At 56.9% G+C, this 55,999-nt stretch carries 56 protein-coding genes and 1 other RNA gene (1 of these 57 cut by a window edge); 36 read left to right on the top strand and 21 right to left on the bottom strand.

Features of this window, described 5'->3' with window-relative positions:
- Positions 1–918, bottom strand: partial view of a bifunctional 2',3'-cyclic-nucleotide 2'-phosphodiesterase/3'-nucleotidase gene (locus tag V3W49_RS03615; protein WP_500144013.1) — the 5' end (the start) only. 1,029 nt of this gene lie to the left of the window's left edge; the window shows 918 of its 1,947 coding nt (coding positions 1–918); its start codon is at positions 916–918; its stop codon lies beyond the left edge, outside the window.
- A 219-nt stretch (positions 919–1,137) separates the two neighbouring features.
- Between V3W49_RS03615 and cysQ the strand changes: the two genes are divergently transcribed.
- Positions 1,138–1,881: a 3'(2'),5'-bisphosphate nucleotidase CysQ gene (gene cysQ / locus V3W49_RS03610; protein WP_500143750.1), complete on the top strand. Its 744-nt coding sequence runs from the start codon at positions 1,138–1,140 to the stop codon at positions 1,879–1,881.
- Here the strand turns inward: cysQ and V3W49_RS03605 are convergent.
- Entirely contained in the window at positions 1,871–2,428 is a 558-nt protein-coding gene (locus tag V3W49_RS03605; protein WP_500143749.1) for a YtfJ family protein, read from the bottom strand. The two genes, cysQ and V3W49_RS03605, sit on opposite strands and share 11 nt — an antisense overlap.
- A 309-nt stretch (positions 2,429–2,737) precedes the next feature.
- Between V3W49_RS03605 and V3W49_RS03600 the strand changes: the two genes are divergently transcribed.
- Entirely contained in the window at positions 2,738–2,944 is a 207-nt protein-coding gene (locus tag V3W49_RS03600; protein ID WP_064525854.1) for a DUF1107 domain-containing protein, read from the top strand.
- A gap of 224 nt (positions 2,945–3,168) precedes the next feature.
- Here V3W49_RS03600 and paeA read toward each other — a convergent pair whose 3' ends face one another.
- Both paeA and msrA read right to left on the bottom strand, forming a co-directional pair.
- The gene (gene paeA / locus V3W49_RS03595) at positions 3,169–4,500 is read right to left on the bottom strand and encodes a polyamine export protein PaeA (protein WP_500143747.1); all 1,332 of its coding nucleotides are present in this window, start codon (positions 4,498–4,500) and stop codon (positions 3,169–3,171) included.
- A 312-nt stretch (positions 4,501–4,812) separates the two neighbouring features.
- On the bottom strand, positions 4,813–5,451 hold the full coding sequence (gene msrA / locus V3W49_RS03590; protein ID WP_500143746.1) for a peptide-methionine (S)-S-oxide reductase MsrA: 639 nt from the start codon (positions 5,449–5,451) through the stop codon (positions 4,813–4,815).
- Between the two features lie 226 nt (positions 5,452–5,677).
- On the opposite strand from msrA, the gene tamA reads away from it, so the two are divergent.
- From tamA to V3W49_RS03575, 3 genes are read left to right on the top strand one after another with little or no spacing between them, the layout of a single operon-like run.
- Positions 5,678–7,414 (top strand): autotransporter assembly complex protein TamA, encoded by a 1,737-nt coding sequence (gene tamA / locus V3W49_RS03585; protein ID WP_500143745.1) that lies wholly within the window; start codon positions 5,678–5,680, stop codon positions 7,412–7,414.
- Positions 7,411–11,184, top strand: a complete 3,774-nt coding sequence (gene tamB / locus V3W49_RS03580) for an autotransporter assembly complex protein TamB (RefSeq protein WP_500143743.1) — start codon at positions 7,411–7,413, stop codon at positions 11,182–11,184. Before tamA ends, tamB begins: the two co-directional genes overlap by 4 nt.
- Before the next feature lie 2 nt (positions 11,185–11,186).
- Entirely contained in the window at positions 11,187–11,534 is a 348-nt protein-coding gene (locus V3W49_RS03575) for a gamma-glutamylcyclotransferase family protein (RefSeq protein ID WP_500143742.1), read from the top strand.
- A gap of 113 nt (positions 11,535–11,647) precedes the next feature.
- On the opposite strand, the gene V3W49_RS03570 is transcribed toward V3W49_RS03575, so the two are convergent.
- Entirely contained in the window at positions 11,648–13,492 is a 1,845-nt protein-coding gene (locus tag V3W49_RS03570) for a DUF3413 domain-containing protein (protein WP_500143741.1), read from the bottom strand.
- 297 nt (positions 13,493–13,789) lie between these two features.
- Positions 13,790–14,320, bottom strand: a complete 531-nt coding sequence (gene ppa / locus V3W49_RS03565) for an inorganic diphosphatase (RefSeq protein WP_500143740.1) — start codon at positions 14,318–14,320, stop codon at positions 13,790–13,792.
- Between the two features lie 306 nt (positions 14,321–14,626).
- On the opposite strand from ppa, the gene ytfQ reads away from it, so the two are divergent.
- The 4 genes from ytfQ to yjfF are packed head-to-tail and all read left to right on the top strand — an operon-like array spanning position 14,627 to position 19,142.
- Positions 14,627–15,583 carry a galactofuranose ABC transporter, galactofuranose-binding protein YtfQ gene (gene ytfQ / locus V3W49_RS03560; RefSeq protein ID WP_500143739.1) on the top strand — a complete coding sequence of 319 codons (957 nt, stop codon included), beginning with the start codon at positions 14,627–14,629 and terminating at the stop codon, positions 15,581–15,583.
- Positions 15,584–15,630: 47 nt separating this feature from the next.
- Complete coding sequence (locus V3W49_RS03555) at positions 15,631–17,130, top strand: sugar ABC transporter ATP-binding protein (protein WP_500143738.1); 1,500 nt, start codon at positions 15,631–15,633, stop codon at positions 17,128–17,130.
- 10 nt (positions 17,131–17,140) lie between these two features.
- The gene (gene ytfT, locus V3W49_RS03550) at positions 17,141–18,166 is read left to right on the top strand and encodes a galactofuranose ABC transporter, ATP-binding protein YtfT (RefSeq protein WP_500143737.1); all 1,026 of its coding nucleotides are present in this window, start codon (positions 17,141–17,143) and stop codon (positions 18,164–18,166) included.
- Positions 18,153–19,142 carry a galactofuranose ABC transporter, permease protein YjfF gene (gene yjfF / locus V3W49_RS03545; RefSeq protein WP_500143736.1) on the top strand — a complete coding sequence of 330 codons (990 nt, stop codon included), beginning with the start codon at positions 18,153–18,155 and terminating at the stop codon, positions 19,140–19,142. The genes ytfT and yjfF overlap by 14 nt, the downstream gene beginning before the upstream one ends.
- A gap of 48 nt (positions 19,143–19,190) precedes the next feature.
- On the opposite strand, the gene fbp is transcribed toward yjfF, so the two are convergent.
- Positions 19,191–20,189, bottom strand: a complete 999-nt coding sequence (fbp, locus tag V3W49_RS03540) for a class 1 fructose-bisphosphatase (protein WP_500143735.1) — start codon at positions 20,187–20,189, stop codon at positions 19,191–19,193.
- Positions 20,190–20,362: 173 nt separating this feature from the next.
- Here fbp and mpl point away from each other — a divergent pair, with 173 nt between their 5' ends.
- Positions 20,363–21,733, top strand: a complete 1,371-nt coding sequence (gene mpl / locus V3W49_RS03535; RefSeq protein WP_500143733.1) for a UDP-N-acetylmuramate:L-alanyl-gamma-D-glutamyl-meso-diaminopimelate ligase — start codon at positions 20,363–20,365, stop codon at positions 21,731–21,733.
- 60 nt (positions 21,734–21,793) lie between these two features.
- Here the strand turns inward: mpl and yjgA are convergent, their stop codons facing one another.
- Entirely contained in the window at positions 21,794–22,342 is a 549-nt protein-coding gene (gene yjgA / locus V3W49_RS03530; RefSeq protein WP_500143732.1) for a ribosome biogenesis factor YjgA, read from the bottom strand.
- Positions 22,343–22,466: 124 nt separating this feature from the next.
- Between yjgA and pmbA the strand changes: the two genes are divergently transcribed.
- From pmbA to V3W49_RS03510, 4 genes are all read left to right on the top strand, one after another.
- A complete protein-coding gene (pmbA, locus tag V3W49_RS03525; protein ID WP_500143731.1) occupies positions 22,467–23,819 on the top strand; it encodes a metalloprotease PmbA in 1,353 nt (450 codons plus the stop codon).
- A gap of 69 nt (positions 23,820–23,888) precedes the next feature.
- Positions 23,889–24,278, top strand: coding sequence for a cytochrome b562 (cybC, locus tag V3W49_RS03520; protein ID WP_500143730.1), 390 nt, complete (start codon positions 23,889–23,891; stop codon positions 24,276–24,278).
- A gap of 70 nt (positions 24,279–24,348) precedes the next feature.
- A complete protein-coding gene (locus V3W49_RS03515; RefSeq protein WP_500143729.1) occupies positions 24,349–25,026 on the top strand; it encodes a DUF2461 domain-containing protein in 678 nt (225 codons plus the stop codon).
- Positions 25,027–25,221: 195 nt separating this feature from the next.
- Positions 25,222–26,346: a ribosomal protein uL16 3-hydroxylase gene (locus V3W49_RS03510; RefSeq protein ID WP_500143728.1), complete on the top strand. Its 1,125-nt coding sequence runs from the start codon at positions 25,222–25,224 to the stop codon at positions 26,344–26,346.
- Positions 26,347–26,436: 90 nt separating this feature from the next.
- Here V3W49_RS03510 and V3W49_RS03505 read toward each other — a convergent pair whose 3' ends face one another.
- The 4 genes from V3W49_RS03505 to V3W49_RS03490 form a co-directional block, all read right to left on the bottom strand.
- Positions 26,437–26,934: a GlcG/HbpS family heme-binding protein gene (locus V3W49_RS03505; protein WP_500144012.1), complete on the bottom strand. Its 498-nt coding sequence runs from the start codon at positions 26,932–26,934 to the stop codon at positions 26,437–26,439.
- Between the two features lie 100 nt (positions 26,935–27,034).
- Positions 27,035–27,664: a response regulator transcription factor gene (locus V3W49_RS03500; protein WP_500144011.1), complete on the bottom strand. Its 630-nt coding sequence runs from the start codon at positions 27,662–27,664 to the stop codon at positions 27,035–27,037.
- On the bottom strand, positions 27,664–29,001 hold the full coding sequence (locus V3W49_RS03495; RefSeq protein WP_500143726.1) for a sensor histidine kinase: 1,338 nt from the start codon (positions 28,999–29,001) through the stop codon (positions 27,664–27,666). Before V3W49_RS03495 ends, V3W49_RS03500 begins: the two co-directional genes overlap by 1 nt.
- A gap of 152 nt (positions 29,002–29,153) precedes the next feature.
- The gene (locus tag V3W49_RS03490; RefSeq protein ID WP_500144009.1) at positions 29,154–29,438 is read right to left on the bottom strand and encodes a hypothetical protein; all 285 of its coding nucleotides are present in this window, start codon (positions 29,436–29,438) and stop codon (positions 29,154–29,156) included.
- Between the two features lie 304 nt (positions 29,439–29,742).
- Here V3W49_RS03490 and V3W49_RS03485 point away from each other — a divergent pair, with 304 nt between their 5' ends.
- From V3W49_RS03485 to V3W49_RS03445, 9 genes are all read left to right on the top strand, one after another.
- Entirely contained in the window at positions 29,743–30,084 is a 342-nt protein-coding gene (locus V3W49_RS03485) for a glycine dehydrogenase (protein WP_500143725.1), read from the top strand.
- An 18-nt stretch (positions 30,085–30,102) separates the two neighbouring features.
- The gene (locus V3W49_RS03480) at positions 30,103–30,465 is read left to right on the top strand and encodes an SFCGS family glycine-rich protein (protein WP_500143724.1); all 363 of its coding nucleotides are present in this window, start codon (positions 30,103–30,105) and stop codon (positions 30,463–30,465) included.
- Positions 30,465–30,767 (top strand): DUF4312 family protein, encoded by a 303-nt coding sequence (locus V3W49_RS03475; RefSeq protein WP_500144006.1) that lies wholly within the window; start codon positions 30,465–30,467, stop codon positions 30,765–30,767. The genes V3W49_RS03480 and V3W49_RS03475 overlap by 1 nt, the downstream gene beginning before the upstream one ends.
- Before the next feature lie 25 nt (positions 30,768–30,792).
- Positions 30,793–31,569 carry a DUF4311 domain-containing protein gene (locus V3W49_RS03470; RefSeq protein ID WP_500143723.1) on the top strand — a complete coding sequence of 259 codons (777 nt, stop codon included), beginning with the start codon at positions 30,793–30,795 and terminating at the stop codon, positions 31,567–31,569.
- A gap of 11 nt (positions 31,570–31,580) precedes the next feature.
- On the top strand, positions 31,581–32,222 hold the full coding sequence (locus V3W49_RS03465; RefSeq protein ID WP_500143722.1) for a DUF4310 family protein: 642 nt from the start codon (positions 31,581–31,583) through the stop codon (positions 32,220–32,222).
- Positions 32,223–32,267: 45 nt separating this feature from the next.
- Complete coding sequence (locus V3W49_RS03460) at positions 32,268–33,401, top strand: amidohydrolase/deacetylase family metallohydrolase (protein ID WP_500143720.1); 1,134 nt, start codon at positions 32,268–32,270, stop codon at positions 33,399–33,401.
- Complete coding sequence (locus tag V3W49_RS03455; RefSeq protein WP_500143719.1) at positions 33,385–34,500, top strand: DgaE family pyridoxal phosphate-dependent ammonia lyase; 1,116 nt, start codon at positions 33,385–33,387, stop codon at positions 34,498–34,500. Before V3W49_RS03460 ends, V3W49_RS03455 begins: the two co-directional genes overlap by 17 nt.
- Positions 34,497–35,237, top strand: a complete 741-nt coding sequence (gene dagF / locus V3W49_RS03450; RefSeq protein WP_500143718.1) for a 2-dehydro-3-deoxy-phosphogluconate aldolase — start codon at positions 34,497–34,499, stop codon at positions 35,235–35,237. Before V3W49_RS03455 ends, dagF begins: the two co-directional genes overlap by 4 nt.
- Positions 35,238–35,434: 197 nt before the next feature.
- Positions 35,435–37,345 (top strand): BglG family transcription antiterminator, encoded by a 1,911-nt coding sequence (locus tag V3W49_RS03445; protein WP_500144004.1) that lies wholly within the window; start codon positions 35,435–35,437, stop codon positions 37,343–37,345.
- On the opposite strand, the gene V3W49_RS03440 is transcribed toward V3W49_RS03445, so the two are convergent.
- On the bottom strand, positions 37,342–38,364 hold the full coding sequence (locus V3W49_RS03440; RefSeq protein WP_500143716.1) for a luciferase-like monooxygenase: 1,023 nt from the start codon (positions 38,362–38,364) through the stop codon (positions 37,342–37,344). The two genes, V3W49_RS03445 and V3W49_RS03440, sit on opposite strands and share 4 nt — an antisense overlap.
- Before the next feature lie 216 nt (positions 38,365–38,580).
- Between V3W49_RS03440 and V3W49_RS03435 the strand changes: the two genes are divergently transcribed.
- Both V3W49_RS03435 and V3W49_RS03430 read left to right on the top strand, forming a co-directional pair.
- Complete coding sequence (locus V3W49_RS03435; protein WP_500143715.1) at positions 38,581–38,829, top strand: type II toxin-antitoxin system CcdA family antitoxin; 249 nt, start codon at positions 38,581–38,583, stop codon at positions 38,827–38,829.
- Between the two features lie 20 nt (positions 38,830–38,849).
- The gene (locus V3W49_RS03430; protein WP_500143714.1) at positions 38,850–39,173 is read left to right on the top strand and encodes a CcdB family protein; all 324 of its coding nucleotides are present in this window, start codon (positions 38,850–38,852) and stop codon (positions 39,171–39,173) included.
- 69 nt (positions 39,174–39,242) lie between these two features.
- On the opposite strand, the gene V3W49_RS03425 is transcribed toward V3W49_RS03430, so the two are convergent.
- Together V3W49_RS03425 and ubiU are read right to left on the bottom strand one after the other, a co-directional pair.
- Positions 39,243–40,124, bottom strand: a complete 882-nt coding sequence (locus V3W49_RS03425) for a U32 family peptidase (protein WP_500143713.1) — start codon at positions 40,122–40,124, stop codon at positions 39,243–39,245.
- Positions 40,125–40,167: 43 nt separating this feature from the next.
- Positions 40,168–41,163 (bottom strand): ubiquinone anaerobic biosynthesis protein UbiU, encoded by a 996-nt coding sequence (gene ubiU, locus V3W49_RS03420; protein WP_500143712.1) that lies wholly within the window; start codon positions 41,161–41,163, stop codon positions 40,168–40,170.
- A gap of 308 nt (positions 41,164–41,471) precedes the next feature.
- Between ubiU and ubiT the strand changes: the two genes are divergently transcribed.
- Together ubiT and V3W49_RS03410 are read left to right on the top strand one after the other, a co-directional pair.
- Positions 41,472–41,996: a ubiquinone anaerobic biosynthesis accessory factor UbiT gene (gene ubiT, locus V3W49_RS03415; RefSeq protein ID WP_500143710.1), complete on the top strand. Its 525-nt coding sequence runs from the start codon at positions 41,472–41,474 to the stop codon at positions 41,994–41,996.
- Positions 41,990–42,493 carry a GNAT family N-acetyltransferase gene (locus V3W49_RS03410; protein WP_500143707.1) on the top strand — a complete coding sequence of 168 codons (504 nt, stop codon included), beginning with the start codon at positions 41,990–41,992 and terminating at the stop codon, positions 42,491–42,493. Before ubiT ends, V3W49_RS03410 begins: the two co-directional genes overlap by 7 nt.
- On the opposite strand, the gene V3W49_RS03405 is transcribed toward V3W49_RS03410, so the two are convergent.
- Complete coding sequence (locus V3W49_RS03405) at positions 42,480–42,767, bottom strand: GIY-YIG nuclease family protein (protein WP_500144003.1); 288 nt, start codon at positions 42,765–42,767, stop codon at positions 42,480–42,482. The two genes, V3W49_RS03410 and V3W49_RS03405, sit on opposite strands and share 14 nt — an antisense overlap.
- Positions 42,768–42,869: 102 nt before the next feature.
- Here V3W49_RS03405 and V3W49_RS03400 point away from each other — a divergent pair, with 102 nt between their 5' ends.
- The 4 genes from V3W49_RS03400 to V3W49_RS03385 all read left to right on the top strand — a co-directional run bounded on the left by V3W49_RS03400 (position 42,870) and on the right by V3W49_RS03385 (position 45,272).
- Positions 42,870–43,301: a YhbP family protein gene (locus V3W49_RS03400; RefSeq protein ID WP_500143706.1), complete on the top strand. Its 432-nt coding sequence runs from the start codon at positions 42,870–42,872 to the stop codon at positions 43,299–43,301.
- 38 nt (positions 43,302–43,339) lie between these two features.
- Positions 43,340–43,987 carry an NAD-dependent epimerase/dehydratase family protein gene (locus V3W49_RS03395; RefSeq protein ID WP_500143705.1) on the top strand — a complete coding sequence of 216 codons (648 nt, stop codon included), beginning with the start codon at positions 43,340–43,342 and terminating at the stop codon, positions 43,985–43,987.
- A gap of 235 nt (positions 43,988–44,222) precedes the next feature.
- Positions 44,223–44,765: a YfaZ family outer membrane protein gene (locus V3W49_RS03390; RefSeq protein ID WP_500143704.1), complete on the top strand. Its 543-nt coding sequence runs from the start codon at positions 44,223–44,225 to the stop codon at positions 44,763–44,765.
- 231 nt (positions 44,766–44,996) lie between these two features.
- Entirely contained in the window at positions 44,997–45,272 is a 276-nt protein-coding gene (locus tag V3W49_RS03385; RefSeq protein WP_500143702.1) for a hypothetical protein, read from the top strand.
- A 140-nt stretch (positions 45,273–45,412) separates the two neighbouring features.
- Here the strand turns inward: V3W49_RS03385 and dolP are convergent, their stop codons facing one another.
- The 4 genes from dolP to V3W49_RS03365 are packed head-to-tail and all read right to left on the bottom strand — an operon-like array spanning position 45,413 to position 49,087.
- Complete coding sequence (dolP, locus tag V3W49_RS03380; protein ID WP_500143701.1) at positions 45,413–45,988, bottom strand: division/outer membrane stress-associated lipid-binding lipoprotein; 576 nt, start codon at positions 45,986–45,988, stop codon at positions 45,413–45,415.
- 14 nt (positions 45,989–46,002) lie between these two features.
- A complete protein-coding gene (gene diaA / locus V3W49_RS03375) occupies positions 46,003–46,590 on the bottom strand; it encodes a DnaA initiator-associating protein DiaA (protein WP_500143700.1) in 588 nt (195 codons plus the stop codon).
- Between the two features lie 26 nt (positions 46,591–46,616).
- Complete coding sequence (locus tag V3W49_RS03370) at positions 46,617–47,015, bottom strand: YraN family protein (protein WP_500143699.1); 399 nt, start codon at positions 47,013–47,015, stop codon at positions 46,617–46,619.
- Positions 46,970–49,087 carry a penicillin-binding protein activator gene (locus V3W49_RS03365; protein ID WP_500143697.1) on the bottom strand — a complete coding sequence of 706 codons (2,118 nt, stop codon included), beginning with the start codon at positions 49,085–49,087 and terminating at the stop codon, positions 46,970–46,972. The genes V3W49_RS03370 and V3W49_RS03365 overlap by 46 nt, the downstream gene beginning before the upstream one ends.
- A 61-nt stretch (positions 49,088–49,148) precedes the next feature.
- Between V3W49_RS03365 and rsmI the strand changes: the two genes are divergently transcribed.
- Positions 49,149–50,012 carry a 16S rRNA (cytidine(1402)-2'-O)-methyltransferase gene (gene rsmI, locus V3W49_RS03360; protein ID WP_500143696.1) on the top strand — a complete coding sequence of 288 codons (864 nt, stop codon included), beginning with the start codon at positions 49,149–49,151 and terminating at the stop codon, positions 50,010–50,012.
- 113 nt (positions 50,013–50,125) lie between these two features.
- On the opposite strand, the gene garD is transcribed toward rsmI, so the two are convergent.
- Positions 50,126–51,697, bottom strand: a complete 1,572-nt coding sequence (garD, locus tag V3W49_RS03355; RefSeq protein ID WP_500143695.1) for a galactarate dehydratase — start codon at positions 51,695–51,697, stop codon at positions 50,126–50,128.
- A gap of 376 nt (positions 51,698–52,073) precedes the next feature.
- Here garD and garL point away from each other — a divergent pair, with 376 nt between their 5' ends.
- The 4 genes from garL (at position 52,074) to rnpB (ending at position 55,380) form a co-directional block, all read left to right on the top strand.
- Complete coding sequence (gene garL, locus V3W49_RS03350; protein ID WP_500143693.1) at positions 52,074–52,844, top strand: 2-dehydro-3-deoxyglucarate aldolase; 771 nt, start codon at positions 52,074–52,076, stop codon at positions 52,842–52,844.
- A 31-nt stretch (positions 52,845–52,875) separates the two neighbouring features.
- Positions 52,876–53,766 carry a 2-hydroxy-3-oxopropionate reductase gene (gene garR, locus V3W49_RS03345; RefSeq protein ID WP_500143692.1) on the top strand — a complete coding sequence of 297 codons (891 nt, stop codon included), beginning with the start codon at positions 52,876–52,878 and terminating at the stop codon, positions 53,764–53,766.
- 59 nt (positions 53,767–53,825) lie between these two features.
- Positions 53,826–54,971: a glycerate kinase gene (locus V3W49_RS03340; protein ID WP_500143690.1), complete on the top strand. Its 1,146-nt coding sequence runs from the start codon at positions 53,826–53,828 to the stop codon at positions 54,969–54,971.
- A 32-nt stretch (positions 54,972–55,003) separates the two neighbouring features.
- An RNA gene (gene rnpB, locus V3W49_RS03335) (RNase P RNA component class A) lies at positions 55,004–55,380 on the top strand.
- The last annotated feature ends 619 nt before the right edge of the window (positions 55,381–55,999 follow it).

The following is a 55,999-nucleotide window of genomic DNA, read 5'->3' as shown; positions in this document are numbered from 1 at the left end:
TTCGTCGTTACTGAGCGTCAGATCCACGATGCCGAGGTGATCGCCCCACATCCCCGGCATGACCGCGGGAATACCGTTAAGCGTCCCTTTTTCGATATCGGCGCCGGGAACCCTGGCGAAATCCTTGCCCGGGAAGACGGCGTGGGCATGACCGAAGAGGATGGCGTCGATGCCCGGTACCTGGCTAAGGTAGCCCGCTGAATTTTCGGCCATAGCCTGCCAGGGATCGCTGGAAAGGCCGGAGTGGGCCACCGCCACCACAATGTCCGCGCCCTGTTGACGCATCTGCGGTACGTAGCGGCGAGCGGTTTCGGTGATATCGTCCACGGTAACCCGGCCGTTCAGATTGGCCCGATCCCAGACCATAATCTGCGGTGGTACGAAACCGATGTAACCGATATTCAACGTGTGGCTCTGCCCGTCGCGGTCTTTTATCCGGGTTTTCTTTATCAGGTAAGGGGTAAACAGCGGTTTGCCGGTTTTCAGGTCGCGGATATTGGCGTTGACGTAGGGAAAACGGGCGCCGGCCAGCGCTTTGTGCAGGTAGTCCAGCCCGTAGTTAAATTCATGATTTCCCAGATTGCCGACGGCGTAATCCAGGGTATTCATCGCCTGGTAGACCGGATGCACTTCGCCCTGTTTTAGCCCCTTATGCGCCATGTAGTCGCCGAGCGGACTGCCCTGAATCAGATCCCCGTTATCCACCAGCACGCTGTTCGTCGCTTCTGCCCGGGCGGCTTTGATCAGACTGGCGGTACGTACCAGACCGAATTTTTCGCTTGGTTTATCTTTGTAGTAATCAAAGGCCAGCATATTACTGTGCAGGTCCGTGGTTTCCATGATGCGCAGATCGAGGATAGCGGCATGGGCCCCGACCGCGACCAGCGTGGCAATAAGCGTTGCGCTAAACTTAATCATCATTAACGTCCTTTTTTCCGAGCTGTTTCGCAAAACATTGTGCAGGAGAGAGTAAATTGCGATTAAAAATGTGAATCCTGCCAGAAAACAAAGCGGGGAAACCGGAATTCCTTCACAGATAGCGCAGCCAGGCATAATGAGATATAAAAACTCATATGTTAAAACAACAGGTTAATCGCCGGGCGGCGGTTAACGCAGCAACACAACACGAGGTGAACGATGTTAGAGAATATTTGCCAGCTCGCGCGGGAGGCCGGCGATGCCATTATGCGGGTCTACGATGGTGAGCAGCCGCTGGAGGCCAGCAGTAAATCAGACGATTCACCGGTAACGGCGGCGGATATCGCTGCGCACGAAATTATAATCAAAGGACTGAAGGCGCTGACGCCGGAAATTCCGGTGCTTTCAGAAGAGGCTCCCCAGCAGTGGGAAGAGCGCCGGGGCTGGCAGCGTTACTGGCTGGTGGATCCGCTGGACGGCACTAAAGAGTTCCTGAAGCGTAACGATGAGTTTACCGTGAATATCGCCCTGATCGAAAACGGTAAAGCGGTGATGGGGGTGGTGTATGCTCCGGCGCTGAAGGTGATGTATAGCGCGGCACAAGGGAAGGCCTGGAAGGAAGAGGGGGGCGTAAATAATCCTATCCATATTCGCGACGGCAAGCCGCCGCTGGTGGTGATTAGTCGCTCCCATGGTAACGATCCTGAGCTGAATGAGTACCTTCAGCAACTGGGTGAGCACCAGACCACATCGATTGGCTCGTCGCTGAAATTTTGCCTGGTGGCGGAAGGCAAGGCCCAACTTTATCCGCGTTTTGGACCGACTAATATCTGGGATACCGCTGCGGGCCACGCGGTGGCGGTGGCCGCTGGCGCTCACGTTAATGACTGGCAGGGGCGTCCCCTGGACTACACGCCGCGCGAATCCTTCCTGAATCCTGGGTTTCGGGTCTCTATTTTTTAACCAGTTGATGCAGCAGAGTGATAACCTGCTGCACTTCCTGAGCGGTCAGGGCGCCGTCTTTGACGAAGCGCACCCGTCCGTCGCTATCCAGTACCACAATGGCAGAGCCGCCGGAATCCAGCTTCCAGGCGTGCTGCACCCGGCCCTGGTCGTCTACCACGAACTGTGACCAGGGATACTGCTTTTTGTTGCTCTCGATGCTGTTGCGCACAAACATGCCGGTGCCAGGGATGGCGTCGTCGGTGTTGACGATAGTGGTCGTCTGATAGCGGTCTTTGGGCAGTCTGGCCTGTTTGATGGCTTCAATCAGCGAAGCATTCATCTCTTTTGCCGAAGCGCGTCCGGCAATATGTTGCACCACTCGCACTTTTCCCGTTAGCTGACTACTGTTCCAGTTTTTATAGCTAAACTTATCCTGGTTGAACATCAGTTCCCCCCGCTCGCTTATCCCCACCGGCGCCACGCGATGGCCGTTTTTCAGGTTATGGGCGTTAATGGTTGTCGGCAGCAGCAGGCAAAGCAGGGGCAGTACGGCACGTAGAGACATAGCGGTTCCTCTTTTCAGCGTTTCATTAAAGCATATGTCTGCTTTCAACCCCTTTCACGCAAGGTTAATGCCAGTCTGGGGGCTGGCGCACATATCCTGAAATATTTGGATCCTTATTCTGAGTTCTGTGGGGAACTGAAAAGAAAGCTCTGAAAAATTGTAATAAAACGGTAAATAACATCAGGCAGACTGGGTGCCCTGTGATTTATGGTCTATAGTTTTTGGGCAACAAAATTTGCGTCTCACTACGTCGGTTAGCCAGATTTGGCTCCGCGAGGCGTAGACCCAAAAAGCAGGAGAGAATTGAGAATGAAAATTTTCCAACGTTACAACCCGCTTCAGGTGGCGAAGTACGTGAAGATCCTGTTCCGTGGACGGTTGTATATCAAGGACGTTGGCGCTTTCGAGTTCGATAAGGGTAAGATCCTGATCCCGAAAGTGAAAGATAAGCTTCACTTATCCGTTATGTCCGAGGTCAATCGTCAGGTTATGCGTTTACAGACAGATATGGCGTAATCGTTCGGAACATGAATGGCGTGAAGTAAAAACGGCCCCGATTGGGGCCGTTCAGGTTTATAACAAAGAGGAAAAAACGTGGTTTTTCCTCTTTGCGGTTATCAGCCGAAAATCAATGAATTGATTTTCCTTGTTTATTTTTATGATGATTCTGGCCGAAGGCGTTCGGCCCAGGTTTATCAACAGTCTTAACGGCCCCGCTGGGGCCGTTGATGTTTCTGGCGTCAGGACGCGCTCTGCTCGTCGGGCAGTCTGGGCAATAGCGGCGTTGGCCGTTTGTCCAGGCGCGTCACCAGCAACTGGTCGATGCGGAAGTTGTCGATATCCACCACCTCGAACTTGTAGCCGGCGTATTTTACGGAATCGGTACGCTTGGGGATCTTGCGCAGCGTATACATCATAAAGCCGCCGATGGTTTCGTAATTGTCGGAGTGTGGGAACTCGTCGATATCCAGTACGCGCATCACGTCGTCGATGGGGGTACCCCCTTCCACCAGCCAGGAGTTTTCGTCGCGGGCGACTATCTGCTCTTCCATCCCCTGGCCCACCAGATCCCCCATCAGGGTGGTCATTACGTCGTTCAGGGTAATAATCCCCATCACCAGCGCATATTCGTTCATGATAATGGCGAAGTCTTCGCCCGCGCTTTTGAAGCTTTCCAGCGCTTCTGAGAGCGTCAGGGTATCCGGTACGATCAGCGTATTGCGAATCTGTACGCCGCTGGTCAACGCCAGACTCTGGTTGCCCAGCACGCGGTTCAGCAGCTCTTTGGAGTCGACATAGCCGATGATGTGATCGATATCCTCGTTACACACCAGGAATTTGGAGTGCGGATGTTCGGCTATCTTGGTCTTCAGGCTCTGTTCATCTTCGTGGAGATCGAACCAAACGATGTTTTCACGCGAGGTCATTGAAGAGGGCACGGTGCGTGACTCCAGCTCAAAGACGTTTTCGATCAGCTCATGCTCCGACTTGCGCAGCACCCCGGCCAGCGCGCCGGCTTCCACCACGGCGTAGATATCGTCCGGCGTGATATCGTCTTTGCGCGCCATCGGCAGCTTAAACAGGCGAAAGATGGAGTTGGCCAGACCGTTAAAAAACCACACCAGCGGGCTAAAGACTATCAGACAGAAGCGCATCGGGTTGATGATCCGTAACGCGATAGTTTCCGGCGCGATCATACCGATGCGTTTCGGGGTCAGGTCGGCGAACAGAATAAACATGCCGGTGACCAGCGAGAACGAGAGGATAAAGCTGATTTGTTCCGAAAGTTCGGGGGACAGGAATTTGTCGAGCACTTCTCGGAAGGCCGGGGAGAACGCCGCGTCGCCGACAATACCACCCAGAATGGCCACCGCGTTCAGGCCAATCTGTACCACGGTAAAGAAGGTACCCGGGTTTTCCTGCATGGCGAGCACCCGCTGGGCATTAACGTTGCCTTCGTCCGCCAGCAGTTTCAGCTTAATCTTACGGGAAGCGGCCAGCGAGATCTCGGATACCGAGAAGAACGCACTGACAGCGATCAGGAAAAGTATCAGTAAAATACTGTTTAACATATCTTATCCGGCCGTCTGGCCAGATCCTCGGAAGGAAAGTTGATAATCCGTGTGAATTTTACCCTAAATCCTTCAGGTTGCAGGAAAGCGGCAAGCTTGTGAATCCCCGGGAGCATAGCCGTACTATGTGACTGGGGTGGGCAAGCGCAGCCAACGTATCGGCAGCCTGAAGTATGACAGGTAAACACGTAAAAACCGGCCGAAGGGTACAAGGCCGGTTAACTTCCCCGCGATGTCACAGCAATAAAGCCATTAATATCGCGGGGTAACGTCCTGCATTATAGCAGGGGGGCACCTCAGGCCGCCAGTGGCTCAGCCGGCAGGGGGCAGGCAGACGCCGATGCCGCCAATGCCGCAGTATCCATAAGGATTTTTGTGCAGGTACTGCTGGTGCTCCTCTTCGGCGTAGTAGAATGGCGTCGCGTGGGCGATTTCGGTGGTGACGGTGCGTGAGTCGCCGGCCTGGGCCATCGCTTGCTGATAGCGCTCCAGGCTCGCCTGGGCCGCGGTTTCCTGTTCCGGCGTCAGTGGATAGATGGCGGAACGATACTGGGTACCCTTATCGTTGCCCTGGCGCATGCCCTGAGCCGGATCGTGATTTTCCCAGAAGATTTGCAGCAGATGGTCATAGCTGATGATTTTGGGGTCATAAACCACCCGAACCGCTTCGGCATGGCCGGTCTGGCCGCTGCACACTTCGCGGTAGGTGGGATTGGGGGTATAGCCGCCGGTATAGCCCGCAGCGGTGCTGTAGACGCCTTTCTGCTGCCAGAACAGGCGCTCCACGCCCCAGAAGCAGCCCATGGCAAACAGCGCCACTTCCATGCCTTCCGGCACGTTGGTCATCGAGTGGCCGGTGACGGCATTTAGCGTGGGAACCGGCATTGGCGTACTGCGGCCTGGCAGTGCTTCCGACGGCGCCACAAGGTGGGTTTTATCAAAGAGTGTCACGGTATTGCCCCCGAAGAGAGTAAGAAAATTAACAGACTGGCGTTGCAAGGTTGTAACCCGGCGCTCATTTGCGGACAATAAACGCTTCAATCGGGTTATCCATAAACTATAAGAATTATTTGGGACATCGATAACTTTTCAACCCTTTGGTTTTAGGGTTTTGCGACGCCGCGGAGTGGCGAGACGCTTTTTCAGGGAATGGAGACAAGGGATATCAGGAGAATACGTGCCACGAATTCGAATTATTTGTCTGGCCAGCTTGTTGCTGGTAAGCGGTCTGGCGAATGCGGCCAGCGTGAGGCTAAAAGTCGAGGGACTCAGCGGAGAGCTGGAAAAAAACGTCCGTGCGCAGCTATCTACTATCCAGAGCGATGAGGTAACACCTGACCGGCGCTTCCAGGCGCGCGTGGATGACGCGATCCGCGAAGGACTAAAAGCGCTGGGTTACTATGAGCCGACTATCGACTTCGATCTAAAACCGCCCCCATCCAAAGGCGGTCGTCAGGTGCTGCTGGTTAATGTAAAAGCCGGCGAGCCGGTACGCATTGGCGGTACCAATGTGATCCTGCGCGGCGGTGCGCGTACCGATGAAGCCTATCTGAATCACCTGAAAAAGCGTCCGAAAGAGGGCACGGTTCTGAATCACGGCGACTATGAAAGCTTTAAAAAAGGCTTTACCAGCATTGCGTTGCGCCGTGGTTACTTCGACAGTGAATTTAAAAAGAGCCAGCTTGGCATTTCTCTTGAACGGCATCAGGCTTTCTGGGATTTCGATTATGACAGCGGCGAACGTTACCGCTTTGGTAAGGTGAATTTCCAGGGGTCGCAGATCCGTACCGAATATCTCGATAAGCTGGTGCCCTTTAAAGAGGGCGACTACTACAACTCCAGCGATTTGGCTGAGCTGAACCGACGACTGGCCGCGACCGGATGGTTTAACTCGGTGGTGGTGGCGCCGGACTTCGAAAAGTCACGTAAAACTAAGGTGCTGCCGCTGAATGGCGTCATGTCACCGCGCAGCAGCAATACCATTGAAACCGGGATTGGCTATTCCACGGACGTCGGCCCGCGGGTTAAAGCCACCTGGAAGAAGCCCTGGGTTAACTCCTGGGGCCACAGTTTGACCACCAGCGCCAGCATCTCTTCCCCGGAACAGATTCTGGATTTCAGCTATAAGATCCCGCTGCTGAAAAGTCCGCTGGAGCAGTACTACACGGTGCAGGGCGGCTTTAAGCGCACCGACCTTAACGATACCGAGGCGGACTCCACCACGCTCGCGGTATCGCGCAACTGGGATAACGAAAGCGGCTGGAAAAAGGCGCTCAACCTGCGCTGGAGTCTCGACCACTTTACCCAGGGGCAAATCACCAACACCACCATGTTGCTGTATCCCGGCGCCAGCATTAGCCGTACCCGCTCGCGCGGCGGTCTGATGCCTACCTGGGGCGATTCTCAGCGCTATTCTGTGGACTACTCCAACACCCTGTGGGGGTCCGACGTCGACTTTATTGTGATGCAGGCGCAAAACGTCTGGATCCGCACCCTGTTCGATCGCCATCGTTTTGTCTTTCGCGGCAACCTGGGATGGATAGAAACCAATGATTTCAATATGGTGCCGCCGGATCTGCGCTTCTTTGCCGGGGGCGATCGCAGTATTCGTGGCTATGACTACAAATCGATCTCGCCTAAAGACAGCGAAGGCAAACTGACCGGTGCCTCGAAGCTGGCCACGGGGTCAGTGGAATACCAGTACAATGTGACCGGTAAATGGTGGGGCGCAGTCTTCGTCGATGCCGGTGAAGCGGTAAACGACATCAAACGCAGTAACTTCAAGACCGGCGCTGGCGTCGGGGTACGCTGGCAGTCGCCGGTCGGCCCCATCAAGCTGGACTTCGCGGTGCCGGTCGGCGATGACGAGGAGCATGGTTTGCAGTTCTACATCGGTCTGGGGCCTGAATTATGAGGCGATGGAAGAAAATAAGCCTTGCGGTGCTGGTGGTTCTGCTGGTGCTTATCGGCAGTGTGGCGTTTCTGGTCGGAACCACTACCGGTCTGCATCTGATCTTTAAAGCGGCGAATCGCTGGGTGCCGGGGCTGGAGATAGCTCAGGTGACCGGCGGCTGGCGTAATCTGTCGGTAAAAGGCGTGAGTTATGAGCAGCCTGGCGTGGCAGTGCGCGCCGGCGAGTTTCATTTCGCGCTCAAACCCGCCTGTTTGTGGAATTCCAGCCTGTGCGTTAACGACATCTCGCTGCGCGATGTCAACGTGGTGGTGGATACCAAAAAGATGCCGCCTGCCGCCGCGCAGCCGGAGCAGGAAGAGAGCGGGCCGCTGAACCTCAGTACGCCTTATCCCATTAGCCTCAGTCGCCTGGCGCTGAATAACGTCAATATTAAAATCGACGACACCACCGTATCGGTGATGGATTTTTCCTCGGGAATGGCGTGGGAGCAGCGTAACCTGACGCTGACCCCTACCTCGCTCAAGGGGCTGCTGATAGCACTGCCGAAGGCCGCCGATGTGGCGCAGGAACAGGTGGTGGAGCCGGTCGAGAAACCGGATCCCAATGCACCGCCGTTGGGTGAGACGCTACGCCAGATGTTCGCTAAACCGCTGCTGCCGGAAATGACCGATGTTCATCTGCCGGTAAACCTGAATATCCAGTCGTTTAAGGGCGAGCAGTTACGCATGACTGGCGACACCGATCTGATGGTGCACAATCTGCTGCTGAAGGTAAGCAGCAGCGATGGACACATGAAGATCGACACCCTGGATATCGATTCCGATCAGGGCAAGGTTACCGCCAGCGGCGGCGCTGAGCTGCGCGGCGACTGGCCGGTGGATATCACCCTGAATAGCGCGCTGAACGTCGAGCCGCTTAAGGGTGAGAAGATCAAGCTGAAAGTGAACGGCGCGCTGCGCGACACGCTGAATCTGGGACTGAATCTGAGCGGCCCGGTGGCGGTAGCGCTAAAGGCCGATGCCCGTCTGGCGGAAGCAGGGCTACCGATGAACGTCGAGATTAACAGCCCGCGACTTTACTGGCCCCTGAGCGGCGCGAAGCAGTATCAGGCGGATAATCTCCACCTGAAGCTCAGCGGTAAGGCGACCGACTATCTTCTGTCGTTGCGCACCGCGGTGAAGGGCGATCAGGTGCCACCCGCCACTATCACTCTGGATGCGAAAGGAAACGAGTGTCAGATAAACCTGGATAAACTGCGGGTCGCGGCGCTACAGGGGAATATCGATCTTAACGCGGTGCTGGACTGGGAGCAGGCCATTAGCTGGCGCAGCGAATTGCGTCTGGACGGTATCAATACTGCGAAGCAGTACCCGGACTGGCCGGCGAAGCTGAACGGTCTGGTGAAAACCCGCGGCAGCCTGTACGGCGGAACCTGGCAGATGGAAGTGCCGGAACTGAAGCTCAACGGCAACGTGAAGCAGAACCCGGTTAACGTCGATGGTCAGCTCAAAGGCAACAGCTACATGCAGTGGGATATCCCGGGTCTGCACGTGGCGCTGGGTCGTAACCGCGCCGATGTGAAGGGGCAGGTAGGCGATAAGTCGATGGCGCTGGATGCCAACATTGACGCTCCTAATCTGGATAATGCGCTGCCAGGGTTGGGCGGTACGGCTAAAGGGATGATTCAGCTACGCGGTAATCTGCAGGCGCCGAAATTGCTGGCGGATCTGACCGCTAACGGGCTGCGCTGGCAGGAGCTTTCCATCAATCGCGTACGGCTGTCGGGGGATGTCACGTCCAGCGATCAGATAGCCGGCAACCTTTCACTCCAGGTGAATAGCGTCAAACAGCCGGGCCTGGATATCAGCCAGGTGACCATGGATGCGAAAGGGAACGAGCAACAGCATCAGCTACAGCTCAACATTCAGGGGGAACCGGTCTCTGGCCGACTGCATCTGAGCGGCAGCTTCGATCGTAAAGCCGAACGCTGGCAGGGGCAGCTTAGCGATACCCGTTTCGATACCCCGGTCGGGCCCTGGTCGCTGTCGCGCGCCATTGCGCTGGATTATCACAATCAGCAGCAGAAGATTAATATCGGGCCGCACTGCTGGAATAACCCGAATGCCGAACTCTGCGTACCGCAGACCATTGAAGCCGGAGCCAGCGGTCATGCGGTTGTTAATCTTAACCGCTTCGACCTGGCGATGCTCAAACCCTTTATGCCGGATACCACCCAGGCCAGTGGGGTATTCAGCGGCAATGCCGATGTGACCTGGAACAGTGAGGGTGGCCTGCCGCAGGGCAAAGTGGCTCTTAAGGGACGCGGCGTGAAGGTGGTGCAGGAGGTGAATAACAACCCGCTGCCGGTGGCATTTGATACCCTGAACCTGGATGCCGAATTGCGTAACAATCGCGCCCAGATGGGCTGGATGATTCGCATCGCCAATAACGGTCAGTTCGACGGTCAGGTACAGGTCAACGATCCGCAGGGCCAGCGAAATCTGGCTGGCAACATTAACATTCGCGACTTCTCGCTGGCGATGGTGAACGCCATCTTCTCGCGCGGCGAGAAAGCGGCGGGGAACCTGAACGCGAATCTGCGGCTGGGAGGCAATGCCCGTAATCCGCAAATGTTTGGCGATCTGCGTTTACGCAATCTGGATATCGACGGCAACTTTATGCCCTTCGATATGGTGCCCAGCGAACTCACGCTCGCCTTTAACGGTATGAGCTCCACCCTGCAGGGCGTGGTACGCACCGGTCGCGGTCAGATAAACCTGAGCGGTGACGCTGACTGGAGCCAGCTCGATAACTGGCGCGCCAGAGTCGCGGCGAAGGGGAATCGGGTGCGAGTCACCGTGCCGCCGATGGTGAGGCTGGACGTATCGCCGGACGTGGTGTTTGAAGCTAACCCCAGCCTGTTTACGCTGAATGGTAATGTGGACGTGCCCTGGGCGCGGATCACCGTTCAGGAGCTGCCGGAAAGTGCGGTTGGGGTCTCCAGCGACGAAGTGATGCTGGATAAAGATCTCAAACCCAAAGAGGCGGTCAGCGCCGGGATCCCAATCAACAGCAACCTGAATATCCACGTGGGCGATAATGTGCGGCTGGACGCTTTCGGGCTGAAGGCGAAGCTTAACGGCGATCTGAAAGTGGCTCAGGATAAGCAGGGGCTGGGCCTGAACGGCCAGATCAATATTCCGGAAGGGCGTTTCCACGCTTACGGCCAGGATTTGCTGGTGCGTAAAGGAGAACTGCTGTTTTCCGGCCCGCCGGATCAGCCGCTGCTGAATATCGAGGCGATCCGTAATCCGGATGCCACTGAAGACGATGTGACCGCCGGGGTGCGGGTTACCGGTTCTGCCGATGAACCTAAGGTGGAGGTCTTCTCTGACCCGGTTCTCTCTCAGCAGGAAGCGCTCTCCTACCTGCTGCGCGGCCAGGGGCTGGATGCCTCTGGCACTGACAGCCAGGCCATGACCTCAATGCTAATTGGCCTGGGGGTTGCACAGAGTGGTCAGGTTGTGGGTAAAATCGGCGAAACCTTTGGCGTAAGTAATCTGGCGCTGGATACCGAAGGGGTGGGCGACTCCTCCCAGGTGGTGGTCAGCGGCTATGTGTTACCGGGCCTGCAGGTGAAATATGGGATGGGCATTTTTGATTCGCTGGCGACGCTGACTTTACGTTACCGCCTGATGCCTAAACTGTATCTGGAAGCGGTGTCTGGCGTAGATCAGGCACTGGATCTGCTTTATCAGTTTGAGTTTTAGCAATGCGAATATTTGTCTACGGCAGTTTAAGGCACAAACAGGGCAACAGCCACTGGATGACCAACGCGCAGTTACTGGGCGCTTTTAGTATTGAGGGTTATCAGCTGTATAGCCTGGGGCATTATCCCGGCGCGGTGCCGGGAGAAGGCTCGGTATACGGTGAAGTGTACCGGATCGATGCCTCGACCCTGGCTGAGCTTGACGATCTGCGTACCCAGGGAGGCGAATATAAGCGTCAGCTGATTCAGACGCCCTACGGAAGCGCGTGGATGTATGTCTACCAGCGTCCAACTGGCGGGTTGACGCTGATCGAGAGCGGTGACTGGATCGATCGCGATAAGTATAAATGAGTCGCCAGTCTCTGCGGATAATCCAGAGCGACCGTGCTTCGGCACGGTCGCTTTTTTTATATACAAAAAAAGCCTCGCCAGTTGGCGAGGCCTGAGTCAGACGCTGATAACGGCTAGTGCGCTGCTTTTCCGCCCTGGTCGACGAAATATTTCATCTCGTTCATGGCGTCATAGACGTAGCTGTAATTAGGATGGCCGCTCGCCTGTCGGTTATGGCGGTCCAGGTAGTGGCTTATCCCTACGCCGTTTACGGTATAGATATTTTCCGGCGTGCGCACGGCGTAAGCGCTGTAGCTGGACATCAGCAGCCACTTACGTTCCGGCATCTGGCTGAACAGATCGTAGCCGGTGGCGTAGTCGCGGGTATCATTGGCAACGTGCAGATAGTGTTTCATCAGCGACGGTACCACATCTTCGTGGCTGGTGAGCTTACTGGCATTTTCGCGCAGTCTGCTATCGTCTTTCGCGCCGACAATTATAAAAGGCACTTTGGTCTGGGCATCGGTGAAATTACCGTTGTGGCCCCAGAAGCCCATCTTATTGTCGTTCATTTCCTGAGCGTGATCGCCGGTCAGGACTATCAGCGTGTTATCCAGATCGCCGGAGGCGGCAAGCTGATCGTAAACCTGCTGCAACAGTTGATCGATGTAATACACGCTCTGCTTATAACGATTGAACAGCGGTGTCGGATCGGTGTCGTTCTTCAGCGTCATATAGTTCAGATCGTTAACCGGCCCGAATTTTAACTCCGCATCTTTTGGAAAGTCGTAGGCGTGCGCCGAATCGTAAAACAGGAACGAAAAGGTTGGACGGCTGGCGTCGCGCTTCTGGTACCATTCGCGCCAGTCTGTGGTCAGACGGGCATCGCGCTCCGGCGTGCTCTTACCTTCGCTATTGATGCGCAGGTTTTTAATGGTGGCGAAAACCGTGCGATCGAATTCCGGGAAGGTCACTTTGGCTGAGGTGAATATCCCGATGTTGTAATCTTCTTTCTGCATAGTCGTGACAAATAGCGACGGAATGCTGTTATTCAGAAAGGGTTGCCAGTAGGTTCCGGGGATACCGTAAAACAGACCGAAGATACCGGTTCGGGTGGCGTTGCCGGTGGAATAGTGATTATTAAAAGCGACGCCGTTATGTTGTTTAACAAAGTTCCAGGTATTCGGAGAGACGGATTCGCTAAAAGTATCGAAACGCCAGGAGTCCACCACAATAAACATAATGTTGGCAGGTCTTTTATTTTCCGGATTAATCACCAGTTCCCGTAATGGATAACGAATATGCTTCTGTGAATCGGGGTTGGCCAGCAGATTACGGTGCTGGCCATCTTTGTCAAAGAAACCCATGATTTTCTTTGACGTCAGAGGGTAATAAAGCGGCAGATACTCTTTCACCACCATAATGGGGGAGTACGCATAGTAGAACGCGATCATATAACCAATATTCCCCACCAGCAGGGCGCCGACCAGAAATAGCGATGTGGTCAGCATCATACGGGATTTGGGCGCGTGGCGTTGCGCACGTTGGGTCAGTTTGCGGTCTATCCAGGTCGCGGCCAGGTATTCGATGGCGAATACCCCGATGACAAGCGCGCCCATCATCAGCCAGGTCGCAAAGGAGAAATCCACCACCTGCCCAAACAGCACCATCATCAACACCGATTCATTGATGTGGAAACGGTACTGCTCAAAGACGATAGTGTCGACATAAAGGGCGATTTGTGCAAAGCCGAACACGATGGCCAGTAGCGAGTATCTGACATATTTATTTAGCCACAGCAGAGGCGTACAAATCAGAAACAGGATCAGATACAGCGAGAAAAAGTGACCCAGTACGGCAAAAAAGGAGAAGGTGCCGCCGTAAAGGGTAACCGATGCCCCTGGCACCATGAAATATCTGATGGCAATAAGGGCGGAAAGAAAAACATTAAATAACGTAAAAAGAAAAAGCTTTCTCATGAAGATACCTGGTTTTTATAAATATATTAACCGACGGTTACATTTCCTTTATGCATGAATAATCAGCACGCCAGGAAGTAGGGCTCGTCATTATAAGGAGCGTGCTCGAATGAAACCAGTCTTATTATGGTTTCCGTCGTCCCGGAAATAATTCGCTACGTGGTTATATCAACGCAGTAAAGTTATTTTTAAATTTTGTTTATGGTTTGTTTATCTTCGGTGAAAGAATAGGCTGTATGGATAAGAAAACACCGCCCTGGCGGCGGTGTTTTGATCACAGATTTCAGCGAAGGCGGATTACTTCTTCGCGGCGCGCTCGAAGGAAGAGATGATTTCAGCTTTCGCGGCTTCGGCATTGTCCCAGCCGTCGACTTTCACCCACTTGCCTTTTTCCAGATCTTTGTAGTGCTCGAAGAAATGGGTGATCTGCGCTTTCAGCAGTTCCGGCAGGTCGTTCACATCTTTAATGTGATCGTACTCTTTGCTCAGCTTAGTGTGCGGTACGGCAACCAGTTTGGCGTCTTCGCCGGATTCGTCGGTCATTTTCAGAACGCCAACCGGGCGGCAGCGGATGACGGAACCCGGTTGCAACGGATACGGCGTTGGAACCAGAACGTCTACCGGATCGCCGTCCAGGGACAGCGTATGGTTGATATAGCCGTAGTTGCACGGGTAGAACATCGCGGTGGACATGAAACGGTCCACGAACAGGGCGCCGCTCTCTTTATCCACTTCGTATTTGATAGGGTCGGCATTGGCCGGAATTTCGATGATGACGTAGATGTCTTCCGGCAGTTCTTTGCCTGCGGGAACGTTGTTTAAGCTCATGTCTGTTTCCTTTGAAATGTGTAGCAAACACGTGGCGGGTATTATAGCTAACTGGTGCTGAAAGTCTTTGCCTGTTTTGGTTTCTGCCAGCTTCTCGCTCCGTTTTCGGAGCGTTTCCATAACCTAAAAATCCATAAACACAGTCGGTTTTTTCATGACAAAGTGAAAGCGATTACAGATTTTTATTTAACTATTTATTCACGTTGCTGAAATGTGAAGTTGCGCAATGAGTCGGGTTTCTTATTGTCTATAGTTTGTTCACATATTTTTGTTAACCAATAATTAACAACCTGAGGGGATGGGGATATGTGGAAACGTTTACTTCTTGTGACGGCCGTTTCAGCAGCCATGTCGTCTATGGCGCTGGCCTCTTCTTTAACCGTCGGCTTTTCGCAGGCCGGATCGGAGTCCGGCTGGCGGGCGGCGGAAACCAATGTGGCGAAAACCGAAGCGCACAAGCGTGGTATTACCCTGAAAATTGCCGACGGTCAGCAAAAGCAGGAAAACCAAATCAAAGCCGTACGTTCATTTATTGCTCAGGGCGTGGACGCCATCTTTATCGCACCTGTCGTTGCAACCGGGTGGGAGCCGGTGTTAAGGGAGGCGAAAGACGCGGAAATTCCGGTCATCCTGCTCGATCGCTCCATCAATGTAAAAGACACATCGCTCTATATGACCACGGTGTCGGCGGACAACGTTCTGGAAGGCAGGATGATCGGAGACTGGCTGGTGAAGCAGGTTGATGGTAAGCCGTGCAACGTGGTTGAGCTGCAGGGCACGGTGGGGGCCAGCGTGGCTATCGATCGTAAGAAGGGGTTCGCCGAGGCTATCGGCCAGGCTGACAATATCAAAATTGTCCGTTCCCAGTCCGGCGACTTTACCCGTACCAAAGGTAAAGAGGTAATGGAAAGCTTTATCAAAGCGGAAAACAACGGCAAAAACATCTGCATGGTGTATGCCCATAATGATGATATGGCGATCGGCGCTATCCAGGCCATCAAAGAGGCGGGCCTGAAGCCGGGGCGGGATATTCTGATAGGCTCGATTGACGGCGTGCCGGACATCTATAAAGCGATGCTGGCCGGCGAAGCGAACGCCAGCGTGGAGCTGACGCCAAATATGGCGGGCCCGGCGTTCGATGCGCTGGAGAAATTTAAAAAAGACGGCACCCTGCCTGAAAAAATGACCATGACGAAGTCCATTCTCTACCTGCCGGATACCGCGAAACAGGAATTAGAGAAGAAGAAAAATATGGGTTACTAAAGTCTTCCCCTCTCCCGGTGGGGGGAGGGGCGGGGTGAGGGGAAAATATGACCAGGCCACACCAGGCGCTCCTTCGTACCGAAGGCCTTAGCAAATCCTTTCCCGGCGTCAAGGCGCTGGATAACGTCGATTTTTCCCTTAATCGGGGTGAGATTATGGCGCTGCTGGGGGAAAACGGCGCCGGGAAGTCAACGCTAATCAAAGCGCTAACCGGCGTATATCAACCCGATCGCGGCACTATCTGGCTGAATGATGTCGCGATTGCGCCGAAAAACACCGCCCACGCGCAGAAATTAGGGATCGGCACGGTGTATCAGGAAGTGAATCTGCTGCCGAATATGTCGGTGGCGGATAATCTGTTTATCGGCCGCGAACCCCGTCGCTTTGGTCTGCTCAGACGTAAAGAAATGGAAGCGCGCGCCACTCAGCTTATGGCCTCTTATGGCTTTTCACTCGATGTCCGCGAGCCGCTGCACCGGTTTTCTGTCGCGATGCAGCAGATAGTCGCGATTTGTCGTGCGGTCTCCCTTTCCGCCAGCGTGCTGATCCTGGATGAACCCACCGCCAGTCTTGACGCCCAGGAGGTGGAGCGGCTGTTTACGCTGATGCGCCAGTTGCGCGATCGTGGAGTGAGCCTGATCTTCGTGACCCATTTCCTCGATCAGGTTTATGCGGTGAGCGATCGCATTACCGTGTTGCGCAACGGTAGCTTTGTCGGCTGTCGTGAAACCCGCTCTCTTGAGAAGATCGAACTGGTGAAGATGATGCTGGGGCGCGATCTGATGGATAACGCTTTACAGCGCGCGGGCCGCACCCGGTTAAGCGATAAGCCTGTTGCGGTGTTCAAAAATTATGGCAGGAAAGGGACGATAGCTCCATTCAATCTGGCGGTGCGTCCCGGCGAGATTGTCGGTCTGGCAGGGCTTTTGGGTTCGGGGCGTACCGAAATGGCGGAAGTGATCTTCGGCATTAAACCCGCCGACAGCGGTAGCGTTCAGATAAAGGGGCGAGCTCAGATGCTGCGGTCGCCCTGGCAGGCTTCACGACTGGGAATAGGTTTTTGCCCGGAAGACCGAAAAACCGATGGCATTATTGGTGCTGTATCGGTGCGCGAGAATATTATGCTGGCGCTCCAGGCCCAGCGCGGCTGGCTTAGGCCCATCTCCCGTAAGGAACAGAATGCGATCGCCTGGCGTTTTATACGCCAGCTTGGCATCCGTACGCCAGACGCTGAACAGCCGATTGAATTCCTGTCGGGTGGCAATCAGCAGAAGGTGCTGTTGTCGCGTTGGCTGCTGACCAAACCCCGCTTCCTGATCCTCGATGAACCAACGCGCGGTATTGACGTTGGCGCCCACGCGGAAATTATCCGGCTGGTGGAGTCGCTGTGCGCCGACGGTCTGGCGCTGCTGGTTATCTCTTCCGAGCTGGAAGAGCTGGTCGGCTATGCCGATCGCGTCATTATTATGCGCGACAGGCGGCAGGTGGCTGAGATCCCGCTGGCTGAGCTGTCGGTTCCCGCCATCATGACGGCCATTGCGACATAGGAGGTAAAGCGTGATGGGTTCGACTGTACCTCAAACCGGGCAGCAGAAGCGGCGCTTTAGCTGGCCTACAGGCACGCCGCAAATTCTGGCTCTGTTGCTGATTCTGGCGGTGGATAGCCTTGTTGCGCCGCATTTTTTTCAGATAGTCCTGCAGGATGGTCGCCTGTTCGGTAGTCCGATCGATATCCTCAACCGTGCGGCGCCGGTGGCGCTGCTGGCCATTGGCATGACGCTGGTGATCGCCACGGGCGGTATCGATCTTTCCGTCGGCGCTGTGATGGCGATAGCTGGCGCTACGGCGGCCACGATGACGGTTGCCGGGCATAGTCTTCCCGTGGTGTTACTGGCGGCGCTGGGCTCTGGCGCACTGGCGGGGTTGTGGAATGGCATTCTGGTGGCTGTTCTCAAAATTCAGCCGTTCGTTGCGACGCTTATCCTAATGGTGGCCGGCCGTGGAGTGGCGCAGTTGATCACTGCCGGTCAGATAGTCACCTTTAACGATCCCAGCCTCGCATGGTTGGGCAGCGGCTCGCTGCTGCTGTTTCCTGTGCCGGTCATTATCTCGCTGGTGACGCTGCTGTTGTTTTGGCTGCTTACGCGCAAAACGGCGCTGGGCATGTTTATTGAAGCGGTAGGCATTAATATCCGGGCGGCCAAAAATGCCGGGGTGAAAACCCGAACCATGGTCATGCTGGCCTATATGCTGAGCGGAGTTTGTGCGGCGATCGCCGGCGTTATCGTGGCGGCGGATATTCGCGGCGCGGATGCGAACAACGCCGGTTTATGGCTGGAGATGGATGCGATTCTGGCGGTGGTTATCGGCGGCGGCTCGCTGATGGGGGGGCGCTTTAACATGACGCTCTCCGTCGTTGGGGCGTTGATTATTCAGAGTATGAATACCGGTATCCTGCTGTCCGGTTTTCCACCGGAGCTTAACCTGGTGGTAAAAGCGATAGTGGTGCTTTGCGTGCTGGTTGTTCAGTCGCCGCGCTTTATCGGCCTGATTAAAAGGGGGCGAGCTAATGATAAAACGTAATTTGCCGTTAACGATAACCCTGGGGGTGTTTGTGCTGGGCTATCTCTACTGCATGATGCAATTCCCGGGCTTCGCGACGACGCGGGTTATCTGCAATATTCTGACTGATAATGCTTTTCTGGGGATTATTGCCGTTGGAATGACCTTCGTTATTCTGTCTGGCGGTATCGATCTCTCGGTAGGATCGGCCATTGCGTTTACCGGGGTGTTTCTGGCGCAGGCGATTGGTGCCTGGGGGATATCGCCATGGCTGGCGTTTTCGCTGGTGCTGATCGTGGGCTGCGTCTTCGGCGCCTTGATGGGGCTTTTGATCGATGCGCTGAAGATCCCGGCGTTTATCATCACGCTGGCCGGCATGTTCTTCCTGCGCGGCGTCAGCTATCTGATCTCTGAAACATCGACTCCTATCGATCATCCTGTCTACGATATGCTTTCTGGTCTGGCGTGGAAGATCCCCGGCGGCGGGCGGCTTAGCGCCATGGGGCTGCTGATGCTGGCGGTGGTGGTCATCGGTATTTTTCTGGCTCATCGTACCCGTTTTGGCAATCAGGTTTATGCGATTGGCGGAAATGCCACCTCGGCGAATCTGATGGGGATCTCAACGCGCGCCACTACTATCCGTATCTACATGCTTTCGACCGGGCTGGCGACGCTTGCGGGGATTGTCTTTTCCATTTATACCCAGGCCGGTTATGCGCTGGCAGGCGTCGGGGTGGAACTGGATGCGATAGCGTCGGTGGTGATCGGCGGTACGCTATTGAGCGGTGGGGTTGGCACCGTGCTGGGCACGTTATTCGGCGTAGCGATTCTGGGGTTGATTCAAACCTATATTAATTTCGACGGTACGCTCAGCTCCTGGTGGACGAAAATCGCCATCGGTATTCTGCTGTTTGTGTTTATCGCTCTTCAGCGCGGGTTAACGCTACTGTGGGAAAACCGTCAGAGTTCGCCTGTGACGCGAACCACGGCGCAGTGATTTGCAGATAGCCCCTCTCGCGAGAGAAGGGCTTTATGACCGGGGAAATTAATCGTCCGGGAATTCACGAATGAAGCGCTCGACGTCGTCCACCATATGGGTGTTGCCGACGAAGAACGGCCGGCGCTGATGCAGGCTTTCCGGAATGATATCCAGGATGCGCTCTTTACCATCGCTGGCCTTGCCGCCCGCCTGTTCGGCCAGGAAAGCCATCGGGTTGCACTCATACAGCAGACGCAGCTTGCCCTGCGGGTGGCTGGCGGTGCTGGGGTAGAGATAAATCCCGCCTTTCAGCAGGTTACGGTGGAAGTCAGCCACCAGCGAACCGATATAGCGCGAGGTGTAAGGGCGCTGGGTCGCTTTATCCTCTTCCTGGCAGTACTTGATGTATTTCTTCACGCCCATCGGGAATTTAATGTAGTTCCCTTCGTTGATGGAGTAGGTGTTGCCTGCTTCCGGGAAGCGCATACGCTCCTGGCTGACGCAGAACACGCCAAGGGAAGGATCGTAGGTGAAGGCGTGTACGCCGCAGCCAGTGGTGTAGACCAGCATGGTGGAAGAGCCGTAAACCACATAGCCTGCCGCGACCTGACGGCTGCCCGGCTGCAGGAAATCCTCTTCGGTGACTGGCGTGCCAACTGGCGTCACGCGGCTATAGATAGAGAAGATAGTGCCGACGGAGACGTTAACATCGATATTGGAGGAGCCGTCCAGCGGATCCATCAACACCACGTATTTCGCGTGTTCGCAGCCTTCGAACACCACGATTTCGTCCTCTTCTTCAGAGGCGATACCCGCCACGATATCGCGGGCCTTCAGCGCGGCCTTCAGTTTTTCATTGGCGAACAGGTCGAGCTTTTGCTGCACTTCGCCCTGAACGTTTTCGGCGCCGCTGGCCCCCAGAATATCAACCAGTCCGGCTTTGTTGATATCACGATGGATAATTTTAGCGCCGAGTTTTATCGCTGAGATAAGCGCGGTCAGCTCACCGGTCGCATGAGGAAATTCATGCTGCTTCTCAACAATAAATTCACCTAACGTCTTCATAACACGATCCCTGCATCAGTCGGTTAAAAAAAAGTGGGGGTTAGCTTAACAAACATTGAACACTCTGCGCTCAGGTGAATCGCATCAGCAGACACCAGAAAAACCTGAAATCAGGTGCCACTGCGCGGACATATGGGTAGAATGTGCGCCGAACCAAACAAAGAGTAGTGACTATGCGCATTCATATTCTGGGGATTTGCGGCACCTTTATGGGCGGGCTGGCGATGCTGGCGCGCTCGCTGGGCCATGAGGTAACCGGCTCGGACGACAATGTCTATCCGCCGATGAGCACGCTGCTGGAACAGCAGGGAATCGAATTAACCGAGGGTTATGATCCCGCGCAGCTGGAGCCGCGGCCGGATATGGTGATTATCGGCAACGCGATGACGCGCGGTAACCCTTGCGTGGAAGCGGTACTGGAACAGGGGATTCCCTATATGTCCGGGCCTCAGTGGCTGCATGACTTCGTGCTGCGCGATCGCTGGGTTGTGGCGGTAGCCGGCACTCATGGCAAAACCACCACGGCAGGCATGGTCACCTGGATTCTGGAATCCTGCGGCTATCAGCCGGGCTTTGTCATCGGCGGCGTTCCCGGCAACTTCGATGTGTCGGCGCGGCTGGGCGGCAGCCCGTTCTTTGTGATTGAAGCCGATGAGTATGATTGCGCGTTCTTCGACAAGCGTTCCAAGTTTGTCCACTACTGCCCGCGCACGCTGATTCTCAACAATCTTGAGTTCGACCACGCCGACATCTTTGACGATCTGCGCGCTATCCAGAAACAGTTCCACCACCTGATCCGCATCGTACCGGGGCAGGGGCGGATTATCTGGCCGGAAAGCGACGCCAATCTGAAGCAGGTGCTGGGCATGGGCTGCTGGAGCGAACAGGAACTGGTGGGCGAACAGGGCCACTGGCAGGCTAAGAAGGTGAGCCAGGACGCATCCCACTGGGAAGTGTGGCTGGACGGCGAACGCGTCGGTGAAGTGAACTGGCAGCTGGTGGGCGAGCATAATATGCACAACGGTCTGATGGCCATTGCCGCCGCGCGTCATGTCGGCGTAACACCGGACGAAGCGGGTCGCGCCCTGGGCAGCTTTATTAACGCCCGCCGCCGCCTGGAGCTGCGCGGCGAAGCGAACGGGGTAACGGTGTATGATGACTTCGCTCACCACCCGACGGCGATACTGGCCACCCTGGCGGCGCTACGCGGTAAAGTGGGCGGCACCGCGCGCATTCTGGCGGTGCTGGAGCCGCGCTCCAATACCATGAAGATGGGCGTGAGCAAGGACGATCTGGCGCCTTCGCTGGGCCGTGCCGATGAAGTCTTTCTGTATCAGCCGCACCATATTCCGTGGCAGGTTTCCGAGGTTGCAGATGCCTGCATCCAGCCTGCGCACTGGAGCGCCGATGTCGACGCGCTGGTAGAGATGGTGGTGAAAAGCGCCCAGCCGGGCGATCACATCCTGGTGATGAGCAACGGCGGCTTCGGCGGCATCCACCAGAAACTGCTGGATGCCCTGGAAGCCAAAGCGCGCAAGGCATAGTTCCACGCCGTAATCCCCCTCTCCCCAGTGGGGAGAGGGCCGGGGAAGGGAAATCTGTCGTTACTGCTCTTCTGCCAGCTCCCGCAGATACTGGAAAATCTGGCGCGCGGATTTCGGCGGCTTACTGGTCGCTTTCTCTTTCTTCGCGTTACGGATAAGCGTTCGTAGCTGCTGGCGATCTGCCTGGGGCCACAGATTCAGCACCTCGGCCATGGCCTCGTCGCCTTCATCGACCAGTCGGTCGCGCAGCGCTTCCAGTTTGTGAAACAGCGCCACCTGCTGGTTATGGCGGTTCTTCAGTTTATCCAGCGCCTGGCGGACAGGCTCCACATCGCGGCTACGCAGCATCTTGCCAATCAGCTGCAACTGACGGCGGCGGCCCTCTTTCTTAATGCGGCTCGCCAGCTCGATGGCATCGCGCAGCTCTTCGTCCAGCGGAATTTTATCCAGGGCGTTTTTCCCCAGCTCGACCAGCTCGGCACCCAGACGCTTGAGCTCTTCGGCATCACGCTTGATTTCGCTTTTGCTGACCCAGATTATCTCGTCGTCATCGTCATGCTCATCAGGAGACACATCGTCGAGCCACTCTTCTTCATGCTGTTTCGTCATCTCAGGCTCCTCAAAAAAAGAGGCTAATACTAGCAAAGAGTTCTCTGTTAGACTCAAAAAAGACGTCTTTAATTTTCCTGCGGTTAGGCGCGTCGTCGGCGTTGCCTGACCCACACCTTACATTATGGCATTGGCGATGAAAGTAATCACTCAGGTAGCGCAACAACGTAAAGCACTGGAACAGGCCGTGGCGCAGGCGCTGGAACTGGCGGCACAGCGTACGGACGGCGCGGAAGTGGCGGTCACCAAAACCACTGGCATCAGCGTCAGTACTCGCTACGGTGAGGTGGAGAACGTTGAGTTCAACAGCGACGGGGCGCTGGGCATTACCGTCTATCACCAGAACTGTAAAGGCAGCGCTTCTTCTACGGATCTTAGCCCGGATGCTATCGACAGAACCGTACAGGCGGCTATCGATATCGCCCGCTATACCTCGCCGGATCCCTGCACCGGCGTGGCGGAAAAGGATCTACTGGCCTTTGAGGCGCCGGATCTTGATTTATTCCATCCGGCGGAGATCGATCCCGAGCAGGCCATTGAACTGGCGGCGCGCGCCGAAAATTCGGCCCTGAAAGCGGATAAGCGTATAACCAATACCGAAGGTGGCAGCTTTAACAGCCACTACGGCATTAAGGTGTTCGGTAACAGCCACGGCATGCTGCAAAGCTACTGTTCGTCGCGCCATTCGCTGTCGAGCTGCGTGATTGGCGAAGAGGACGGCAGTATGGAACGCGATTATGCTTATTCCATCTCCCGCGAGCTGGAGGCGCTGAAAAGCCCGGAGTGGGTCGGCGAAGAGTGCGCCCGCCGCACTCTGGCACGCCTGGCGCCGCGTAAGCTACCGACCATGAAGGCACCGGTCATTTTCGCTGCGGAAGTGGCGACCGGTCTGTTCGGCCACCTGGTGGGCGCTATTAGCGGCAGCGCGGTTTACCGTAAATCAACCTTCCTGCTTGATGCGCTGGGCCAGCAAATTCTGCCGGACTGGCTCACCATTGAAGAGCATCCCCACCTGCTTAAGGGGCTGGCTTCCACGCCTTTCGACAGCGAAGGGGTGGCGACCAGGCAGCGCGAAATTGTAAAAGACGGTGTGTTGCAGCAGTGGCTGCTGACCAGCTACGCCGCCCGTAAGCTGGGGCTGCACAGCACCGGCCACGCGGGAGGGATCCATAACTGGCGCATAGCGGGTCATGGTCTGAGCTTTGACGGCATGCTCAAAGAGATGGGCACCGGGCTGGTTGTGACCGAACTGATGGGCCAGGGTGTGAGCGCCATCACCGGCGACTACTCCCGGGGCGCTGCCGGTTTCTGGGTGGAAAACGGCGAAATTCAGTATCCGGTGAGCGAAATCACCATTGCCGGAAACCTGAAGGACATGTGGCGCAATATCGTCACCACCGGCGACGATATCGAAACCCGTAGCAATATTCAGTGTGGTTCGGTGCTGTTGCCGGAGATGAAAATCGCCGGGCAGTAAGCTCCCACTCCCTAAAGGCCGCCCGCGCGGCCTTTTTTATAAAGAAAAAAACGTAAGAGGAAGCAAGCAATGCGAAAACCTGTCATCGCCCTGTTGACCGCCGGCGTGCTGCTGGCCACCAGCGCCAGCGCGCTGGCGCGGGATCTGGAAGAGGATATGGATATCCTGAACGACAGTTATAAAACGGTGCTGAAAACCGACGACCTGAGCGAGATGAAAACCGAGCTGACCACCATGCGTGCCGCGGCGATGGATGCCATGAACGCCACGCCGCCGAAGCTTGAGGATAAAGCGCCGGATAGTCCGGAGATCCAGGAATATCATAAAGGGCTGACGCTGCTGGTTGGCCAGATCGATGGCGCGCTAAAGCTGGCGGATGAAGGCAAACTGCCGGAAGCCCGTGCGGCGGCTAAAGAGTTTAAGCAGACCCGGGACACTTATCATAAGAAGTTTCGCTGATCCGGCGCGTGCGCGATAATGGGCCTGGCCGGAGGCACCGGCCAGCTCGAACGATATCCAGGAGAAGAGAGTGGGTAATTTCAGTGGGCTGACTCAGGGCGGGCTGAATTTTCTGCAGCAGCTCAGCCAAAATAATAACAGGGAATGGTTTAGCGAAAACCGCGCGGTTTATGATCGGGAAATTATCGCGCCGCTGCGCGAGCTGGTGGACGACCTGGCCGCCGATATGCTGGCTATCGACGATCGATTCGAAGTGCGCCCGGCGGTCACCAAAACCATTTCGCGCATCCACCGTGATACCCGCTTCTCGCTGGATAAATCCCCCTATCGCAGCAATGTCTGGATTGTCTTTAAACGGCCGCGCAAGGTGTGGACCGACTCGCCGGTTTTCTTCTTCGAATTCGCCAGCGACAACTGGCGCTTCGGCATGGGCTATTACAGCGCCTCGCGCGAAACCATGAATCGCCTGCGTGAGCATATCGCCGACAACCCGCGCAGTTTTTTGCAGATGGCCGGGAAGATCCGCAAACATTTCGATTTGGAAGGGGAATCCTACAAACGACCGCTGGTAAAGGGGCAGGCCCCGGAGCTGGCGGAATGGGTCAACCGTAAAACCTTTGCGCTGATAGACCAGCGTTACGATATGGCGCCGCTGTTTTCCGGCCAGTTGCCAGGGCTGCTTCGCGATGGCTTCCAGCGCCTGGAACCGCTGTATCAGCTGCTGGTTCAGTTGGAAAACCAGAGATAGATTTGGCTCATCATGGGTTGGTCAGCAAAGAAAAACGCCGCGATTTCAGGGAACGGTGCAGCGATAAGGAATTTATGATCCGGCGTTAAAAGAGGGAAGGCGATTCCTTTCTTATTAACTCTTGACTCCAGACAAGGTTGGCACCCTTTCTCCCTCTCATAATCACCCTCTTTATTCCCTTGATGGTGCGATCGTATGGTTAATCAACTCAACCTTAACTGGCCTGAGTTTTTAGAGAAATACTGGCAGAAACAGCCGGTGGTGCTGAAACAAGCCTTTTCGAACTTTGTCGACCCGATCACGCCAGATGAACTCGCCGGGCTGGCGATGGAAGTCGAAGTCGACAGTCGTCTGGTGAGCCAGAAAGAGGATAAATGGTACGCCAGTAATGGGCCATTTGAGCACTTTGACGGGCTGGGGGAAACGGGCTGGTCGCTACTGGTGCAGGCGGTAAACCACTGGCACGCGCCTTCAGCAGAGCTGGTACGCCCCTTCCGCGTCCTGCCTGACTGGCGTCTTGACGACTTGATGATCTCCTTTTCCGTTCCGGGCGGCGGCGTCGGGCCTCATATCGACAATTACGATGTCTTTATCATTCAGGGTATGGGGAGCCGCCGCTGGCGCGTCGGCGATGCATTGCCAATGCGGCAGTTTTGCCCTCATCCCGCGCTGCTGCATGTCGATCCGTTCGAACCGATTATCGATGAAGATCTGGAGCCGGGTGACATTCTGTATATTCCGCCTGGTTTCCCTCACGACGGCTTTACTCACCAAACCGCGCTTAACTATTCTGTGGGCTTCCGGGGGCCGAACGGTCGCGATCTGATCAGCAGTTTTGCGGACTATGCGCTGGAGCACGATCTTGGTGGTACGCACTATAGCGATCCGGATCTGACGGTACGCGATCATCCAGGACGGGTGGAAGAGTATGAGCTTGAGCGTCTGCGCGCCATGATGATCGACATGATCAATCAGCCGGAAGACTTTAAAAACTGGTTTGGATGCTTTGCCACCACGCCCCGCCACGAACTGGATATTGCGCCAGCAGAGCCCCAGTACGAGAAAGAGGAGGTACTTGACGCACTAATGGCGGGGGAAACGCTGACGCGTCTGAGCGGCTTGCGTGTGCTGCATATTGGTGACCACTTCTTTATTAACAGCGAATGCTGGGATACCGCAGATGTTCGTGCGGCGGATGCGCTGTGCCGCTTTAGCGAATTAGGCAGCCAGGAGCTGGGCGATGCGCTGAAAAACCCGGCGTTTGTGGCTGAGCTGACGGCGCTGATCAACCAGGGATACTGGTACTTCGAAGGGGCGTGATTGCCGCTCCGCGCTTATGGGATACCCGGCATAGGTGGCCGCTAACGAACTGACCTGCGCGGGGGCGGCGGCGGGTATCCCTCAGGGTGTTCAGCCAGCGTTTAGTCGTTTCTGAACCGCGTCCAGCGCCTGCTGCGCGCACTGTTCGTCCAGGTGGCCGCCGGGCGCGCCGGCAACGCCGATGGCGCCAATGGTCTGCTGGCCCACTTTCACCGGCAGACCGCCGCCCAGCAGCAGGAATCCGGGAATCTCTTTCAGGTTGGCTGCGCCTGCGTTCTGCTGAGCGTTTTTCATCACCGCGCTGGTAGCGTTGCGGGTGGTCAGGGCGGTGAAGGCCTTCATTCTGCTGCCGTCGATGGTATGGGGACCGGCGTTATCCATCCGTTTAACTGTTCTGATAACGCCCGCGTTATCCACGACCGTGACCGCCACGTTATAGCTCTGCGCGCTGCAGGACTGAATGGCCGCAGCGGCCAACCGATCGGCCAGTTCCAGCGAGAGACTTTTTTGATTCAGTACGTCGGCGGCGAAAGCGGGAGAGGCGGCAAGGCTGCCGAGCAGCACGCCGGTAAACAGCAGGGATTTCATCATGAGCCTGATTCCTTGTTGATCTGTTGTCGTCAGGAACAGCCTAAATGAGGGCGGGAATCAGTGCTATTCGGGCGATTACCAGGGGCTCCTGGTAATTTTACCTGGTGCTGCTCTCGTTGGGCGGCGTCAGCCCGCCGTACAGGCGAATCAGCTTCGCCAGCGAATTAACCCCCAGTCGGGCGAAGGCGTTGGCCCGGTGAGCCTCCACGGTGCGCGGGGAAAGCGCCAGCTCCCGGGCTATCTCCTTATTGGTTTTGCCTTCCACAATCAGAGCGATAACCTGCTGTTCCCGTGCCGATAGCGTGGCGAGCCGGGTTTGCAGTTCGGCGGTTTTTTGCTGCTGTTGCAGAGCGTATCGCCGCTGCTCCATGGCCGCGCCCACGGTATCGAACAGCGTATCGGCATCGATGGGCTTGGTCAGAAATTCGAAGGCGCCGTTCTTAAACGCCCTGCGACACAGATCGATATTGCCGTGGCCGGTCATAACGATCACCGGAATCGTCAGTCCCTGGTGGCGAAACTCCTCCAGTAGCGTCATGCCGGTTTTGCCCGGCATACGGATATCCAGCAGCAGACAGCCGGACAGCGCGGTCAGGTCGACTATCGTTTCCTGAAACTGCTGCACGCTGGCGAAGGTTTCGGTTTGCCAGCCTACCGTCGCCAGCAGCGCGCTCAGGGAGCAGCGAATCGCCTCGTCGTCGTCAATCAGATAAATACGCTGCTGCATCATGCCTCCGTGGTTCTTAAGGGCAGCCATACCGTAAAGCAGGCGCCCTGGCCGGCGAGATTGCGCACGCTAATGGTGCCGTTCAGCCTTTGTACCAGGGTTTCGGTCAGCGCCATGCCCAGGCCCAGACCCTGTTCGCGGGTGGTGAAAAAAGGCATAAACACCTGCTCCAGCGCCTGCTGCGACAGCCCCGGGCCGCCGTCGCTGACTTCAATGGTCACGCCTTCGCGCTCCTGCCGGGCGGCGATGGCCACCCAGGCTTCGCCCGCGTTCATTCCCTGCTGAGCCTGAATGGCATTACTGAGCAGATTATGCAGGATCTGCTCGATATACAGCGGTATGGCGACGATCTCCGGTAAATCGTCGGGGAGCCGGGCGATCAGCTTCACCTTGCCCTGACGTCGTTCGGTTTCCAGCAGTTGAGCGGTATGGCGCCAGATGTTCCCCAGACTGACCGGCTGCGGCGCTACCTGCTCGCTGCCCAGACGCTGGCGGAAAGCCTGGATCAGTTCACCGATGCGCTTGATCTGCACTACCGCCGCATCCAGCAGCGGTGCGGCGTTTTGCGGCTGCCGTTGATTAATCAGGCGCAGCGCCGCCTGGTTATAGCTCAGGGTAGCGGTCAGTGGCTGATTTAGCTCGTGAGCCAGTCCGGCGGCGATTTCGCCTAACGCGTTCAGGCGCGTCAGCTCTGAAAAACGGGCGCGCAGATCCGCCAGTTCGCGCTGTCGCTTCTGGCGCTGGTACTGACTGATAAAGTAAATCGCCGCCGCCCAGAACAGCAGCGTCGCCAGCATCACCAGCCACGGCATATCGCGCCAGTTCGGATTGTTACCGGCAGACAGTACAAAAGGCTGCGAAGGGCTGGCCAGCTTCTTGTCCCAGCGCCAGTGGAACGGTGCCCTGGCATCGCCACGGCTTATCAGCGTCTGCTGTTGCCAGTGAATGCTGAAGGTCTGAAAGCGGTGGCGATGGAGCAGGGTATCCAGCAGCGGGTTGAGGTCGATAAGCAGGGAATAGTGCTGACCGCTGAGCCAGTACTGGCCGTTGCCCGCGCTGACCAGCGAACCGGCGGGGCGCTGCGCCGGGCGCGACTCCCAGCGTATCACCTGGGGAAATCGCTGCTGAACCAGCTCAAAGGCGCCATGGGCGGAAAGCAGCGACAGGATCACATCGTTCTGAACCAGCTTGACCGAAATATCGCGATACAGAATGCGAAACTGCTCACTCTGCTTTTCATACTGTTGCTGCAACGCGTAATTAGCCAGACCAAGGCAGGAAAATAGCGACAGCAGCAGCCAGATAAGCGTTCTGACCATCACTTTTCCTTTAAACATGGTGCGCCTTTGCAGTGTGGAAAGAGGTTTATTAAAGCGGCTATTGACGACAGTGTCTATTGACTTTCAGCGTACCGCTCACCGATGCCGCAACTCCCTTCCCGAGATAGGGATCGCAAAACTTAATATCCATTATTACTGTGCGGTCTGTTTCACTTTCGGAAATCGAAATCAGGATGGCGTCCAGCGCGCCGTCGTTCAGCATGCCGGGCCTCTTCCAGACCGCGATCCACCGCCGTTACCGCCTGTTGACAATACTGCTGGAGCACCAGCGCCGCTGGCTGAGACACCTGGTTGCATCCCCGGTGGGCGAACAGCGGGTAGCGTACCTCCTCTTCCAGCGAATGCAGCGCCCGGTGCATGCTGACGCTGATTAATCCCTGCGCTTCTGCGGTGCGGGCGATGTTGCCTTTTTCCATAAAGGTCAGAAAGACCAGCAGTTGGCGGAAAGTGATTTCGTGTCAATTCGCATCGCGATAAGTTTTTTAAATATCAGAAGGAAAATAGTGCGCCACATCTCAAAACAGATCATCAGGTTTGCATGCTGCTTTGGGCGAAATGAGGGGGATTTATGTGATTAATATCACATAAATGGGCGGATAAATCTTAATGTCGGGGAAATATGTGGAACCGATCACTTAGGGCAGTGCCATTTCCACTTCGAAGTGGAAAACAACTCGCTACAAACCTTGCGCTTCTACCTATAGGTTAAAAGGCATCCCAATTAATAAGGTATCTAGCGTGGAAAACGGAGCGGTAATGGTTAATGAGACCAGCAGCCAGAATGAGCAGGTAGCCCGCCTTGGGGAAGAGATGCTGGCCTGGATTAAGGCGCTGCTGAAAGAGCATGGGATAGTCCCGAACGCTGTGCAGGAGCAGATGCTCGATTCGCACGTCAGGGCGATGGCGTTCCGGTCGGTGACCGGCGAACCGTTGCCGGAAGTGGACGCCAGCCTGTTTGACGAGATTTCGCAGGACTCTATGCAGCTTGCGGAACAAGTGGTAGCGAAGTTCGGCAACCTGCCGATCGAAGAGGCCTGGCTGCTGTCGGTGCATTTCGAAGTGGCAAGAGATAACGATTAACGGATCAGGAGTAACAACATGGCACAGATTACGGTAGTGATTGGCGATCGTCTGGGTAAAGGCCAGAAAGTGGCAGAAGGCGTGGAAAAGGCGGGCGGTCGCGCGGTGGTTATCCCGGGCGTGGCGGCGGATATGAAGCTGGGCGACGTGATGAAAGCGGAAGAGGCCACCTTCGGCATCTCTTTTTGCGGTAGCGGCGGCGCGGGCGCGATTACCGCCCAGAACAAGTACGGCTATAAAGCGAAATACGGCATGCGTTCAGTAGATGAAGGCGTGACCGCCATTAACGAAGGCTGCAACGTGCTGGGCTTCGGTTTTATGGATAAAGAAGAGTTAGGCGAACGTCTGGTGCAGGCCTGGCAGAAGAAATACGGCGCCTGATTATGAAAGAGCACTTCACCACCACGGTGAGAGTCACCGGCAAAGGCGACGCGAAAGCGAAGGCCTTTGCCGACGCCCTGAGCAAAGTTCAGGGCGCAGTGATGAAATCGACTCCCCAGATTTTGCTGCGCATTGAACCCCAGGATGTCGAGGTGATTCAGGCGCAGGTCGCGGTACGCACAGAAGCGTTTCTGTTTTTCTTTCTGCGCCGGGAGAGGCGGGATTTCAGCATTGAGCTGGATGTCACAGTGAAGGTGACGGCAATCAATCTCGACAAAGTGGATTTTGTCGAGAAAACCTAAGTAATCTTAATAAAAGGGCAGAGTGATGTTCTTAATTATATTAATAAAATCGCTCATCATCGGCGCGCTGGTCGGCGTGGGTGTGGGCGCCGGAGCGGCACGAATGTTTCACGCGCCCACCACCCAGGGGATGGGGGCGTTTCGTACGCTGGGGGAACTTAACTCCTGTGAGGGAGACCCGGCCTCTCACTTCTCATTTGGTCTGGGCTTCTTCTTTAACGCCTGGGCATCGTCAGTGGCCGCAGGCGCTTTCACCCAGGACGTAGACCACCGCATTATCCCTAACTGGGCGGCGGCGGTGCTGATGATTAAAAACCGCGATGTGGCGCAAACGCTGCACGATCCGAAGAAGATGGCTATTGCCGGCGGCATCATCGGTATGGTGGTAGTGGCCTTCCTGAACCTGACCGCATCGTCAGTGCCAGAAGCGCTCCAGGTCACGGCAGTGAAGGTACTGGTACCGGCGGCTAATCTGCTGGTCAACATCGTAATGCCGGTTATCTTCTGGCTGGCGGCTATCGATGCCGGTAAACGCTCTGGTTTCTGGGCCACCATTTTTGGCGGTCTGGCGCAGCTGATTATGGGCAACGCCGTACCGGGTCTGGTACTGGGCATCCTGATCGGCAAGGGCGTGGAAGAGAGCGGCTGGAACCGCGTCACCAAAGTGATGATGAGCGCCATTATCGTTCTGTTCGTGATGAGTGCCTTCTTCCGCGGCTTCGATATGAAACTGCTGGAATCCTTCCACCTGGGCGTGCCGAACTGGCTCGAACTGATTCATAACTCGATGAGCGGCAAATAAGGAGCGCGAAAATGGAACAGAATAAAGGTTTCTGGTATGCCGACTGGTCGTTCCCGATCTTTGTTGGCCTGCTGTCCGCTGGCGTCTTCGCCGGTACCCACATGTACTATATACACGGTATTGGCGCCTTTAACGAAGTGGCCTTCGTGGCCATGCTGAAAGCGGGGATGGATACCGGCGTCTACGGCGCAGTAGCGGCCTTTGGCGCCAGCTTCCTGTTCGCCCGTATTATCGAAGGCTCGCTGGTAGGGATTCTGGATATCGGCGGGGCGATTCAAACCGGCATTGGGCTGGGCGTACCGGCGCTGCTGCTGGGCGCAGGCTTTGTCTTCCCGGTAGCGAACTTCGCTGCCTCGCTGGCGACCGGCCTGGTGCTTGGTCTGGCTGTTGGTTACGTGATTATCCTGGCGCGTAAGTTCACCGTAAATCAGGGCAACACCACCTACGGCGCCGACGTGATGATGGGTGCCGGTAACGCCTCCGGCCGCTTTCTGGGGCCTCTTATCATCCTGAGCGCGATGGGCGCTTCCATTCCGATCGGCGTGGGTTCGCTGCTTGGCGCGCTGGGATTCTATATCTGGCAGAAGCCCATTACCGGCGGCGCCATCCTCGGCGCTATGGTGTTCGGTTACTTTTTCCCGGTCGCTATCTAATGACTTACGGGCGCCGCTGGCGCCCGGTTTATTGAGGAGAGACCCATGTTTGATTTGATCCTGCGTCAGGCTCGTCTGGCGGATGAGCGCATTGTTGATATCGCTATCCTGGACGGGAAAATCGCCGCTGTGGGCGAAGTATCCGGCCCGGCGCGTGAAGAACTCAATCTGGACGGCAAGGGCTACGTCAGCGCGGGCTGGATTGACTCCCACGTGCACTGCTATCCCAAATCCCCGATTTATCACGACGAACCGGATAGTGTCGGGATCGCCACCGGCGTCACCACGGTGGTCGATGCCGGTAGCACCGGCGCCGATGACGTGGATGATTTTTACCAGCTCACCCGGGCGGCTACCACCCAGGTGTATGCGCTGCTGAATATCTCCCGGGTTGGGCTGATAGCCCAGAACGAACTGGCGCGGATGGAGAACATCGACGCCGATGCGGCGGGCGATGCGATTCGCCGCCATCCCGACTTTATTGTCGGCATTAAGGCGCGTATGAGCAGCAGCGTGGTGGGCGAAAACGGCATTAAGCCGCTGGAGCGCGCTAAAGCGATTCAGAAAGCCAACGGCGGTCTGCCGCTGATGGTGCACGTCGGCAACAATCCGCCGGATCTGGATGAGATTGCCGAGCTGCTGGGTAGCGGCGACATTATCACCCACTGCTATAACGGTAAGCCGAACCGTATTCTGACGCCGGAAGGCGAGCTGCGCGCGGCCGTTAGCCGGGCCATCGAACGCGGGGTGCGGATGGATGTGGGCCACGGTACCGCCAGCTTCAGCTTCGCGGTGGCCCAGCAGGCGATTTCGCTGGGAATTCTGCCGCACACCATCAGTTCCGATATCTACTGTAAAAACCGGATTAACGGCCCGGTATATAGCCTGGCGTCGGTGATGTCTAAATTCCTCGCTATTGGTATGACGCTTTCGGAAGTGATCGACTGCGTCACCGTTAACGCCGCCGAAGGGCTGCGTCTGAGCCGGAAAGGGCGTCTGGAAGTGGGCGCCGACGCCGACCTGACCCTCTTCGCGCTGCGCCGCCAGCCGACGCTGTTCGTCGATGCCGAAAACGACAGCCTGCAAGCGGAAGAGCAGATTGTCCCGCTGGCCGCGCTGCGCGCCGGGCAGTGGTTCACCACCGAACAAGGAAAAGCAGAACATGTCTTCGATTTATGAGAAGTACCACCTGAAACAGGTGATTAACGCCTCCGGGCGAATGACCATTCTGGGCGTTTCCACGCCGCGCCCGGAAGTGGTGGAGGCGGTAAACACCGGTATGAACCACTACTTCGAAATGAAGGATCTGGTCAACAAAACCGGCGAATACATCGCCCGGCTGCTGGATGTGGAAGCGGCGACCGTGGTCTCCTGCGCTTCAGCGGGGATCGCCCAGTCGGTGGCGGCGGTTCTGGTGAAAGACTGCGACTGGCTGCTGGAAAACCTGCACGTCACGCCAGTGGAAAATAATGAGATAGTCCTGCCGAAGGGCCACAACGTTAACTTCGGCGCGCCGGTAGGCACTATGGTGGCGCTGGGTGGCGGTAAAATTGTGGAAGCCGGTTACGCCAACGAATGCTCCCCGGCCCATCTGGCGGCGGCGATCACGCCGCGTACCGCCGCGATCCTTTACATCAAATCCCACCACTGCGTTCAGAAGAGTATGCTGAACGTGGCCCAGGCCGCAGAAGTTGCCCGCGCCCATAACCTGCCGCTGATTGTCGACGCCGCGGCGGAAGAAGATCTGCAGCGCTACTATCAGGCTGGCGCGGATCTGGTTATCTACAGCGGTGCGAAAGCGATCGAAGGGCCGACCAGCGGTCTGGTTATTGGCCGTCATCAGTACGTGGAGTGGGTAAAGCGCCAGGCGGGCGGTATTGGCCGCGCCATGAAGGTGGGCAAAGAGGGGATCCTTGGTCTGACCTGCGCTATCGAACACTACCTGAGCGCCGCCAAAGAGAGCGGAGCGGAGATGGTGGCGAAGATGACTCCCTTCATCGACGCCCTGAATACCCTGGATGGCGTGAGCGCCCGGGTGGTCTGGGATGCTGCCGGGCGTGATATCGCCCGGGCCGAAATCAAGTTTGATGAAGCGACTACCGGTATCGCCACCGGCGACCTGGTTCAGGCGCTGAAGCAGGGCGAATACGCCATCTATTTCCGCGGTTACAAGGCCAATGAAGGCATTATCGAAGCGGACGTGCGCAGCGTGACCGCACAGCAACTGGAAATTATTTATCGCCGTATCAGCGAGCTACTGAAGGAGAAACAGGCATGAAACTGACCCCCAACTTTTACCGCGACCGCGTCTGTCTGAACGTTCTGGCGGGATCGAAAGCCAACGCGCAGGCGATCTACGAAGCGGCGGAAGGCCATGTGCTGGTGGGCGTGCTGTCCAAAAACTATCCGGATGTGGCGAGCGCGGTGGCGGATATGCGTGAATATGCGAAACTGATTGATAATGCGCTGTCCGTTGGTCTGGGCGCAGGCGATCCGAATCAGTCGGCGATGGTGAGCGCCATTTCGCGTGAAGTGCAGCCGCAGCACGTGAACCAGGTCTTCACCGGCGTGGGCCCGAGCCGGGTGCTGCTGGGGCAGAACGATACCGTGGTGAATGGCCTGGTCTCCCCCACCGGAACTGTGGGTATGGTGAAAATCTCCACCGGGCCGTTAAGTTCCGGCGCGCCGGACGGCATTGTACCGGTTGAGACCGCTATTGCGCTGCTCAAGGATATGGGCGGTAGCTCCATCAAGTATTTCCCGATGGGTGGCCTGAAGTGCCGCGATGAGTTTGCGGCGGTGGCCAAAGCCTGCGCGCAGCACGACTTCTGGCTGGAGCCGACCGGCGGCATCGATCTGGAAAACTTTGAAGAGATCATGAAGATCGCGCTGGATGCCGGGGTGAGCAAGATTATCCCTCACATCTATAGCTCGATTATCGATAAGGCGAGCGGCGATACCCGTCCGGAAGAGGTGCGCCAACTGCTGGCGATGACGAAAAAACTGGTAGGCTAATCCCGACCCGGCCCTCCCTGAAAGGGGAGGGCCGTTAGATATCGCTGAATTGAGGAGAAACGTGGGTTCATCGATACCCAATCGTGCGGTAAACCAGTAACCTTTCTGGCCGCAGATAGTGCGTTATACCCCGGCGACAGGCCGAACCCCGCAGTAATCCGGGCCAGGGCGCCCGGGCAATGAGTGAGGAAACTGAAGTGCGATTCCCGAATCCCCGTCTGGCTCAACTTTTTGAGATGTTGCAAAACGAAACCCTGCCTCAGGATGAGCTGGCGCGGCGTCTTTCGGTTTCCACTCGTACCGTACGCGCCGATATCACGGCGCTGAATGCGCTGTTGCAAAGCCACGGCGCCCAGTTTGTTCTGAATCGCGGAGCCGGTTATCAGCTGAAGGTGGATGACCCTCAGCGCTACGCCCGTCTGTGTGAGGCCCCATCCCGACAGTTACGTATTCCCCGCAGCGCGAATGAGCGGGTTCACTATCTGCTGGTGCGTTTCCTGAATTCCGCTTTTTCACTGAAGCTGGAAGATTTGGCAGAGGAGTGGTTCGTCAGTCGCGCCACCCTGCAAAGCGATATGGCCGAGGTGCGCGAGTGGTTCAGCCGCTACAACCTGACGATAGAGACCCGGCCGCGCCACGGCATGAAGCTGTTCGGCAATGAAATGGCGATGCGCGCCTGTCTGACCGATCTGCTGTGGAAAATCTGGCAGGAAGACAGCGATAATCCGCTGCTGACTGAAGAATCCCTGACCGCCGGCGCGCTGGTTCAAATGGCGACCCTGGTGCAGGAAAGCTTCAGTCAGTGTGGAATACGAATGACCGATGAAGGCCAGCAGTTTATCTGCCTTTATTGCGCGGTAGCCTTACGGCGTATTGGCGAAGGCTATCCGCTTTCCGGTTTTACCGCCGACGATGTGGACGACAGCGTGTGCCACGCCGCGCACCATATTGCGATGGCGTTGCAGAAGCTGACCGACAAGCCCCTTTCTTCATCGGAAGAGGCCTGGCTGCGGGTGCATATCGCCGCCCGTCAGATTCAGGAGGTGGCGCCCAGCGCCATCAGCGCCGACGATGCCGAAACCCTGGTCAGCTACATCCTGCGCTATATCAACAGCCACTTTAACTACAACCTGCTGACCGACGATCAGCTGCGCGCCGATCTGCTGACCCACATTAAGACCATGATCACTCGGGTGCGCTATCAGATTAACCTGCCCAACCCGCTGCTCAACAATATTAAGCAGCACTACCCGCTGGCCTGGGATATGACTCTGGCGGCGGTTTCCAGCTGGGGCAAGCATACACCCTATACCATCAGCGAAAACGAAGTAGGTTTCCTGGTGCTGCATATCGGGGTGGGGCTGGAGCGCCACTACAATATCGGCTATCAGCGCCAGCCCCGGGTGCTGCTGGTGTGCGATACCGGCAATTCGACGGTACGGATGATCCAGGCAATGCTGCTACGCAAATATCCGCAGATGGAGGTGGCGCGCATTATTTCGCTGCGTGAATATGAGCAGCAGACCAGTATTGGCGAGGATTTCGTGATTTCCACCGCGCGGATTGGTGAAAAAGACAAACCGGTGGTGGTGATGTCGCCATTCCCCACCGACTATCAGCTGGATCAGATTGGCAAACTGGTACTGGTGGACAGAACCCGCCCCTGGCTGCTGGAAAAGTATTTCGATCCTCAACATTTCCGGATTATCGACCAGCCGATGAGCCAGCAGGCGCTGTTCGACGAACTGTGCGCGCAGCTGGAGCAGGAGGGGTATGTGGAACACGACTTCCTGCCATCGGTGGTGGAGCGGGAAGCGATCGTCAGCACCATGCTGGGCGAGGGCATTGCGCTGCCGCACTCGCTGGGGCTGCTGGCGAAGCGTACGGTGGTCTATACCGTGCTGGCGCCTCAGGGTATCCAGTGGGGCGATGAGGTGGCCAGCGTCATCTTCCTGCTGGCCATCAGTAAAAGCGAATACGAAGAGGCGATGGCGATTTACGATCTGTTCGTCACCTTTCTGCGCGAGCGTGCCACGCCCCGGCTCTGTGAAAGCCGGGACTTCGCCGAGTTTAAGGCGCTGGCGATGGATTCGCTTAGCCGGTTTTAACGGCCCATCAGCTCGCGGTAAGCCTGCATAGTCAGAGAGTAGGAGTGCAGACGCGCCTGATTGTCGAAGATCTGGCCGTTAACCATTATCTCGTCCGCCTGGGTTTCCCGCAGTACCGTTTCCAGCCCGTGGCGCACCTTCGCCTTATCCCCGACCAGCGACATGCTCAGCGCCTGTTCCACGCCGTACTGCTCCGCCGGACTCCAGAAGCTGTCGATATTGTCGACAGGCGGCGGCAACTGGCCGGGATTACCGCGGCGCAGCGTGACGAACGACTGCTGCATGGAGGTAAAAAGGTATTCGGCGTCGCGGTTGCTATCGGCGGCGATAACGTTGATACAGACCATCGCCCAGGGTTTCTCCAGACGCGCCGAAGGGCGGAACTGTTCGCGATACAGCTGCAGCGCCTGTAGCATCATCGCTGGCGCGAAGTGCGATGCGAAAGCGAAAGGCAGGCCCATTTGCGCCGCCAGCTGGGCGCTGTACAGGCTGGAGCCCAGCAGCCACACCGGAATTTTCGAACCGTAACCGGGAACCGGGCGTACCGGCGGTTCAGGGGCGCTTTCATCGGCATCGAACCAGGCGACCAGCTCCGCCACATCATGCGGGAAGTTATCCACGTCCTGATGGCTCATATGACGACGCAGAGCCATCATAGTGCGCTGATCGCTGCCTGGCGCTCGCCCCAGCCCCAGATCGATACGGCCGGGAAACAGCGCTTCCAGGGTACCGAACTGCTCGGCGATAACCAGCGGGGCGTGGTTCGGCAACATCACGCCGCCGGAGCCCAGGTGTAGCGTCTGGGTTCTGGCCGCCAGCCAGCCGATCAGCACCGAGGTTGCTGCGCTGGCGATGCCGCTCATATTGTGGTGCTCCGCCAGCCAGTAGCGGTGATAGCCCTGTTTTTCAGCCAACTGGGCCAGCGCCAGCGAACGCTGGAACGCCTCCCGGGCGTCGGCGTCCTGGGGAACAGGTGCGAGGTCGAGTACTGACAGGGGGACGTAATTTAATTCAGACATAGTGGCTCACATCAGATTGAAGGTCCGGAGTCTCATTTTATTCTGGCTGATTTACCAGAATCTGACCTGTGATGGTGCCTGAAAATGTTTGTTATGGGATTGGCAATGCGAGCGGTTGAAGATGCCGGTTTGCGTTTTTGTTCGCAATAATCTGGTTGATTTTTGTTCTGTTGGGCGCATAATTCTGCGCATACCCATGCACAGAGGAGGGCGGTTATGAGTTCGGTTATTCCACTTCGTCGCGGCCATAAGCGGAGCACCAACGTTTATCTGACGGCATCGCTTGTCGAGAAGGCTCGCAGTCTGGATATCAATTTGTCTGCAACCCTTGACCAGTTGCTGGCTCAGGCGATAGAAGAGAAACAGCGGCAGATGGGCAAAGAGAAGCAGGATATCCAGGCGATGAATGCCTTTATGGCAAAAGCGGGAACGCCTGGCGACGACGACTTTTTTGGCGGTATTTAATGGCGTAAAGGAGTGACACCATGGCCAGACAGTTTGATGTTTATCGTAATCCGTCAATGCGATCCAACGCATTCTGGCCTTATTATCTGATCCTGCAACATGACTATTTCGATACCCTGGCGACCCGGGTTATTGTCCCGCTGGTGGCGGCAGATGCGCTGACCCTGACACAGCGGCGGGTCACGCCTGCGATTATGGTGAACGGCACTGAGCATTACGTTTTTATGCCCGCCATGACCTTTCTGGAGGCCAGAAAGATCGACCGGCGCGACTTTGTGGTCAACCTGGCTGATTCCAGAAACGAAATTCTGGCCGCTATTGACGCTATTGTGACCAATGCATAATAAAGCGGCCATGGAGGCCGCCTGAGATTGAGGCTGTAAACTGGTGACGTTCAGCCTGGGGTGAGGCGCTTAATCCAGCACCAGTTCCAGTCCGGAAACCCGGCGCCAGTAGCCGTTGCAGTCGCTGTTGGCCGCCAGGCTGAGCGGCGCTTCTCCTGCTTCGTTATCCCGAAAGCGGTTGAGCATATCCAGGGTGGATTCATCTTCCGGCGACAGACGAACGATATCCACCATCCCCTTCATTGATGCCAGCTCATTGCCAAGATTGTAGACGTAGCCGCTCATGGTCTGAATACCGTTCAGGGTAAAGACCTTCTGCTGCTCCTGAGACAGCATATCGCGCCCGTTCGGGTAGTTAATGCAGCAGGTTTCGCATTCGTCTTTCGGCCTGTCTTCGGAGCGGGCGGTGAAGCAGCGTGCGGAATAGGCCAGCGGCAGGTGGCCATAGCTCAGAACCTCGACTTCAAAGCGGCTGCGAATGCCGATATCTTCACACTGATTCAGCAGGTTCGCCAGCCAGTCCCGGGAAAGCTCCACCGGCATACACCAGCGTACCATGCCCTGCATCTGTAACAGGCGCAGGGTTACGGCGTTATAGCAGTTCAGGGCGTGGCCGGCCACAAAGGGCAGACGGCGCTCGGCGGCCATATTGACGGCGGCCAGATCGCTGGCTTCGATCATAAAGTCGCCGTTTTCCACATAGCGCTTTAGTTCGTTCAGTTCGGAAGGCGCCTGCACCAGCGCCATGGTGGAAAGCACCACCTGTTTACCCGCAGCGGCCAGACTTTTCGCCATTTCCAGCCATTCGCCCGCTTTGGTGGCGCGCCGCTTGCTGCAAACGCTCTCGCCAAGGTAAACGATATCGGCGCGGCTGTTTGCCGCGGCATGATAAAAGCTTTCCAGCCGTGCGGTTGGCCAGTACCACAGAACCGGCCCAAGGGAGTATTTCATCTCATCTCCTGTCGCCACTTGCAGTGGCGTATCGAATATCGTCTTACTGCCACTTACGGTGATAGGCGCCCAGGGTGGTCTGGGTACCTTCGGCCATGGCGCCCAGCGCTTCCATCCACTCCTTCTGAGGCGTGAAGTCCTGCGGATTCGCCATACAGCGGTCGATGGCCTGACGCCACACTTTCGCCACCTGGCTAACGTAGGCCGGGCTGCGCTGGCGCCCTTCGATTTTCACCGAGGCGATACCGGCGGAAAGCAGGGTTGGCAGCAATTCCAGGGTATTGAGGCTGGTAGGTTCTTCCAGGGCATGGTAGCGCTGGTTGTCTACCAGATAGCGGCCCTTGCACAGGGTGGGATATCCGGCATTCTCGCCTTCCTGATAGCGGTCGATCAGTACCTCGTTCAGGCGCGATTCCAGCCCTTTGCTGGTCTGCTGCCAGCGTACGAAGCGGGCAGGGGAGCAGGCGCCAACGGTATTGGGGGATTCACCGGTCAGGTAAGACGAAAGATAGCAGCGTCCTTCAGCCATAATGCACAGGCTGCCGAAAGCGAAGACTTCCAGCGGCACTGGCGTGACCCGCGCCAGCTGTTTCACCTGGTGGATGGAGAGCACCCGTGGCAGCACCACGCGGGAGACATCGAAATGATTTTTATAGAATCGAATCGCCTCTTCATTGGTGGCGGATGCCTGCACGGAAACGTGGCGTTCCACGTCAGGGTAGCGCTTCGCAGCGTACTCCAGCATGGCCAGATCCGCCAGAATCAGGGCATCGGCGCCCAGTTGCGCCGCCATATCCACGGCACGCTCCCAGCGGGAAAATCCGTCCGGATGGGCGAAGGTATTAATCGCAATATGCAGTTTTCGGCCCTCGCGATGGACGAAGTTAACCGCTTCCTGCAACCGTTTTTCGGTAAAGTTGAGACCGGCAAAGTGGCGGGCGTTGGTGTCATCTTTCAGGCCGATGTAAACCGCATCGGCGCCGTTTTCGATGGCCGCCTTCAGCGCCGGAAGATTCCCGGCCGGGCAAAGCAATTCCATAGCGTATCCTGAATAGTGGGGGCGCGTGCGAAAAAATCGCTGACTGTGTTTCGGGCCTGGACAGAGATCCACTCTGCGTTGCGCCCTTCGCCCTGCCAGCGGTCTTTTTTCTGGGCGCCAGCGTCATGAAGGATTAAGGGACACAGCCTATCTAACCTGCCCGTATCACTTTTTGATTTGAGGCAGTTAATCGCGTAATGATGGGGGGAGTGCTGCGCCACCAGCCGCAGAATTGTTGATTTGGGCCGCTATTCGTCCGTGCCAGTGTGGCACAATAGCGGCTCTATTGTTCACAAGGAGTAAAGCCCGTGTTGGAGAAACTGCGTTCCCGTCTGGTACAGCTTGGCCCGTCTCTGGTCAGAACCCCGATAGTGCTGACCCCCTTTGCGCTTAAGCGCCAGTTGCTGGAACAGCTGCTGGGCTGGCAGTTCCGCCAGGCGCTGGAAGAGGGCGAGCTTGATTTCCTTGAGGGACGCTGGTTGAGTATCAACGTACGCGATATCGGCCTGCGCTGGCTCACCTCGGTTCAGGACGGTAAGCTGGTGGTACGCGAACAGGGTCAGGCGGACGTCAGTTTTAGCGCCAACGCTAACGACCTGCTGCTGATCGCCGCCCGTAAACAGGATCCGGATACGCTCTTTTTCCAGCGTCGCCTGGTGATTGAAGGGGACACGGAACTGGGGCTGTATGTTAAAAACCTGATGGATGCCATTGAGCTGGACGCCATGCCGAAACCGCTGCGCGTTCTGCTGACACAGCTGGCTGACTTTGTAGAGGCGGGGCTGAAGACGGCGCCGCCGACCACAGAAACTTCGGTAGGTGAAGCATGCTGATTCGAGTCGAGATCCCCATTGATGCGCCGGGTATTGATGCCCTGCTGCGCCGTAATTTTGACGGCGATGGCGAGGCGAAACTGGTACACGCGCTGCGTGAAGACGGGTTACTGACCCTGGGGCTGGTGGCCACGGACGATGATGGCCAGGTGGTGGGTTATGTGGCCTTCAGCCCGGTAAGCGTAGAGGGTGAGGAACTGCAGTGGGTTGGCCTGGCGCCGCTGGCGGTGGATGAAGCCTGGCGCGGCCAGGGCGTCGCCCGTCAGCTGGTATTCGAGGGGCTGGATTCTCTCAACGAATTTGGTTATGCCGCAGTGGCGACCCTTGGCGATCCGGCATTCTATGGGCGTCTGGGCTTTGAAACAGCGGCGAATTACGGCCTTCGCTGCCGCTGGCCGGGCAGCGAAGCGGCTTTCCAGGTGCATCGGCTGGCCGCTGACGCACTGGAAGGCGTTAGCGGTCTGGTAGAGTATTCCGACCATTTCAATCGTTTTTAAGCGTGGCCAGCAGCGTTTCGAAATCGCCGCTGCTAACGATAAGCTTCTCTTTCTGCGCCCGGGAAAGCTGCTTAATGCGGTATTCCATACGCAGGGCCAGGGAACGATCCCCTAACTGGCGGCTGAACACCAGCCGCAGTTCCCCTTTGCCACGTAGCGCCTTTGCTCCCTTCCCGCTCTGATGCTGGCGCAGGCGACGCGGCACATCAGTAGTAATGCCGGTATAGAGATGATTTTGGGCGGTTTGGATAATGTAGAGCGACCAGTCAGACATCATTTTTATGTATTTTGGGCGGTTAACGCACCATAGCATGTCCGGGCACTGGCGGCACGGCGTGGTTATCGCTACGCTCAAAAAAATTATCTGGAGTTTGCGATGGAAGCCCTGACAATCATCAGCCGCTGGCTGAATAAACAACATGTGGTGACGTATTGCGTCGCTCGTGAAGACGATATCTGGTGCGCTAATGCTTTTTACATCTTTGATGCCGGGCGTGTCGCTTTCTATTTGTTGAGCGATACCGATACCCGACACGGGCGAATGGCCAACGGGCTGGTAAAAGTGGCGGGTACCGTTAACGGTCAGCCGAAGAGCGTCGCGCTGATTCGCGGCGTGCAGTATCGCGGTGAGTTACGTTTACTGGAAGGGGACGAGGCAGAGGAAAAGCGCGCGCTTTACTGCCGACGTTTTCCGGTTGCGCGGGCGATGTCTGCGCCGGTCTGGGAGATTCGCGTGGACGAGCTGAAGTTTACTGACAACACGCTGGGTTTTGGTAAAAAGCTGAGCTGGCGGCGTCAGCCTGACTGATGGGTCAGCCGGTATCAGAAGATTTAAGGAGGCGACAGGTGAGCCGGGTGATGATCACAGGGGCGACAGGGTTGGTTGGGCGGGAACTGCTGCGGTTGCTGATTGAGGATGAGCGGGTGGAGAATATCGCGGCGCCGACCCGCCGCCCGCTGCCTGGGTCGCCGAAAGTGTTTAATCCCTGCGACCCCCAACTCAGCGACGCTATGGCCAGGCTGAACGAACCGGTGGATACGGTGTTCTGCTGTCTGGGCACCACCCGTAGCGAAGCCGGTAGTAAAAATGCCTTTGTGCTGGCGGACTATACACTGGTGGTGGATAGCGCGCTGGTGGGGCGCCGTCTGGGCGCGACCCAGATGCTGGTGGTCAGCAGTATGGGCGCCAGCGCCCGCTCGTTTTTCTTTTATAACCGGGTGAAAGGCGAGATGGAACAGGCGCTGATTGCTCAGGACTGGCCGCGTCTGACCCTCGCTCGTCCTTCCATGCTGCTGGGCCAGCGGGAAAAGCGGCGTCTGAATGAATCGCTGTTCGCGCCGCTTTTCCGCCTGCTGCCTGGCCGCTGGCACGCTATTCAGGCGAAGGATGTCGCGACGGCGCTGCTGGAAACCGCGTTTACGCCTTATGAAGGCGTTCAGATTCTGGATTCCGGAAAGCTGCGGGCTATTTCTCGCGCGCATAAATCGGAATAATCTTTAGTTTCTTAACCGTAGCTCAATATCTTGCATAAAGGTATTGAGGCACCCGGCACAGCCTTTATAATCGCCGGGCGCTTTCGGTATATCCTGAAACAAAGGGGTTATTTCAGGATATCATTTTATGGATAAAGATGTTCTGATCTCAGATTGATAACGGGATGTTAATATCTACCGGGAGTCAATGAATAATTAAGGATATCGTTGTCTAACTTTTTAAGTAGTGGTTATTATGAAAGCAATTAAAATTGCGGCGCTGTCTGCTCTGTTAGTTTCCAGCTCTGGTTTCGCGATGGGCGTAAGCTTTGAAGGCGGTAAAAACTGGACCAATCTGGAAGCCGAAATGGGTAAAAGCTCCAGCGGTCTTTATCTGGAAGGTAACTGGCTGAAAAACGTCGACGACGGCACACAGGTCGGCGGTGCCGGTATCGGTTATAACCTGGGTCTGGGGCCGGTAATGGCGAATGTTGGTGCTAAAGCGCTCTACATCGGGCCGAAGAAAGGCGATAACGGCGTGGCCTTCCCGATTGGCGGCGGTCTGAGCGTGAACCTGACCGACAGCATCGCGCTGTTTGGCGAAGGGTACGTGGCGCCGGAAGGGCTGAACAACAGCGTGAAAAACTACACCGAAGCTAACGCAGGCGTGAGCTGGAGCCCGATCTCTCTGGTGACCCTGAAGGCGGGTTACCGCTATGCGGGCGTGGATGGCAAGCACGGCCGTCCGAGCCACACCCTGTACGATGGTCTGTACGCTTCCGCCGGCGTCACTTTCTAATACAGCTACCCCGCCGACCGGCGGGGTAATCTCTTTCCTCGTCGCTTCATTTCCTCAGATATATTTAGTTATCGGTATCGGGCAGAAATTTAAGTCGTTTGCCGGCGAATATTTCAGGTTTTAATCTAAAAAAGGATCTGATTCAAAAAATGATAAAAGTCAGGTATCACTAAGCGAATCCACCATATAAAAGGTATGGATTGCCACACCATAACAAAAGGAGACTTGTTGATGGAGAGATATATTGTTTTTATAAAAAACGATGAATCTAAGGCGATCCCGAAAGTATTGGTAAATGCTGCCGTCAGGTATGAGATGAGAAGCAAGGGATTTAGAAAATATCATAGCGAAGTCGATGCTGAAAGTGAAAAAGAGGCTATTGAAAGAATAAATAAAAACGGCCAGGAATATTTAGCGGCATTGCAAGAGTTTTCTGGCAGCGTCTTTATTTGTGTTGTTATTACTGTTGCTATGGCTTTGATTTTTCTTTTTAGAACATGGGGATAACCTGGCTCCACTTTACTGTTGTATCCCGCGTATTCGCACCAGCAGCGGCGCGAAAAAATATCTGTAAGCTGAAATGAGAAGAGGCCGCAACGTTATTCGCTGCGGCCTGGTAGTTACGTAGTGCCTTGCTGGCAGGTTGGTTACTTTATGTAGTTAAACGCGGTGGTAACGTGTTTTACGCCGCTGACCCGGCTGGCGATATCCGCCGCGGCCTTACCTTCGGCTTCGGTAACGACGCCCAGCAGGAAGACTTCACCGTTTTCGGTGGTCACCTTCACGTTTGAAGACTTCACCTGGTCGCTGGTCAGCAGTTGGGAACGCACTTTGGTGGTGATCCAGGTATCCGAAGAGGCGGTGCCCATTGTAACCGGCTGGCCCTGACGGATTTCGTTATAGACTTCGCTGGCGCCTTCAACGCCCAGCGCTATCTGCTTAGCCTGTGCAGCCAGTTCAGTGCTGGGAGCCTGGCCGGTCAGCAATACGCGACTCTGGTAGGCGGTAACGCTGATCCGTGCTTCTTTCTTCAGCTGCGCATCTTTCGAAAGCGCATTATTGACGCGCAGCTCCAGCGTGCTGTCGTCCACCTGGGTGCCCATGGTACGCGGGTCGGTGGCGGTTTTGGTGGCAACGGCCGCGCTGCCGGCCACAACGGCACCGACACAGCCTTGCAATAACAGGGCAGCCATCAAAACTGCCAGGGGCGTTAATACCTTCATGAGTGCTCCTTTCATCATCCCGGTAGGGGAAATAAGGTGTTATCGATCAGATCGCACAGGCAGTTAACCGTCAGCATATGCATCTCCTGAATGCGTGCGCTGCGCTGGGAGGGGATACGGATTTCCACATCCTGAGGCCCCAGCAGGCCAGCCAGCTCACCGCCATCGTATCCGGTGAGTGCGACAATGGTCATATCCCTTGTCACTGCCGCCTCGACGGCTTTAACAATATCCCGGCTGTTGCCGCGCGTCGAGATCGCCATTAGCACGTCTCCCGCCTGACCCAGCGCCCGTACCTGTTTGGCATAAATCTCTTCCTGCAGGCGATCGTTGCTGATGGCGGTAAGCACCACGTTGTCGGCGTTGAGGGCAATGGCGGGCAGACTGGGACGTTCGGTTTCAAAACGGTTGATCATACTGGCGGCAAAGTGCTGGGCGTTTGCCGCAGAAGCGCCGTTGCCGCAACACAGAATCTTATTGCCGTTGAGCAGAGACTGAACCAGCGTCATCGCTGCACGAGAAATGGCATCCGGAAGCGCTTCTGCCGCAGCTATCTGGGTTTGAATGCTTTCCGTAAAGCAGACTTTGATTCTTTCTAGCACGATAATCCTTTGAAATAAAATACAAATTATCTGTTAAGGGTGAAAGCGTCGACGATCCACTCAGCCTCATCGCCGGTGAAGGCTAACACATCGAAACGGCAATCCACAGTGTCAAAACTCCCATTGTGGCGGGCTAGCCACGAACGGGCGGCACGCAGCAGTTTTTGCTGCTTGGCGTAAGTGACGCTGGCGGCAGCGCCGCCATACAGGGAACTGCATCGGTAGCGAACTTCAACAAAGACGATAGTGTGGCCCTGAGTCATGATGAGATCGATCTCGCCACCGGACGCATGCACGTTAGCGGCCAGGAAGCGCAGTCCTTTACGCTCCAGCCAGCGGCGGGCGCGAGCCTCATAGCTCGCACCCAGCCGTCGGCGATTTAGTAGCCCGCCGGAACGATGCGACCCTGCTGGTATTTGAGCCATACCATTTTCCGGCCAATCACGCAGTCCGGGGTAGCCGACAGGGTGCCGGTATTGCCGTTCACCTGATAACCCGGTACCTGGCGCATCTGCGAGAAGTTGTTAGCGATGGTCCAGGCGTCTACCCCCATGGCGTACAGGCGCGCCAGCGAATAGTCGCCGTTGGAAGCGCTCAACGCCTGCTGCATCAGGCCCGGATTGTCGCCTGCCAGCATGGGGATTTCGCTGAACTGTAATCCTTCCATTTCCAGACGGAAGTCGGCGCCGGAACCGGCCTGGGCGCTGCGCGAACTGGCGTAAAGCTGGACGCCGCTGCGGCTGCCGGTACGCATCGCGATAAGCGGCTTGATAAGCGCTATCTCGCTGCGGTTCGCCATAATCCACGCGGAATCCACGCTGCCGTTCTGACTGGCGGAAGCGTTCGGGGCCGGCGACGGCGCGCTGTCGACGCCGCCGGTCGGCTGGCTGCCGCCGATCGGGGTGCCGGTCAATGCAATGCCGGAACCGCCATTAATTTTCTGACGCAGCTCGCCCAGAGAACCAAATTTCTGCTGCATAACGGTACCGCCGCCCAGGCTTTGCCACTGATCGACAAACGCCTTAGAAACCCGGTCGCCCAGGGGGCTGTAGGGCACCAGCAGCAGAGGCGCGCGTTTGCCTTGCTGCCAGATATGGTTAGCGGCATCGCGCGCTTCATCTTCCGGCGACAGGGCGAAGTAGCAGATGTTCGCCGTTGGCGTCACGTTTTCCGGCTGATTCAGCGCCAGAATATTGAGTGGGCTGTTGCTGGCGGCCAGCTTGCTGACGTTGTTTTTCAGCAGCGGCCCCACCACCAGGGAAGCCCCATCGTGCTGGGCCTGAGCAAGGAGCTGCTCAATCGGCTGGCTGGTGGTGTCATAAACCTGGATGCTGGCCTGCGGACGCGCCGGTGCGCTGGTCGCCTGCGGCGGCTGCGCAGCGCTGGCGTCGGCCTGAGAGGCCGGGTTTACCGTCTGCTGCGGCTGTTCCGCTGCCTGCTGTGCTGAATCCAGCTGCGGCTGCGGGGTTTGCGAGCGTTCGCCGGTCAGATCGTCCACCGAAGCCGATGACGGGCTGGCTACGTCGTTACCGTCGGTGTTATCCGAAGGGCTTTCGGGGGCCGGAGACTGCTGCTGATCCGCAGCAGGATCGTTTTGCGGCGCCGGCTGGGACTGCGCAGGTAGCGCCGGGCTGACGCCCGCGTTTTTCGCCGCTTCAAAACCCTGCTGGATAGCGCGGCCAAAGACCGCCGCCTGGCCGTTAAGCGGCAGCAGGAGCGCAATTTTATCGGTTGAGGCCGGTTTGTAGTCCCGGGCGTTGCTCAGCGCCGTTGGCAACTGGATGGCGCCGGGGTTTTGCGGGTAACGGGTCTGCCAGTCTTTAATGCCCGCCTGTAGCATCTTTGGATCGCTGCGATTGTTGAACCAGACCTGTTGCAGATCCAGCCAGCCCTGCAGGGTGTTTTCATCGGCGTTGATCACCAGAGATCTGGCCTGCTCCTGGGTCATGGCGGAAAGCGCCTGCCAGGTGGCGTCGATGTTCTTCTGCTTCGCATCACCTGTCAGCAATGGTTCCTGAGCCACCAATGCGCGCAGCAGATCCAGCGACGGCTTCCCCTGGCTTGCGTCGATGTGCGCCTGCCAGTAACGGGCCTGCTGAGCAGCAGGAAGCTGTTGTACGTCCAGCTGATTCAGATCTGAGGTTGCGCCCGCGTAGTCTTTTTGGGCGATTTTTACCTGGGCGCTCAGCAGCGTATATTCCTGGCGTTGCGCTTCGGTTAGCTCAGTGGGTACCTGCTTCCATAGCTCGATGGCCTGGCTGGTTTTTCCCTCCTGGAGTAGTGCACGAACGGCGAGTAATTGCCATGTCGTCTTGTTATTATCTGCATTCTGCCGCATTTGCTGCAGGTAGAACGCGGAGCTGGCCTTAGTGTCGCCCTGAAGCAGGGCGGTGTTTTTTTCCGGTGCCTGGGTGCCGCAGCCGGCGAAAAACAGGGCTGCCAGCACGACCGGCAGACAGCGCCCGGCCTTCGAACTAACTAATTTAGACGGTACCATACTGTATCCAGTGCTTTTTTACTCAGTGCACAAATATTAATTCGGCAATAGAGATGAAACAATGAAACAACACGATTCAACGGCGATTTCTGGCGGTACGCTTTATATTGTGCCCACGCCCATCGGTAACCTGGGCGACATCACGCAGCGCGCGCTGGACGTGCTGCGGGCCGTTGATCTCATTGCCGCGGAGGATACCCGCCATACCGGATTGTTGCTACAGCATTTTGCGATTAATGCTCGCCTGTTCGCGCTGCATGATCACAATGAGCAGCAAAAATCGGAAATTTTGCGTAACAGACTGCAGGAAGGGCAGAGTATCGCTCTGGTTTCTGATGCCGGTACGCCGCTGATTAACGATCCCGGCTATCATCTGGTGCGTAGCTGTCGGGAAGCGGGCATTAACGTGGTGCCGCTGCCAGGCCCCTGTGCGGCTATTACCGCTCTGAGCGCGGCCGGCCTGCCTTCCGATCGCTTCTGTTACGAAGGCTTTCTGCCCGCAAAGCCGAAAGGTCGACGCGATGCGCTCCAGGCGCTGGAAAATGAACCGCGTACGCTGATCTTTTATGAATCCACTCACCGGCTGCTGGAAAGCCTGGAGGATATTCGTGGCGTACTGGGTGATGCGCGTTATGTGGTGCTGGCCCGTGAGTTGACCAAGACCTGGGAAACCATTCACGGCGCGCCGGTAGCGGAGCTGCTGGCGTGGGTGAAGGAAGATGAAAACCGCCGTAAGGGCGAGATGGTGCTGATCGTCGAAGGCCATAAAGTTCAGGAAGAGGCGCTGCCCGCCGATGCCCTGCGAACGCTGGCGCTGCTGCAGACGGAACTGCCGCTGAAAAAGGCGGCTCAACTGACGGCCGAAATCCATGGCGTGAAGAAGAACGCGCTGTATAAATATGCGCTGGAGCAGCAGGGAGAATAACCGTGGAGCCGCTAGCCGCTGGTTTACCCTTTCGTCGGTTGAGAGTGGTGAATCGCCGGGGTTTTAGGCGGCTTTGGCGGCAGCCCGCAGATACGAACCGCCGCCGCGGCGAATCAGGTCACCGGCGCCGGATTAAACACCGCCAGCTGGTTGTGCAGCCCCCACTGGTCGGAAAAGGTTTTTTTACGGCCGCTCGCCACATCGAGAATCAGATGAAACAGGCGCCAGCCCACCTCTTCGATGCTCTCTTCGCCGGTAGCGATGGTGCCGGCATTAATATCCATTAAGTCATACCAGCGCCGGGCCAGCTCGCTGCGGGTGGCCATCTTGATGACCGGAACCGCGACCAGACCGTACGGGGTGCCACGCCCGGTGGTGAAAACCTGCAATGTAATGCCGGACGCCACCTGCTGAGTGCCGCAGACGAAATCGCTGGCCGGGGTGGCGGCGTAGATCAGTCCGCGGCGACTCGGGCGCTGGCCGGGGGAAAGTACCTCGGCGATGGCGCTACTTCCCGATTTGGCGATGGAGCCCAGCGCTTTTTCTACCACGTTCGCCAGCCCGCCTTTCTTGTTGCCCGGGGATGGGTTGGCGCTGCGATCGGTACGTCCGGCGTTCAGGTAGTCGTCGTACCAGGCCATCTCTTCCAGCAGCCTTTTCCCGACTTCCACATCGGCGGCACGCGGGGTCAACAGGTGGATGGCATCGCGTACTTCTGTGACTTCGGAAAACATCACCGTGGCGCCGCAGCGTACCAGCAAGTCCGAAGCGAAGCCCACCGCCGGATTCGCGGTAACGCCGGAAAAGGCGTCGCTGCCGCCGCACTGCATTCCTACCACCAGCTCCGACGCCGGGCAGGTTTCACGCGTCCGCCGATTCAGTTTTTCCAGATGGCGACGGGCCACCGCCAGGATATCGTCCACCATGGCGCGGAATCCCTGGTGATGCTCATCCTGAAGCCGCACTACGCTTGCGGCATCAACGGCAATGGGCGTGGCGTCTTCGGTGCCCTGTAGCAGCCGTTCCGGCTGCAGCTTTTCGCAGCCCAGCCCGACCACCATCACTTCGCCGCCGAAGTTAGGGTTCAGCGCCAGATTATGGATAGTGCGGATGGGGACGACGGCGGCTGGCGCGTTAATCGCCACGCCGCAGCCGTAAAGGTGGTTTAGCCCCACCACGCCATCGACGTTGGGATATTCCGGCAGCAGATCGCGCTCGATGATTCTCACCACATAATCCACTACGCCGGAAACGCACTGAACGCTGGTGGTAATCCCCAGCAGGTTTTTGGTGCCGACGCTGCCGTCGTCATTGCGATAGCCTTCGAACGTATAGCCGTCCAGGGGCGGCAGGGGGGCCGGAACCCGGGTTGCCAGGGGCAGGCTTTCCAGCGGCGGCGCGTCGGGTAAGGCGACCAGCGACTCGTCTATCCAGCTTCCCCGGGGAATGGCGCGCAGCGCATAGCCGATAATTTCGCCATAGCGCACGATGGCGCCGCCGTCGGCGATATCCTTTAGTGCGACCTTATGACCCTGGGGAATATGTTCCGTCAGCGTTAGCCCGTCGGGGAAACGGCTTCCGGCCTTCAGACCGCCGTCATTAACGATGATAGCGACGTTATCCTGAGGGTTAACCCGAATATAAAACGGTGGCGATACGGGGTGTGCGATTTCCGGATTGCTCATGGTTCACTTATCTCCAGCGTTCTGGTTATGTGCGTTATTCGTTATTTCGCCGATACGGGCGGCGCGATTTCACGGCGCCGCTCCAGGATGTGGCTAAAAAGAATGCGGTAATGCCGGACGGGAAAATGTGATGTAACTCACTCAGGACGGCAAAGCCCCATATGGTGGGGGCTGCAAAATCTAAATCTGTGGGTAATCCCCCACAGAGTCAGTCAGATGACCATAAAAAAACGCATTTTAATGGCATCTCCTGGGCATACGCCCAGTGTCGTGGCGGAGCGAGCTGCTTATACTGGACGACAGTTCGATCCCGGTAAATTTAACCGGATGGGCCGCCCGGCGCGCCAGAATAACCTCTCAGACAAGGGTTAACCGAATGAATAAAAATATCTTTCCTAACTCCTTTAAGGCCGCGCTGGCGGCGCATCAGATTCAGATTGGCTGCTGGAGCGCGCTGGCGAACCCCATCAGCACTGAAGTGCTGGGCCTGGCGGGCTTCGACTGGATAGTGCTGGATGGCGAACACGCGCCTAACGACATTTCGACCTTTATTCCGCAGTTGATGGCTCTTCAGGGCAGTGACAGCGCGCCGGTAGTACGTGCGCCGACCAACGAGCCGGTTGTGATCAAGCGGCTGCTGGATATCGGATTTTATAACTTCCTGATCCCCTTCGTTGAAACGGCAGAAGAGGCGGCTCAGGCTGTGGCCTCTACCCGCTACCCGCCTCACGGCATCCGCGGCGTGTCGGTATCGCATCGCAGCAATTGCTATGGCACGACGCCGGACTATTTTCGTCAGGTGAACGACAACATCACCGTACTGGTTCAGATAGAAAGTCAGTTGGGGGTCGATAACCTGGATGCTATCGCCGCTACCGACGGGGTGGATGGCATCTTTGTGGGGCCTGGCGATCTCTCTGCGGCGCTGGGATACCTGGGCGAGCCGGGGCACCCGGAGGTGCAGCGGGTTATTACTCATATCTTTGAGCGTGCCAGAGCGCACGGCAAGCCTTCCGGCATTCTGGCGCCGGTAGACGCGGACGCCCGACGCTATCTGGAGTGGGGTGCCACCTTTGTGGCGGTGGGCAGCGACCTTGGGGTTTTCCGCGCAGCCACTCAGGCCCTGGCGGATCGCTTTAAAAAGTAATCACACAACGAATTAGCAGGAGAACAACGTCATGACAGTAAAAGTGGGTTTCATTGGCCTTGGCATTATGGGCAAACCGATGAGCAAGAACCTGATCAAGGCGGGATACTCGCTGGTGATACTGGATCACCATAAAGAGACCACCGTTGAGATGCTGGAACTGGGCGCCGCCAGCGCTGCAACGCCCAAAGAGGTGGCGGAACGGTGTGACGTGGTGATCACCATGTTGCCGAACTCGCCCCAGGTGACGGAAGTGGCACTGGGTGAAAATGGTCTGATCGAAGGGGCGCACCCGGGACTTACCCTGATTGATATGAGCTCCATCGCACCGCTGGCCAGCAGGGATATCTGTACCGCGCTGCAGGCCAAAGGCGTCAGTATGCTGGATGCGCCGGTGAGCGGTGGCGAGCCGAAGGCTATCGACGGCACCCTTTCCGTGATGGTGGGCGGCGATAAAGCGGTGTTTGATAAATATTACGACCTGATGAAAGCGATGGCAGGTTCGGTGGTGCATACCGGGGAGATTGGCGCCGGTAACGTTACCAAACTGGCCAACCAGGTGATTGTGGCGCTGAATATCGCCGCCATGTCCGAAGCGCTGGTGCTGGCCACCAGGGCCGGGGTCAATCCCGAGCTGGTCTATCAGGCGATTCGCGGCGGGCTGGCTGGCAGCACCGTGCTGGACGCCAAAGCGCCGATGGTGCTGGAACGTAACTTTAAACCGGGCTTTCGTATCGATTTGCATATCAAGGATCTGGCGAATGCCCTGGATACCTCCCACGGCGTAGGCGCCCAGTTGCCGCTGACCGCAGCGGTCATGGAGATGATGCAGGCGCTACGCGTCGATGGTCACGGCTCTTCTGACCACAGCGCGCTGGCCCGTTACTATGAAAACCTGGCGAAGGTTGAAGTCAGTAAGTAATGGCTGAATGAGAAGGGCGCTCCCGGCGCGCCTTGCTTTTTCGCCCGCATGGACTGTATATGAAAATCATCATCGCACCCGACTCGTATAAAGAGAGCCTTCCCGCAGCCAGGGTGGCTCAGGCCATTGAAAAGGGATTCCGGGAGATCTTTCCGGAGGCGGAGTATGTGTCCGTACCGGTCGCCGATGGCGGCGAGGGGACGGTGGAAGCCATGATCGCTGCCACGCAAGGGCGCAGGATGCAGGTTCAGGTCACCGGCCCGCTGAGCGAGAGGGTCACGGCCAGTTGGGGGCTTTCCGGCGATGGCCATACCGCCTTTATTGAGATGGCGGAGGCCAGCGGACTGGCGCTGGTGCCGCTGACCCGGCGCGATCCGCTGCTGACCACTTCCCGGGGCACTGGTGAACTGATTCTGGCGGCGCTGGAAAGTGGTGCCCGACGCATTATTATCGGGATTGGCGGCAGTGCTACTAATGACGGCGGCGTGGGTATGGTTCAGGCGCTGGGGGCGCGATTGCTGGATGGTAACGACCGTGAGATCGGCCCCGGCGGTGGCGCGCTGGCGTCGTTGAATCGCATCGATCTGACGCGGCTGGACTCGCGCCTGAAGCGCTGCGAGATACTGGTGGCTTGCGATGTGACCAATCCTCTGACCGGGGAACATGGCGCATCGCATATTTTTGGGCCGCAGAAAGGGGCCGATGCGGCGATGATTCGCCAGCTCGACCAAAACCTGGCGCATTACGCCATGCTGATCGAACGGTCACTGAATATTGACGTAACCCGGGCGCCGGGGGCCGGCGCCGCTGGCGGTATGGGAGCGGCGCTGCTGGCGTTTCTGGGGGCGGAACTGAAGAGCGGGGTGGAGATCGTGACCCGCGCCCTGAATCTTGAAGATCATATTCATAACTGCACCCTGGTGGTGACTGGCGAAGGGCGCATGGATAGCCAGAGCGTACAGGGCAAGGTGCCGGTTGGTGTGGCTAACGTGGCCGCTAAGTATCATAAACCGGTGATTGGCATTGCCGGTAGTCTGGCGCCGGATGTGTCGGTGGTGCATCAGCACGGTATCGATGCAGTCTTTAGCGTGCTAAACGGCGTTGTGACGCTGGAAGAGGCGCTGGATAACGCCTTTGACAATATTTACCGTACCGCGCGTAATGTGGCGGCCACCGTGCGGGCCGGAATGACCTGCGCGGCGTGACAGCGCCCGGGAAAACCTCTATACTGCGCGCCGAAGCTAACCAGACAATCGCCGCTTCGTCGTCGTCCTTTCGGGGAGACGGGCGGAGGGGAGGAAAGTCCGGGCTCCATAGGGCAGGGTGCCAGGTAACGCCTGGGGGGCGCAAGCCTACGACTAGTGCAACAGAGAGCAAACCGCCGATGGCCCGCGCAAGCGGGATCAGGTAAGGGTGAAAGGGTGCGGTAAGAGCGCACCGCGCGGCTGGCAACAGTTCGTGGCACGGTAAACTCCACCCGGAGCAAGGCCAAATAGGGGTTCGCATGGTACGGCCCGTACTGAACCCGGGTAGGCTGCTTGAGCCAGTGAGCGATTGCTGGCCTAGAGGAATGATTGTCCACGACAGAACCCGGCTTATCGGTTAGCTTCACTCATTATCAAACCCCGCTGCCTGCAGCGGGGTTTTTGCATTTGGGGCCGGTATGTTTCCCCTCACCCCGGCCCTCTCCCAGAGGGAGAGGGAGAAAAAATGGCGCCAGCGAGTCCTCTCTCCCTTCAGACGTGTCGGTTTCGGGGGAAGGGATAAAACCGGCGCCAGCGAGTCCTCTCTCCCTTCAGGCGTGCCGGTTTCGGGGGAAGGGATAAAACCGGCGCCAGCGAGTCCTCTCTCCCTTCAGGCGTGCCGGTTCCGGGGGAAGGGATAAAACCGGCGCCAGCGAGTCCTCTCTCCCTTCAGGCGTGTCGGTTCCGGGGGAAGGGATAAAACCGGCGCCAGCGAGTCCTCTCTCCCTTCAGGCGTGCCGGTTTCGGGGGAAGGGATAAAAACCGGCGCCAGCGAGTCCCCTCTCCCTTCAGACGTGCCGGTTCCGGGGGAAGGGATAAAACCGGCGCCAGCCAGTCCCCTCTCCCTTTGGGAGTGTACGGTCCGGGGACATAGTGAACACTTGTTCGGGGACATGGTAGACACTTACAACTAAGGCATAAGAGCCCGTTTATGGAGTCGCTTATGCCCTGGGATGCGAGAGATATCATGTCATTACGTACCGAGTTTG

It is taken from the genome of Rosenbergiella sp. YN46, assembly GCF_036620675.1.
Taxonomy (GTDB): domain Bacteria; phylum Pseudomonadota; class Gammaproteobacteria; order Enterobacterales; family Enterobacteriaceae; genus Jejubacter.
The sequence above is the reverse complement of the archived record's forward strand: the minus strand, read 5'-3'. Positions and strand labels throughout refer to the sequence as shown.

Bases quoted from the DNA above. Each gene is read 5' to 3' on its own strand.
- cysQ (WP_500143750.1), top strand. From the start codon at position 1,138: ATGTTAGAGAATATTTGCCAGCTCGCGCGGGAGGCCGGCGATGCCATT.
- V3W49_RS03605 (WP_500143749.1), bottom strand. From the start codon at position 2,428: ATGTCTCTACGTGCCGTACTGCCCCTGCTTTGCCTGCTGCTGCCGACA.
- V3W49_RS03600 (WP_064525854.1), top strand. From the start codon at position 2,738: ATGAAAATTTTCCAACGTTACAACCCGCTTCAGGTGGCGAAGTACGTG.
- paeA (WP_500143747.1), bottom strand. From the start codon at position 4,500: ATGTTAAACAGTATTTTACTGATACTTTTCCTGATCGCTGTCAGTGCG.
- tamB (WP_500143743.1), top strand. From the start codon at position 7,411: ATGAGGCGATGGAAGAAAATAAGCCTTGCGGTGCTGGTGGTTCTGCTG.
- V3W49_RS03575 (WP_500143742.1), top strand. From the start codon at position 11,187: ATGCGAATATTTGTCTACGGCAGTTTAAGGCACAAACAGGGCAACAGC.
- V3W49_RS03570 (WP_500143741.1), bottom strand. From the start codon at position 13,492: ATGAGAAAGCTTTTTCTTTTTACGTTATTTAATGTTTTTCTTTCCGCC.
- ppa (WP_500143740.1), bottom strand. From the start codon at position 14,320: ATGAGCTTAAACAACGTTCCCGCAGGCAAAGAACTGCCGGAAGACATC.
- ytfQ (WP_500143739.1), top strand. From the start codon at position 14,627: ATGTGGAAACGTTTACTTCTTGTGACGGCCGTTTCAGCAGCCATGTCG.
- V3W49_RS03555 (WP_500143738.1), top strand. From the start codon at position 15,631: ATGACCAGGCCACACCAGGCGCTCCTTCGTACCGAAGGCCTTAGCAAA.
- yjfF (WP_500143736.1), top strand. From the start codon at position 18,153: ATGATAAAACGTAATTTGCCGTTAACGATAACCCTGGGGGTGTTTGTG.
- fbp (WP_500143735.1), bottom strand. From the start codon at position 20,189: ATGAAGACGTTAGGTGAATTTATTGTTGAGAAGCAGCATGAATTTCCT.
- mpl (WP_500143733.1), top strand. From the start codon at position 20,363: ATGCGCATTCATATTCTGGGGATTTGCGGCACCTTTATGGGCGGGCTG.
- yjgA (WP_500143732.1), bottom strand. From the start codon at position 22,342: ATGACGAAACAGCATGAAGAAGAGTGGCTCGACGATGTGTCTCCTGAT.
- pmbA (WP_500143731.1), top strand. From the start codon at position 22,467: ATGGCATTGGCGATGAAAGTAATCACTCAGGTAGCGCAACAACGTAAA.
- cybC (WP_500143730.1), top strand. From the start codon at position 23,889: ATGCGAAAACCTGTCATCGCCCTGTTGACCGCCGGCGTGCTGCTGGCC.
- V3W49_RS03510 (WP_500143728.1), top strand. From the start codon at position 25,222: ATGGTTAATCAACTCAACCTTAACTGGCCTGAGTTTTTAGAGAAATAC.
- V3W49_RS03505 (WP_500144012.1), bottom strand. From the start codon at position 26,934: ATGAAATCCCTGCTGTTTACCGGCGTGCTGCTCGGCAGCCTTGCCGCC.
- V3W49_RS03500 (WP_500144011.1), bottom strand. From the start codon at position 27,664: ATGCAGCAGCGTATTTATCTGATTGACGACGACGAGGCGATTCGCTGC.
- V3W49_RS03495 (WP_500143726.1), bottom strand. From the start codon at position 29,001: ATGTTTAAAGGAAAAGTGATGGTCAGAACGCTTATCTGGCTGCTGCTG.
- V3W49_RS03480 (WP_500143724.1), top strand. From the start codon at position 30,103: ATGGCACAGATTACGGTAGTGATTGGCGATCGTCTGGGTAAAGGCCAG.
- V3W49_RS03470 (WP_500143723.1), top strand. From the start codon at position 30,793: ATGTTCTTAATTATATTAATAAAATCGCTCATCATCGGCGCGCTGGTC.
- V3W49_RS03465 (WP_500143722.1), top strand. From the start codon at position 31,581: ATGGAACAGAATAAAGGTTTCTGGTATGCCGACTGGTCGTTCCCGATC.
- V3W49_RS03460 (WP_500143720.1), top strand. From the start codon at position 32,268: ATGTTTGATTTGATCCTGCGTCAGGCTCGTCTGGCGGATGAGCGCATT.
- V3W49_RS03455 (WP_500143719.1), top strand. From the start codon at position 33,385: ATGTCTTCGATTTATGAGAAGTACCACCTGAAACAGGTGATTAACGCC.
- dagF (WP_500143718.1), top strand. From the start codon at position 34,497: ATGAAACTGACCCCCAACTTTTACCGCGACCGCGTCTGTCTGAACGTT.
- V3W49_RS03440 (WP_500143716.1), bottom strand. From the start codon at position 38,364: ATGTCTGAATTAAATTACGTCCCCCTGTCAGTACTCGACCTCGCACCT.
- V3W49_RS03435 (WP_500143715.1), top strand. From the start codon at position 38,581: ATGAGTTCGGTTATTCCACTTCGTCGCGGCCATAAGCGGAGCACCAAC.
- V3W49_RS03430 (WP_500143714.1), top strand. From the start codon at position 38,850: ATGGCCAGACAGTTTGATGTTTATCGTAATCCGTCAATGCGATCCAAC.
- V3W49_RS03425 (WP_500143713.1), bottom strand. From the start codon at position 40,124: ATGAAATACTCCCTTGGGCCGGTTCTGTGGTACTGGCCAACCGCACGG.
- ubiU (WP_500143712.1), bottom strand. From the start codon at position 41,163: ATGGAATTGCTTTGCCCGGCCGGGAATCTTCCGGCGCTGAAGGCGGCC.
- V3W49_RS03410 (WP_500143707.1), top strand. From the start codon at position 41,990: ATGCTGATTCGAGTCGAGATCCCCATTGATGCGCCGGGTATTGATGCC.
- V3W49_RS03405 (WP_500144003.1), bottom strand. From the start codon at position 42,767: ATGTCTGACTGGTCGCTCTACATTATCCAAACCGCCCAAAATCATCTC.
- V3W49_RS03400 (WP_500143706.1), top strand. From the start codon at position 42,870: ATGGAAGCCCTGACAATCATCAGCCGCTGGCTGAATAAACAACATGTG.
- V3W49_RS03390 (WP_500143704.1), top strand. From the start codon at position 44,223: ATGAAAGCAATTAAAATTGCGGCGCTGTCTGCTCTGTTAGTTTCCAGC.
- V3W49_RS03385 (WP_500143702.1), top strand. From the start codon at position 44,997: ATGGAGAGATATATTGTTTTTATAAAAAACGATGAATCTAAGGCGATC.
- dolP (WP_500143701.1), bottom strand. From the start codon at position 45,988: ATGAAGGTATTAACGCCCCTGGCAGTTTTGATGGCTGCCCTGTTATTG.
- V3W49_RS03370 (WP_500143699.1), bottom strand. From the start codon at position 47,015: ATGGCTCAAATACCAGCAGGGTCGCATCGTTCCGGCGGGCTACTAAAT.
- V3W49_RS03365 (WP_500143697.1), bottom strand. From the start codon at position 49,087: ATGGTACCGTCTAAATTAGTTAGTTCGAAGGCCGGGCGCTGTCTGCCG.
- rsmI (WP_500143696.1), top strand. From the start codon at position 49,149: ATGAAACAACACGATTCAACGGCGATTTCTGGCGGTACGCTTTATATT.
- garD (WP_500143695.1), bottom strand. From the start codon at position 51,697: ATGAGCAATCCGGAAATCGCACACCCCGTATCGCCACCGTTTTATATT.
- garL (WP_500143693.1), top strand. From the start codon at position 52,074: ATGAATAAAAATATCTTTCCTAACTCCTTTAAGGCCGCGCTGGCGGCG.
- garR (WP_500143692.1), top strand. From the start codon at position 52,876: ATGACAGTAAAAGTGGGTTTCATTGGCCTTGGCATTATGGGCAAACCG.
- V3W49_RS03340 (WP_500143690.1), top strand. From the start codon at position 53,826: ATGAAAATCATCATCGCACCCGACTCGTATAAAGAGAGCCTTCCCGCA.